Source organism: Paenarthrobacter sp. DKR-5, from assembly GCF_018531425.1.
Lineage (GTDB): Bacteria > Actinomycetota > Actinomycetes > Actinomycetales > Micrococcaceae > DKR-5.
Window position 1 is genome coordinate 57672 of sequence record NZ_JAHBOI010000001.1, and the last position, 53927, is coordinate 111598.

The 53927-nt window shown below is 66.8% G+C and carries 68 protein-coding genes (2 of these 68 cut by a window edge); 20 read left to right on the top strand and 48 right to left on the bottom strand.

Annotation, left to right across the window (positions count from 1 at the left end):
- On the top strand, positions 1 to 1117 hold the 3' portion of the coding sequence (locus KIH31_RS00255) for a class I SAM-dependent methyltransferase (RefSeq protein ID WP_214425073.1). It extends 104 nt beyond the left edge of the window; 1117 of the gene's 1221 nt are visible here — the last part of the coding sequence; its start codon lies off the left edge, out of view; the stop codon is at positions 1115 to 1117.
- A gap of 25 nt (positions 1118 to 1142) precedes the next feature.
- On the opposite strand, the gene KIH31_RS00260 is transcribed toward KIH31_RS00255, so the two are convergent.
- The gene (locus KIH31_RS00260; RefSeq protein ID WP_307857483.1) at positions 1143 to 1964 is read right to left on the bottom strand and encodes a shikimate 5-dehydrogenase; all 822 of its coding nucleotides are present in this window, start codon (positions 1962 to 1964) and stop codon (positions 1143 to 1145) included.
- Between the two features lie 122 nt (positions 1965 to 2086).
- Here KIH31_RS00260 and KIH31_RS00265 point away from each other — a divergent pair, with 122 nt between their 5' ends.
- Positions 2087 to 3244, top strand: a complete 1158-nt coding sequence (locus KIH31_RS00265) for a glutamate--cysteine ligase (RefSeq protein WP_214425074.1) — start codon at positions 2087 to 2089, stop codon at positions 3242 to 3244.
- Positions 3245 to 3264: 20 nt separating this feature from the next.
- Here the strand turns inward: KIH31_RS00265 and tsaD are convergent, their stop codons facing one another.
- Genes tsaD through KIH31_RS00295 form a run of 6 tightly spaced genes read right to left on the bottom strand, consistent with a single transcriptional unit; the run spans position 3265 to position 8364 of the window.
- Positions 3265 to 4353, bottom strand: coding sequence for a tRNA (adenosine(37)-N6)-threonylcarbamoyltransferase complex transferase subunit TsaD (tsaD, locus tag KIH31_RS00270; RefSeq protein WP_214425075.1), 1089 nt, complete (start codon positions 4351 to 4353; stop codon positions 3265 to 3267).
- Positions 4350 to 4787, bottom strand: a complete 438-nt coding sequence (gene rimI / locus KIH31_RS00275) for a ribosomal protein S18-alanine N-acetyltransferase (protein WP_214425617.1) — start codon at positions 4785 to 4787, stop codon at positions 4350 to 4352. The genes tsaD and rimI overlap by 4 nt, the downstream gene beginning before the upstream one ends.
- A 17-nt stretch (positions 4788 to 4804) precedes the next feature.
- A complete protein-coding gene (gene tsaB, locus KIH31_RS00280) occupies positions 4805 to 5482 on the bottom strand; it encodes a tRNA (adenosine(37)-N6)-threonylcarbamoyltransferase complex dimerization subunit type 1 TsaB (RefSeq protein WP_214425076.1) in 678 nt (225 codons plus the stop codon).
- Positions 5483 to 5491: 9 nt separating this feature from the next.
- Positions 5492 to 6091: a tRNA (adenosine(37)-N6)-threonylcarbamoyltransferase complex ATPase subunit type 1 TsaE gene (tsaE, locus tag KIH31_RS00285; RefSeq protein WP_214425077.1), complete on the bottom strand. Its 600-nt coding sequence runs from the start codon at positions 6089 to 6091 to the stop codon at positions 5492 to 5494.
- On the bottom strand, positions 6088 to 7254 hold the full coding sequence (gene alr / locus KIH31_RS00290) for an alanine racemase (protein WP_214425078.1): 1167 nt from the start codon (positions 7252 to 7254) through the stop codon (positions 6088 to 6090). The genes tsaE and alr overlap by 4 nt, the downstream gene beginning before the upstream one ends.
- A 9-nt stretch (positions 7255 to 7263) precedes the next feature.
- Positions 7264 to 8364 carry a carbohydrate kinase family protein gene (locus tag KIH31_RS00295; protein WP_214425079.1) on the bottom strand — a complete coding sequence of 367 codons (1101 nt, stop codon included), beginning with the start codon at positions 8362 to 8364 and terminating at the stop codon, positions 7264 to 7266.
- Positions 8365 to 8538: 174 nt separating this feature from the next.
- Here KIH31_RS00295 and mshA point away from each other — a divergent pair, with 174 nt between their 5' ends.
- Both mshA and KIH31_RS00305 read left to right on the top strand, forming a co-directional pair.
- Positions 8539 to 9786, top strand: coding sequence for a D-inositol-3-phosphate glycosyltransferase (gene mshA / locus KIH31_RS00300; RefSeq protein ID WP_214425080.1), 1248 nt, complete (start codon positions 8539 to 8541; stop codon positions 9784 to 9786).
- Positions 9787 to 9823: 37 nt separating this feature from the next.
- Positions 9824 to 10588, top strand: a complete 765-nt coding sequence (locus KIH31_RS00305; RefSeq protein WP_307857484.1) for a phosphatase — start codon at positions 9824 to 9826, stop codon at positions 10586 to 10588.
- Between the two features lie 114 nt (positions 10589 to 10702).
- On the opposite strand, the gene KIH31_RS00310 is transcribed toward KIH31_RS00305, so the two are convergent.
- The 5 genes from KIH31_RS00310 to glmS all read right to left on the bottom strand — a co-directional run bounded on the left by KIH31_RS00310 (position 10703) and on the right by glmS (position 16813).
- Entirely contained in the window at positions 10703 to 11788 is a 1086-nt protein-coding gene (locus tag KIH31_RS00310) for an inositol-3-phosphate synthase (protein ID WP_214425082.1), read from the bottom strand.
- A 105-nt stretch (positions 11789 to 11893) separates the two neighbouring features.
- Positions 11894 to 12940, bottom strand: a complete 1047-nt coding sequence (mgrA, locus tag KIH31_RS00315; RefSeq protein ID WP_214425083.1) for an L-glyceraldehyde 3-phosphate reductase — start codon at positions 12938 to 12940, stop codon at positions 11894 to 11896.
- The gene (locus KIH31_RS00320) at positions 12930 to 14546 is read right to left on the bottom strand and encodes an NAD(P)H-hydrate dehydratase (protein ID WP_214425084.1); all 1617 of its coding nucleotides are present in this window, start codon (positions 14544 to 14546) and stop codon (positions 12930 to 12932) included. The genes mgrA and KIH31_RS00320 overlap by 11 nt, the downstream gene beginning before the upstream one ends.
- A 6-nt stretch (positions 14547 to 14552) precedes the next feature.
- Positions 14553 to 14918 carry a holo-ACP synthase gene (locus tag KIH31_RS00325; RefSeq protein WP_214425085.1) on the bottom strand — a complete coding sequence of 122 codons (366 nt, stop codon included), beginning with the start codon at positions 14916 to 14918 and terminating at the stop codon, positions 14553 to 14555.
- A gap of 11 nt (positions 14919 to 14929) precedes the next feature.
- On the bottom strand, positions 14930 to 16813 hold the full coding sequence (gene glmS, locus KIH31_RS00330) for a glutamine--fructose-6-phosphate transaminase (isomerizing) (RefSeq protein WP_214425086.1): 1884 nt from the start codon (positions 16811 to 16813) through the stop codon (positions 14930 to 14932).
- Positions 16814 to 16886: 73 nt separating this feature from the next.
- On the opposite strand from glmS, the gene coaA reads away from it, so the two are divergent.
- The 3 genes from coaA (at position 16887) to mscL (ending at position 19206) form a co-directional block, all read left to right on the top strand.
- Entirely contained in the window at positions 16887 to 17852 is a 966-nt protein-coding gene (gene coaA / locus KIH31_RS00335; RefSeq protein WP_307857485.1) for a type I pantothenate kinase, read from the top strand.
- Between the two features lie 29 nt (positions 17853 to 17881).
- Positions 17882 to 18754, top strand: a complete 873-nt coding sequence (locus KIH31_RS00340) for a M15 family metallopeptidase (protein ID WP_307857486.1) — start codon at positions 17882 to 17884, stop codon at positions 18752 to 18754.
- 68 nt (positions 18755 to 18822) lie between these two features.
- Positions 18823 to 19206, top strand: coding sequence for a large conductance mechanosensitive channel protein MscL (mscL, locus tag KIH31_RS00345; RefSeq protein ID WP_214425088.1), 384 nt, complete (start codon positions 18823 to 18825; stop codon positions 19204 to 19206).
- Positions 19207 to 19233: 27 nt separating this feature from the next.
- Here mscL and glmM read toward each other — a convergent pair whose 3' ends face one another.
- From glmM to rplM, 3 genes are all read right to left on the bottom strand, one after another.
- Complete coding sequence (gene glmM, locus KIH31_RS00350) at positions 19234 to 20580, bottom strand: phosphoglucosamine mutase (protein WP_214425089.1); 1347 nt, start codon at positions 20578 to 20580, stop codon at positions 19234 to 19236.
- Between the two features lie 218 nt (positions 20581 to 20798).
- Positions 20799 to 21305 (bottom strand): 30S ribosomal protein S9, encoded by a 507-nt coding sequence (gene rpsI / locus KIH31_RS00355; RefSeq protein ID WP_214425090.1) that lies wholly within the window; start codon positions 21303 to 21305, stop codon positions 20799 to 20801.
- A gap of 37 nt (positions 21306 to 21342) precedes the next feature.
- Complete coding sequence (gene rplM, locus KIH31_RS00360; RefSeq protein ID WP_214425091.1) at positions 21343 to 21786, bottom strand: 50S ribosomal protein L13; 444 nt, start codon at positions 21784 to 21786, stop codon at positions 21343 to 21345.
- 317 nt (positions 21787 to 22103) lie between these two features.
- On the opposite strand from rplM, the gene KIH31_RS18260 reads away from it, so the two are divergent.
- The 10 genes from KIH31_RS18260 (at position 22104) to KIH31_RS00410 (ending at position 31587) form a co-directional block, all read left to right on the top strand.
- Complete coding sequence (locus KIH31_RS18260; RefSeq protein WP_214425092.1) at positions 22104 to 22751, top strand: A24 family peptidase; 648 nt, start codon at positions 22104 to 22106, stop codon at positions 22749 to 22751.
- Between the two features lie 290 nt (positions 22752 to 23041).
- The gene (locus tag KIH31_RS00370; RefSeq protein WP_214425093.1) at positions 23042 to 23239 is read left to right on the top strand and encodes a Flp family type IVb pilin; all 198 of its coding nucleotides are present in this window, start codon (positions 23042 to 23044) and stop codon (positions 23237 to 23239) included.
- Between the two features lie 110 nt (positions 23240 to 23349).
- Positions 23350 to 23724: a TadE/TadG family type IV pilus assembly protein gene (locus KIH31_RS00375; protein WP_214425094.1), complete on the top strand. Its 375-nt coding sequence runs from the start codon at positions 23350 to 23352 to the stop codon at positions 23722 to 23724.
- Positions 23712 to 24704 carry a pilus assembly protein TadG-related protein gene (locus KIH31_RS00380; RefSeq protein ID WP_214425095.1) on the top strand — a complete coding sequence of 331 codons (993 nt, stop codon included), beginning with the start codon at positions 23712 to 23714 and terminating at the stop codon, positions 24702 to 24704. The genes KIH31_RS00375 and KIH31_RS00380 overlap by 13 nt, the downstream gene beginning before the upstream one ends.
- A gap of 66 nt (positions 24705 to 24770) precedes the next feature.
- Positions 24771 to 25520 carry a Flp pilus assembly protein CpaB gene (locus tag KIH31_RS00385; protein WP_214425096.1) on the top strand — a complete coding sequence of 250 codons (750 nt, stop codon included), beginning with the start codon at positions 24771 to 24773 and terminating at the stop codon, positions 25518 to 25520.
- The gene (locus tag KIH31_RS00390; RefSeq protein WP_214425097.1) at positions 25517 to 26725 is read left to right on the top strand and encodes an AAA family ATPase; all 1209 of its coding nucleotides are present in this window, start codon (positions 25517 to 25519) and stop codon (positions 26723 to 26725) included. Before KIH31_RS00385 ends, KIH31_RS00390 begins: the two co-directional genes overlap by 4 nt.
- Entirely contained in the window at positions 26722 to 28128 is a 1407-nt protein-coding gene (locus KIH31_RS00395; protein WP_214425098.1) for a CpaF family protein, read from the top strand. Before KIH31_RS00390 ends, KIH31_RS00395 begins: the two co-directional genes overlap by 4 nt.
- Positions 28125 to 29072 carry a type II secretion system F family protein gene (locus KIH31_RS00400; protein WP_214425099.1) on the top strand — a complete coding sequence of 316 codons (948 nt, stop codon included), beginning with the start codon at positions 28125 to 28127 and terminating at the stop codon, positions 29070 to 29072. Before KIH31_RS00395 ends, KIH31_RS00400 begins: the two co-directional genes overlap by 4 nt.
- Before the next feature lie 10 nt (positions 29073 to 29082).
- Entirely contained in the window at positions 29083 to 29958 is an 876-nt protein-coding gene (locus tag KIH31_RS00405; RefSeq protein ID WP_214425100.1) for a type II secretion system F family protein, read from the top strand.
- A 165-nt stretch (positions 29959 to 30123) separates the two neighbouring features.
- Entirely contained in the window at positions 30124 to 31587 is a 1464-nt protein-coding gene (locus tag KIH31_RS00410) for an MFS transporter (protein ID WP_250545325.1), read from the top strand.
- 102 nt (positions 31588 to 31689) lie between these two features.
- Here KIH31_RS00410 and KIH31_RS00415 read toward each other — a convergent pair whose 3' ends face one another.
- The 8 genes from KIH31_RS00415 to KIH31_RS00450 all read right to left on the bottom strand — a co-directional run bounded on the left by KIH31_RS00415 (position 31690) and on the right by KIH31_RS00450 (position 36948).
- Positions 31690 to 32580 (bottom strand): tRNA pseudouridine(38-40) synthase TruA, encoded by an 891-nt coding sequence (locus KIH31_RS00415; protein ID WP_214425101.1) that lies wholly within the window; start codon positions 32578 to 32580, stop codon positions 31690 to 31692.
- A 22-nt stretch (positions 32581 to 32602) separates the two neighbouring features.
- Positions 32603 to 33172 carry a 50S ribosomal protein L17 gene (gene rplQ / locus KIH31_RS00420; RefSeq protein WP_214425102.1) on the bottom strand — a complete coding sequence of 190 codons (570 nt, stop codon included), beginning with the start codon at positions 33170 to 33172 and terminating at the stop codon, positions 32603 to 32605.
- A gap of 63 nt (positions 33173 to 33235) precedes the next feature.
- Complete coding sequence (locus KIH31_RS00425; RefSeq protein WP_214425103.1) at positions 33236 to 34246, bottom strand: DNA-directed RNA polymerase subunit alpha; 1011 nt, start codon at positions 34244 to 34246, stop codon at positions 33236 to 33238.
- A gap of 134 nt (positions 34247 to 34380) precedes the next feature.
- The gene (rpsK, locus tag KIH31_RS00430) at positions 34381 to 34782 is read right to left on the bottom strand and encodes a 30S ribosomal protein S11 (RefSeq protein WP_214425104.1); all 402 of its coding nucleotides are present in this window, start codon (positions 34780 to 34782) and stop codon (positions 34381 to 34383) included.
- 40 nt (positions 34783 to 34822) lie between these two features.
- Positions 34823 to 35200 carry a 30S ribosomal protein S13 gene (gene rpsM, locus KIH31_RS00435; RefSeq protein WP_214425105.1) on the bottom strand — a complete coding sequence of 126 codons (378 nt, stop codon included), beginning with the start codon at positions 35198 to 35200 and terminating at the stop codon, positions 34823 to 34825.
- Between the two features lie 157 nt (positions 35201 to 35357).
- Positions 35358 to 35471, bottom strand: a complete 114-nt coding sequence (gene rpmJ / locus KIH31_RS00440; protein ID WP_011775570.1) for a 50S ribosomal protein L36 — start codon at positions 35469 to 35471, stop codon at positions 35358 to 35360.
- 86 nt (positions 35472 to 35557) lie between these two features.
- Positions 35558 to 35779, bottom strand: a complete 222-nt coding sequence (infA, locus tag KIH31_RS00445) for a translation initiation factor IF-1 (protein WP_011775571.1) — start codon at positions 35777 to 35779, stop codon at positions 35558 to 35560.
- A gap of 218 nt (positions 35780 to 35997) precedes the next feature.
- On the bottom strand, positions 35998 to 36948 hold the full coding sequence (locus tag KIH31_RS00450; protein ID WP_214425106.1) for a P1 family peptidase: 951 nt from the start codon (positions 36946 to 36948) through the stop codon (positions 35998 to 36000).
- A gap of 218 nt (positions 36949 to 37166) precedes the next feature.
- On the opposite strand from KIH31_RS00450, the gene KIH31_RS00455 reads away from it, so the two are divergent.
- Genes KIH31_RS00455 through KIH31_RS00465 form a run of 3 tightly spaced genes read left to right on the top strand, consistent with a single transcriptional unit; the run spans position 37167 to position 40432 of the window.
- Positions 37167 to 38117, top strand: coding sequence for a carbohydrate ABC transporter permease (locus KIH31_RS00455; RefSeq protein WP_214425107.1), 951 nt, complete (start codon positions 37167 to 37169; stop codon positions 38115 to 38117).
- A complete protein-coding gene (locus tag KIH31_RS00460) occupies positions 38114 to 39025 on the top strand; it encodes a carbohydrate ABC transporter permease (protein ID WP_214425108.1) in 912 nt (303 codons plus the stop codon). The genes KIH31_RS00455 and KIH31_RS00460 overlap by 4 nt, the downstream gene beginning before the upstream one ends.
- A 51-nt stretch (positions 39026 to 39076) precedes the next feature.
- Complete coding sequence (locus tag KIH31_RS00465; RefSeq protein ID WP_214425109.1) at positions 39077 to 40432, top strand: ABC transporter substrate-binding protein; 1356 nt, start codon at positions 39077 to 39079, stop codon at positions 40430 to 40432.
- A 99-nt stretch (positions 40433 to 40531) separates the two neighbouring features.
- Here KIH31_RS00465 and map read toward each other — a convergent pair whose 3' ends face one another.
- The 25 genes from map to tuf all read right to left on the bottom strand — a co-directional run.
- A complete protein-coding gene (gene map, locus KIH31_RS00470) occupies positions 40532 to 41359 on the bottom strand; it encodes a type I methionyl aminopeptidase (RefSeq protein WP_214425110.1) in 828 nt (275 codons plus the stop codon).
- Between the two features lie 72 nt (positions 41360 to 41431).
- Positions 41432 to 42010 (bottom strand): adenylate kinase, encoded by a 579-nt coding sequence (locus tag KIH31_RS00475; RefSeq protein WP_214425620.1) that lies wholly within the window; start codon positions 42008 to 42010, stop codon positions 41432 to 41434.
- A 5-nt stretch (positions 42011 to 42015) separates the two neighbouring features.
- The gene (gene secY, locus KIH31_RS00480) at positions 42016 to 43329 is read right to left on the bottom strand and encodes a preprotein translocase subunit SecY (RefSeq protein WP_214425111.1); all 1314 of its coding nucleotides are present in this window, start codon (positions 43327 to 43329) and stop codon (positions 42016 to 42018) included.
- A 202-nt stretch (positions 43330 to 43531) separates the two neighbouring features.
- Positions 43532 to 44014 (bottom strand): 50S ribosomal protein L15, encoded by a 483-nt coding sequence (rplO, locus tag KIH31_RS00485; RefSeq protein ID WP_214425112.1) that lies wholly within the window; start codon positions 44012 to 44014, stop codon positions 43532 to 43534.
- On the bottom strand, positions 44014 to 44226 hold the full coding sequence (gene rpmD, locus KIH31_RS00490) for a 50S ribosomal protein L30 (protein WP_214425113.1): 213 nt from the start codon (positions 44224 to 44226) through the stop codon (positions 44014 to 44016). The genes rplO and rpmD overlap by 1 nt, the downstream gene beginning before the upstream one ends.
- Entirely contained in the window at positions 44226 to 44903 is a 678-nt protein-coding gene (gene rpsE, locus KIH31_RS00495) for a 30S ribosomal protein S5 (RefSeq protein ID WP_214425114.1), read from the bottom strand. The genes rpmD and rpsE overlap by 1 nt, the downstream gene beginning before the upstream one ends.
- A gap of 29 nt (positions 44904 to 44932) precedes the next feature.
- Positions 44933 to 45304 carry a 50S ribosomal protein L18 gene (gene rplR, locus KIH31_RS00500; protein WP_214425115.1) on the bottom strand — a complete coding sequence of 124 codons (372 nt, stop codon included), beginning with the start codon at positions 45302 to 45304 and terminating at the stop codon, positions 44933 to 44935.
- A gap of 2 nt (positions 45305 to 45306) precedes the next feature.
- Positions 45307 to 45843: a 50S ribosomal protein L6 gene (gene rplF, locus KIH31_RS00505; RefSeq protein WP_214425116.1), complete on the bottom strand. Its 537-nt coding sequence runs from the start codon at positions 45841 to 45843 to the stop codon at positions 45307 to 45309.
- Between the two features lie 17 nt (positions 45844 to 45860).
- Positions 45861 to 46259 carry a 30S ribosomal protein S8 gene (gene rpsH / locus KIH31_RS00510; protein WP_214425117.1) on the bottom strand — a complete coding sequence of 133 codons (399 nt, stop codon included), beginning with the start codon at positions 46257 to 46259 and terminating at the stop codon, positions 45861 to 45863.
- Positions 46260 to 46322: 63 nt separating this feature from the next.
- A complete protein-coding gene (rplE, locus tag KIH31_RS00515; RefSeq protein ID WP_214425118.1) occupies positions 46323 to 46901 on the bottom strand; it encodes a 50S ribosomal protein L5 in 579 nt (192 codons plus the stop codon).
- Entirely contained in the window at positions 46901 to 47266 is a 366-nt protein-coding gene (rplX, locus tag KIH31_RS00520) for a 50S ribosomal protein L24 (RefSeq protein ID WP_214425119.1), read from the bottom strand. Before rplX ends, rplE begins: the two co-directional genes overlap by 1 nt.
- Positions 47267 to 47268: 2 nt before the next feature.
- Positions 47269 to 47637 (bottom strand): 50S ribosomal protein L14, encoded by a 369-nt coding sequence (gene rplN / locus KIH31_RS00525; RefSeq protein ID WP_214425120.1) that lies wholly within the window; start codon positions 47635 to 47637, stop codon positions 47269 to 47271.
- Positions 47638 to 47811: 174 nt separating this feature from the next.
- Positions 47812 to 48114, bottom strand: a complete 303-nt coding sequence (rpsQ, locus tag KIH31_RS00530) for a 30S ribosomal protein S17 (RefSeq protein WP_307857487.1) — start codon at positions 48112 to 48114, stop codon at positions 47812 to 47814.
- On the bottom strand, positions 48111 to 48482 hold the full coding sequence (gene rpmC / locus KIH31_RS00535; RefSeq protein ID WP_214425121.1) for a 50S ribosomal protein L29: 372 nt from the start codon (positions 48480 to 48482) through the stop codon (positions 48111 to 48113). The genes rpsQ and rpmC overlap by 4 nt, the downstream gene beginning before the upstream one ends.
- 2 nt (positions 48483 to 48484) lie before the next feature.
- Positions 48485 to 48901, bottom strand: coding sequence for a 50S ribosomal protein L16 (gene rplP, locus KIH31_RS00540; RefSeq protein ID WP_214425122.1), 417 nt, complete (start codon positions 48899 to 48901; stop codon positions 48485 to 48487).
- Positions 48902 to 49717 (bottom strand): 30S ribosomal protein S3, encoded by an 816-nt coding sequence (rpsC, locus tag KIH31_RS00545; protein ID WP_214425123.1) that lies wholly within the window; start codon positions 49715 to 49717, stop codon positions 48902 to 48904.
- Entirely contained in the window at positions 49718 to 50083 is a 366-nt protein-coding gene (gene rplV / locus KIH31_RS00550) for a 50S ribosomal protein L22 (protein WP_214425124.1), read from the bottom strand.
- A gap of 38 nt (positions 50084 to 50121) precedes the next feature.
- Positions 50122 to 50403 carry a 30S ribosomal protein S19 gene (gene rpsS / locus KIH31_RS00555; RefSeq protein ID WP_214425125.1) on the bottom strand — a complete coding sequence of 94 codons (282 nt, stop codon included), beginning with the start codon at positions 50401 to 50403 and terminating at the stop codon, positions 50122 to 50124.
- 12 nt (positions 50404 to 50415) lie between these two features.
- Positions 50416 to 51255, bottom strand: coding sequence for a 50S ribosomal protein L2 (rplB, locus tag KIH31_RS00560; protein ID WP_214425126.1), 840 nt, complete (start codon positions 51253 to 51255; stop codon positions 50416 to 50418).
- Between the two features lie 31 nt (positions 51256 to 51286).
- The gene (rplW, locus tag KIH31_RS00565; RefSeq protein ID WP_214425127.1) at positions 51287 to 51592 is read right to left on the bottom strand and encodes a 50S ribosomal protein L23; all 306 of its coding nucleotides are present in this window, start codon (positions 51590 to 51592) and stop codon (positions 51287 to 51289) included.
- A complete protein-coding gene (gene rplD, locus KIH31_RS00570) occupies positions 51589 to 52206 on the bottom strand; it encodes a 50S ribosomal protein L4 (protein WP_214425128.1) in 618 nt (205 codons plus the stop codon). The genes rplW and rplD overlap by 4 nt, the downstream gene beginning before the upstream one ends.
- Before the next feature lie 4 nt (positions 52207 to 52210).
- Positions 52211 to 52861, bottom strand: coding sequence for a 50S ribosomal protein L3 (gene rplC, locus KIH31_RS00575; RefSeq protein ID WP_214425129.1), 651 nt, complete (start codon positions 52859 to 52861; stop codon positions 52211 to 52213).
- A 19-nt stretch (positions 52862 to 52880) separates the two neighbouring features.
- Positions 52881 to 53189 (bottom strand): 30S ribosomal protein S10, encoded by a 309-nt coding sequence (rpsJ, locus tag KIH31_RS00580; protein WP_003803825.1) that lies wholly within the window; start codon positions 53187 to 53189, stop codon positions 52881 to 52883.
- Between the two features lie 406 nt (positions 53190 to 53595).
- Positions 53596 to 53724, bottom strand: a complete 129-nt coding sequence (locus KIH31_RS18265) for a hypothetical protein (protein ID WP_284675916.1) — start codon at positions 53722 to 53724, stop codon at positions 53596 to 53598.
- Between the two features lie 132 nt (positions 53725 to 53856).
- Positions 53857 to 53927: the 3' end of an elongation factor Tu gene (gene tuf / locus KIH31_RS00585; protein ID WP_214425130.1), read on the bottom strand. It continues 1120 nt past the right edge of the window; 71 of the gene's 1191 nt are visible here — the last part of the coding sequence; its start codon lies beyond the right edge, outside the window — the gene reads right to left on this strand; it ends in the stop codon at positions 53857 to 53859.

Genomic DNA, 53927 nt, shown 5'->3' on the forward strand with positions numbered 1-53927 from the left:
CAATTCCGAGCTGCGCAAGCGCGGGCACTCCCCCGAAGTCGTCTCGGCGGTCCTCACCCAGTCCCGGCTGCGCACCAGGGCGGAAGCGAAGTTCGGCGAGTTCGCCCGGCAGCTGCTCTTCACCCAGGCGGGCCTCGAACAGGCCACCCGGCTCAACGTCGCGGCCCACCACGCGAACCGCTTCGCCGCCGCGGGAGTGAAGCATGTGGCGGACCTGGGCTGCGGGATCGGGGCGGACGCCATCGCGCTGGCCATCCTGGACCTGCAGGTGACCGCCGTCGAGCAGGATGAAACCACTGCCGCGGTGGCCACCATGAATCTGATGCCGTTCCCGAACGCGACCGTGGTGCACGCCGACGCGACCGAGGTGGACCTCTCCGGCGTCGACGGCGTCTGGCTGGATCCGGCCCGCCGGAACACCACCACCTCGGGCACGCAGCGGATCTGGGACCCGGAAGCGTTCTCGCCCCCGCTCTCCTTCGTCGAACAGCTCGCGGACACCGGCATGCCCGTCGGGGTGAAGCTCGGCCCAGGGCTGCCGCACGAGTCCGTTCCTGCCGGCTGCGAGGTCCAGTGGGTGTCGGTCGACGGGGATGTGGTCGAAGCGGCCCTGTGGTTCAACGCGCTCGCCCGGCCCGCCGTCCGCCGGTCCGCCCTGGTGATCGGGCCCAAGGGCGCCGCCGAACTGACCAGCGCCGCCGGCTTTGACGCGGTGGGGCAGGACGTGGAGACCGGGCCGGCCGAGGGCTATCTATACGAGCCCGACGGCGCGGTGATCCGGGCCGGTCTCGTGGCCGACGTCGCACACCAGCTGGGCGGGCACCTGCTGGACCCGCACATCGCCTACATCTGCGCCCCCGAGCTGCACGAGACGCCGTTCGCGAAGGCCTACAAGATCCTCGAGGTGCACCCCTACAACGTCAAGCGGCTCAAGGCCTGGGTGCGCTCGAACAGGATCGGCACCCTCGAAATCAAGAAGCGCGGCACCGCGGTCACCCCCGAAGAGCTTCGGCGGCAGCTGCTGACCGGTTCTGGCAAGGGCCCCAACCAGGCCACCCTGGTCCTGACCCGGATCGGGGAGGAGAGGGTGGCGCTGGTGGTCAAGCCCCTGCGCTGACGGCCCGCGCCGGACCCGGGAGCGCTCAGGCAGCCTGGCGGGAGAACTCCCCGGCCGCCTTGACCTGCTCCGGGCTGGGGCGGATGCCGGTGTAGAGCACGAACTGCTCCTCGGCCTGGATCGCGATCACCTCGGCGCCGGTGATCACGGATTTGCCCTCCGCCCGGGCGGCCTGGATCAGCGGCGTCTCCGAGGGCATGGCGACGACGTCGAACACCACCTCCGCGGCCTGCACGGCCGGGCGCGGGAAGGACAGCTCGTGCTGCTGGTCCCCGCCGGCCATGCCGATCGGGGTCACATTGATGATCAGCTCGGCGGTGGAGTCCCCCACCTCGTCCTGCCAGCGGAAGCCGTACTGCTCGGCGAGCTTGCGGCCGGTCTGCTCGTTCCGGGCCACCACCGTGACGTCCTTGAAGCCGCCGTCGCGCAGCGCAGCCACCACCGCCTTGGCCATCCCGCCGCTGCCGCGCACCAGGACGTTGAACGACGTCGGTACCTCGTGGTCCCGCAGCAGCCGGGCGATCGCCAGGTAGTCGGTGTTGTAGGCGGTCAGGACGCCGTCGTCGTTGACGATGGTGTTGACCGAGTCGATTGCCTTCGCGGACGGGTCCATCGCGTCAACGAGCGGGATGACGGCTTCCTTGAACGGCATCGAGATGGCGCAGCCGCGGATGCCCAGGGCGCGCACTCCTCCGATGGCCGCGGGCAGGTCGGTGGTGGTGAACGCCTTGTAGATGTAGTTCAGGCCGAGCTGGTCGTAGAGGTAGTTGTGGAAGCGCGTCCCGATGTTGCTCGGCCGGGCGGCGAGCGAGATGCACAGGGTCATGTCTTTGTTCAGAATGGGCACGCTCCCAGTATCCCCGATCCGCCGCGCGGCCGGCAGAGTCCCCTGACCTAGAATGGGGGCAACGCCCCAACGGTGACCACGCCGACTATTGAAGGCCCGTCCGCAGCCCGTCAGGAGCCCGCATGAAGATCGATTTCGCCTCATCCCCGCAGTCCACCCTGGGCGTCGAGTGGGAACTGGCGCTGGTCGATGCCCGCAGCGGCGAGCTGGTTCCGCTGGCGGACAAGGTCCTGGCCGCGTTGAAGGCGACCCATCCGGAGCTGCAGGCGGATGAGGACCACCCGCATGTGAAGCAGGAATTGCTGCTGAACACGATCGAGCTCGTCACCGGCGTCTGCAGGACGGTGGAAGAAGCCAAGCAGGACCTGTCCCGCACCCTGGACACCGTCCGCGACGTGACCGACCTGATGGACGTCGAGCTGCTCTGCGCCGGCACGCACCCTTTCAGCCAGTCCCGCCTCCAGCCGGTGACGGACAAGGAACGCTACGCCAAGCTGATTGACCGCACCCAGTGGTGGGGGCGGCAGATGGTGATCTACGGCGTGCACGTGCATGTCGGGCTCAACCATGTGGGCAAGGCGATGCCTGTCCTGGACGGGCTGGTGAACTACTTTCCGCACTTCCAGGCGCTCTCGGCGTCGAGCCCGTTCTGGAACGGCGAAGACACCGGTTACGCTTCCCAGCGCGCCCTGATGTTCCAGCAGCTGCCGACGGCGGGCCTGCCCTTCCAGTTCCCGGACTGGTCCGGCTTCGAGGGCTACGTGGACGACATGTTCAAGACCGGAGTGATCGATTCGATCAGCGAGATCCGCTGGGACGTGCGGCCGGTGCCGCTGCTGGGCACCATCGAGATGCGGATCTGCGACGGGCTCTCCACGCTCGAGGAAGTCGGCGCCGTCGCCGCCCTCACCCAGTGCCTGGTAACGGATTTCTCGGACACCCTCGACGACGGCGGCAGCATCCCCACCATGCCGCCGTGGCATGTGCAGGAGAACAAGTGGCGGGCCGCCCGGTACGGACTGGACGCCATCGTGATCCTCGACGCCGCGGGCAGGGAGGAACTTGTCACCGACAACATCCTGGAGCTGCTCAACAAGCTGGAGCCGGTCGCCAAGCGTCTGGGCTGCCCGGATGAGCTGGCCGACGTCGAGAAGATCATCCGCCGCGGCGCGGGCTACCAGCGCCAGCGGGCGGTAGCGGACGCCAACGAGGGCAGCCTGCACGCAGTGGTGGCCAGCCTGGTGGACGAACTGCGCCACGGCCCGGCCGCCCGGGTGTAGCTCCGGCCTCCGGGGCGTAGTTACAGGCTGACGCTCGTCACCGGCTGCGAGGTATCCGGCGCGAAACCGAGCCCCGCGGGCCGGCCTCCGGCCATCACCACCTGCGCGGCCAGCGCGGCAACCATCGCGCCGTTGTCCGTGCACAGCGACGGTTTGGGCACGATCAGCTCGATGCCGGCCGCGGCCGTGCGTTCCGCGGCGAGCGCGCGCAGCCGCGAGTTCGCCGCGACCCCGCCGCCGAGCAGCAGGCTGGTGATCCCGTGTTCGCGGCAGGCGAGCACGGCCTTCGCGGTGATCACGTCCACCACTGCCTCCTGGAAGGACGCCGCTACGTCCGCCACCGGCACCGCTTCCCCCCGCGCCTCGTACTGCTCGACGCAGCGGGCGACGGCGGTCTTCAGGCCCGAGAAGGAGAAGTCGAAACGGTGCGGGCCCGGCTGCTCGGGGGTGCCCATGTACTTGGGCTGCGTGAGCCCGCGCGGGAACCTGATGGCCTTCGGGTCCCCTTCCGCGGCGAGCCGGTCGATGGCGGGTCCGCCGGGATAGCTCAGGCCGAGAATGCGCGCGACCTTGTCGTAGGCCTCCCCCGCGGCGTCGTCGATGGTCGCTCCGAGCAGCTCGACGTCGTCGGTGATGTGCTTGACGCGCAGGATTTCGGTGTGGCCGCCGGAGACCAGCAGCGCCCCGAGGTTCTCCGGCAGGTCCCGTCCGTCGAGCGGGCCGCCGTCGAGCAGGCCGACGCCGACGTGCGCGACGAGGTGGTTGATCGCGTAGAGGGGCTTGCCGGTGGCGACGGCGAGCGCCTTCGCAGCGCACACCCCGACCATCAGCGCCCCGGCGAGCCCCGGTCCGCTGGTCACCGCGATCGCGTCGAGGTCCTCGAGACTGACGCCGGCCTCGTCCAGGGCCCGGCGCAGTGCGGGGACAACGGCGTCCAGGTGTGCCCGGGAGGCGATCTCCGGGATCACGCCGCCGAAGCGTACGTGCTCCTCCATGGACGAGGAGACGGTGTTCGTGAGCAGCTCGGTTCCCCGGACGATGCCCACTCCGGTTTCGTCGCAGGAGGATTCAATGCCCAGCACCAGCGGGGCGGCGGACGGCAGGTTCATCGGTGGTCTTTCGAAAGGTCGAGGTTCATGATCAGGGCGTCGGCCCCGTCGCGGTAGTAGCGCGGCCGGATGTGGATCTGCTCGAAACCGAACCGGCGGTACAGCGCCTGCGCCCGCGGGTTGTCCGCACGGACTTCGAGCATCACGTCCCCGGCCCGGCGGCTGCGTGCCTCGGTGATCAGCGCGGTGAGCAGCTGCGTGCCGATCCCCTGCCCCTCGCGCTCGGGCACGACGGCGATGGTCTGCACGTCCGCTATCGGCTCGACATACATCAGCCCGGCGTACCCGACGATGCGCCCGGCATCCTCCGCCACCAGGTAGTACCGCGTGTCGGCCTGGGCCAGTTCCTCGAGGAACATGTGCAGGGGCCACGCGTCGACTGGGAACAGTGACTCTTCGAGCCGGTGCACCTCGGGCACATCGGTGAGCAGCATGCGCCGCAGCACCGCCGTCACAGGGCGCGCTTCCGGGGTCCTGGCACCTGCGCGTCGGACTCGCGCAGGTACAGCGGGGAGCTGTCCGCGAGCCTGCCGCCTCCGCGGAGCACGGCGGCGGCGGAGAGCCCGAGGGAGGCCGCCGTGGGCTGGGTCCGGGCAAAGGCCTCGGGGACGCTGCTGCCCTGCGCCTCCAGCTGCTGCGCGTACAGGCCGGCACCGGCGCCGTGGACGGGCAGGGCCGGAAGTTCGGACGGCGCCGTGACGTGCGGGCCGGACTGCCGGGTGCCGTCGGCCGCGTACTGCGCCCAATAGAGCTCCTTGCGCCGCGCATCCGTGGCAACGACGAAGTCGGATACCGCGGCGCCGGCGGCAACCACGTCCCAGGCGACCGCGTCCAGGCTCATCACCCCTGCCAGCGGTTTGTCCCAGGCGAAGGCCAGCGTGCGGGCGGTGGCGATGCCGGACCGCAGCCCGGTGAAGGGACCCGGGCCGACGCCGGTGAGCACCAGGCCGAGCCGGGCACCGGGGACGCCGGCGTCGTCGAGCATGCGGCGGATGCCGGGGGCGAGCACCTCGGCGTGGCTGCGTGTGTCCTCGGTGGCGAAGGTCGCCAGGACCTCGGCGGCGTCGTCGCCGGCGGAGAGCAACGCGGCGCTGGCGATGGCGGAGGTGTCAATGGTCAGGATCAGCACTGTTCAAGCCTATTGCAGGTCCAGCCGGCCCTCGCGGGCGGCCCAGCGGGGTCCGAAGGCGCGCAGCCGGATGACCCGGCGGTCCTCCACCTCGTCGTCGAACTCATCGTCGAAGTCCGGGCCCGGGCCGGCGCCAGCGGGCCCGGCTGTGGTGGAGCCGGCGCCGGCCGAGCGGGCGCCGCCCGCGGCCTCGTCGGCGCCGGTGGCCCGCACCAGTTCGACCTCGAGGCGGCTGTCGGAGAGGTGCTCCACCCGTCCGGCGCCCCATTCGACGACTGTCACGGACGTGTCCATCGTGTTTTCCAGGTCGACGTCGTCGATTTCGGCGGCCGAACCGAGCCGGTAGGCGTCCACATGCACCAGGTCCGGGCCGTCCCCGAGGTTCGGGTGGATGCGCACCAGCACGAACGTGGGCGAAATGATGCCGGGGCGGACGCCCATGCCGGCCCCGAGGCCCTGGGTGAACGTGGTCTTGCCGGCGCCGAGCTCGCCGGTGAGGACCAGCAGGTCACCGGCCCGCAGCTGCCGGCCGAGCCGTTCCGCGAGGGCCTGCGTGGCGGCGGTGTCGGCGGTCTCGAACTCGCATTCCCACGCGGGTCCGGCGCTCATGCCCTGGCCCCGGCCGAGTCCGTGTAGACGCGCGTCACGCGGGGACTGATCCGCGTGACGATCTCGTAGTTGATGGTCCCGGCCGCGGCGGCCCATTCGTCCACGGACGGCTCGCCGTCGTCGCCGGGGCCGAAGAGCACCGCTTCCGTGCCGGGGGCCAGGCCGTCGTCGCCGTCGGCCGGTCCGAGGTCGACGACCATCTGGTCCATCGCGATCCTTCCGACCACCGGGTAGGTGGTGCCGCTGATCCGGACGGGTCCACCGGTGGCGATGCGCGGGATGCCGTCGGCGTAGCCCAGCGGGACCAGACCCAGCCTGGTGGGGCGCGAGGTGCGGTAATGCAGACCGTAGGAGACCCCCTGGTCCGCCGGGACCTGCTTGCAGTTGGCGAGTACGGTGCGCAGGGTCATCGCCGGCCGCAGTCCGAGCTCGGCGGGAGTCTGGTCCGGGAAAGGCGAGAGGCCGTAGATGCCCAGGCCCGCCCGGACCAGGTCGAAGTGCGCATCCGGCCTCGCCAGGATGGCCGGAGTGTTGGCCATGTGCCGGACTTCGAGGTCGATCCCTGCGTCCTCAGCCACGGCGACGGCGGTGCGGAACCGCTCCAGCTGCAGGTCGGTTTCCGGCCGGTGCGGCTCGTCCGCGACGGCCAGGTGCGAGAACACTCCGACGACGCGGAGCAGACCCTGGTCCTGCAGCTCGACGGCCTCGCCGACAAACCTGTCCCACTCGGCCTCGGTGCTGCCGTTGCGGCCAAGCCCGGTGTCAATCTTCAGGTGCACCCGGGCCGGGCGCTCCTGGGCGCGGGCGGCTGCGGCCAGCGGCTCCAGCTCCCAGCCGGAGATGCCGACGTCGATCCCGCCGGCGACGGCTGCCTCGAAGTCGCTCCCGGGGGTGTGCAGCCAAGCCAGCAGCGGCGCCTCGATGCCTGCTGCGCGCAGAGCCACCGCCTCGGAAATGTGCGCCACGCCCACCCACGATGCCCCCGCCTCCAGGGCCGCCCTGGCAACCGGAACCGCGCCGTGTCCGTACGCGTCCGCCTTCACGACGGCCATCACCTTCGCGGGGTACGCGACGCGGGCCAGTTGCCGGACATTCAAGCGCACCGCCTCAAGATCGACGACGGCCTGGCGTTCGGCGGCAACGGTAACAGCGGGGGAATTCACCCCTCCAGTTTAGGCGTCCGACTGGTTGGCGATCGTCGCGGCGGCGCGCCGGGCCGCTGCCGGGGGCACATCGGAGACGATCTCTTCGAGGAACGCGTACCGCCGCAGCCACTGCTTGCGCAGGCCGCTGCGGGAGCTGGAGACCCGGTGCCACCAGTCGGCGATGTCGCCCCAGCCCGGCGCAGCGAGGGAGCCGCCGACCTGCTGGACCGAGAGCGAGGCGCACAGGTTGGCGAAGCTCAGCCTGTCGGCCAGCTTCCAGCCCGCCAGGCAGCCGACGATGAAGGCCGCGCCGAAGCAGTCACCCGCTCCGGTGGGATCGTAGGCGTTCACCGGCAGCGCGGGCACCCACTCCTCCTCGCCGCTCACCGAATCCACCGCGAGCGCGCCGTGCGCCCCGGCGGTCACCACGGCCACCGGCACCTTCTCCGCCAGCACGTAGAGGGCGGCCCACGGGTCGGTGGTCCGGGTGTAGGCCATGGCCTCGACGGCGTTGGGCATGAAGCAATGGAAATGCTCGAGGCCGTCCAGCACGGTCGGCGACCATTCCCCCGTCGGGTCCCAGCCGACGTCGCCGAACAGCTTGGTGCCGTTGCTGCGCGCCGTCTGCGCCCACGGTTCGAGCTCGGGCCCGACCGACACGATGGCGGCACGGGCGTGCGGGGGCACGCCGATCAGCTCCGAGGCGCTCAGCGGGGAGGGGTGCCCGTGGGTGACCATCGACCGGTCCTTCTGCACGGACAGCGACACTGTCACCGGGGAGTGCCATCCCTCGCACCGGCGTGAGAGCGAAAGGTCCACGTTTTCCTGGTCCTGGAGGATCTTCCAGTTGTAGTCCCCGTACCCGTCGTCGCCGAACACCGCGGCGAGCGAGGTGTGCAGTCCCAGCCTGCTGGCGGCTATCGCCTGGTTGGCGACGCCGCCGGGGCAGGACCCCATGCCCTCGGACCACACTTCGGTGCCGGGGCTCGGCAGCTCCTCCAGACCGGTGAAGATGATGTCCAGGAACACCGAGCCGGACAGCAGCAGGTCCGGCGCCGTGCCCGGATTGCCGCCGCGCAGCGAAGCGAGGGGGTCGAAACGGCCCGCAGAACCCTGCTTTTCGCCCATACAGGCAGGATACAACCAGGGCGCTCCTCCGGTCTGCGGTGCCTCCCCTGCGGCGCATCCGCTGCCGAGCGGCCAGTCGTGGCGACCTGGAGCCCGCGCAGGCCGCCGCAGCTGGCCGTTCGGCCGGCGGGGAGCACGCCGGGTGCACGCACGGATGGCGGGTAGTGTTTTGCTGTGCACCAGATACGACGCGTGGCGATGCTCTCGCTGCATACCTCGCCCCTGGAACAGCCGGGTGCGGGGGACGCCGGCGGCATGAACGTGTACATCCGCTCGCTCGCCGCGGCCCTGGCGGACGACTCGATCGCCGTGGACATCTTCACCCGCAGCACCTCCGCCGATCAGCCGGCCGCACAGCCGCTGGCGCCCGGCGTCGTCGTCCACAACATTCCCGGCGGGAAGCCCGGGCGGCTGGCCAAGGAGCAGCTGCCGGCGCTGCTGCCGGAATTCGTGCACGGGATCGACGAGGTGACCCGCGCGGCCGGTATCCACCCGGACGTGATCCACTCGCACTACTGGGTCTCAGGACTGGCCGGCATCGAGCTGTCCCGGCTGTGGGAGGTGCCTCTGGTGCACACCATGCACACGATGGCCAAGGTCAAGAACCTGCACCTGCATTCGGGCGAAACCGCCGAGCCGGCCAACCGGGTGGACGGCGAGCGCCGGATCGCCGACGCCGCCACCCGCCTGGTGGCGAACACCCTCACCGAGGCCGAGGAACTGCGCTCCCATTACGACGCCGCGCCGGCGCGCATCGACGTCGTCCCGCCCGGGGTGGACCTGAAGACCTTCAAACCCGCGTTCCGGACCCTTTCCCGCGCGGCCACCGGGATCGCACCCACGGAGTTTCACATCCTGTTCGTCGGGCGCATCCAGCGGCTGAAGGGCCCGCAGGTGCTGATCGACGCCGTCGCGGAGCTGCGCCGGCGTCGGCCTGAGCTGCCGCTGCGGGTCAGCATCATCGGTGCCGGCAGCGGCACCCGCACACTGGACCTGGCCGGCATGGTGCAGAGCCACGGTCTCAGTGACGTGGTGCACCTGCACCCGCCGGTGGGCGCCGAACAGCTCGCGCACTGGTACCGCTCCGCGGATGTGGTGGCCATGCCCTCCTACAGCGAGTCCTTCGGACTGGTGGCCCTTGAGGCCCAGGCCTGCGGGACGCCCGTGGTGGCCACCAGGGTCGGAGGACTGACCAACGCGGTGAGCGATGGCCGGACCGGCCTGCTGGTCCCCGGGCACCGGGCAGCTGCGTGGGCCGATGCGCTCGAGGCGCTGTACGACGACGAGCGGACCCGCGACGACATGGGCCGGGCGGCGTCGATCCATGCCCAGGCATTCGGCTGGCAGCGAACCGCCGCGCGCACGGTGTCCAGTTACCAGCGGGCGGTGGAGACCTACAGCCCGGCGACGACGCCCCGGTAGCGGCAGCGTCCGGTGTGCGCTCGGTAGACTGGAAGCCGTGCACGCTACAGAACTCGCCGAATACCTCGACCGGGTCCGGATCACCGGCCAGGTCGCCACGACCCGCGAAAACAACCTTGCGAACTTCCAAGGGTTCGTCGAAGGCAATGAGCACCTGCACTTCGGGGTGCGCTGGACGCGGGACTGGACCTTCGAAGAGGTTGCGGACCTGATGCACCGCAGGGCCGGCACGAGCCCGGACCTGGACCACCGCACCGGACAGGACACCATCGACTCCGGCCTCGCCGTGGCCGCACTGGAGCGTTACGCGGTTCGGCTGGGCAAGGCGGCGCGGGACCGGCAGCGCGTGCTGTTCGCCACCGGCCATCCGGGCGGCCTCTTCCCCGTGTACGCGCGGCTGGCCGCGGCCCTGCGGGAGGCCGGCGCCGACGTGCTCGCCCTGCGGGAAGGCAACCGGTTCCTCGCCGGGGACATCCGGCAGATCAGCGACGTGCTGATGTGGCACCAGCACGGAAACCTCATGCACACCCACTTCGCCGAGCCGATGCGGGTTTCGCTTGCCCATCTGGGCGACGAGGGCCACGACGCACCGGACCTGGTGGTCGCCGACCACGGCTGGGCCGGGTTCGCAGCGAGCGAGGGGATCGACACGATCGGGATCGCGGACTGCAACGACCCCGGGTTGTTCGTTTCCGAGGAACAAGGCCAACTCCAGGTGGCGGTTCCGCTGGACGACAACGTCACGCCCGGGCTGTACGCCCCGATGGTCGACTTCATCCTCGACCGCGCCGGGCTCCAGTAGGTTCTCCGCAGACAGCGCGAGCGGCCAGTCGTGGCGGGCTTCCTGGTCGGGAGCCCGCCGCAACTGGCCGCTCGGCGCAGCGCTGGTCGGGGCAGTACTGGTCCTGCGGTGCGTTTAGCGCTCGACCTCGCCGCGGATGAACTTCTCCACGAGCTCACGCGCGGTGTCGTCGTCGTGCTGCTCCGGCGGCGACTTCATGAAGTAGCTCGACGCCGAGAGGATCGGGCCGCCGATGCCGCGGTCCAGGGCGATCTTCGCGGCTCGGACCGCGTCGATGATGACCCCGGCGGAATTGGGTGAGTCCCATACCTCCAGCTTGTACTCCAGCGACACCGGGGCGTCTCCGAAGTTCCGGCCCTCCAGGCGCACGAACGCCCATTTGCGGTCGTCGAGCCATTCGACGTAGTCGCTGGGGCCGATGTGCACATCGCGGGCCTCCAGCTCCGCCTCGACGTTGGAGGTGACCGCCTGGGTCTTAGAGATCTTCTTCGACTCGAGCCGCTCGCGTTCAAGCATGTTCTTGAAGTCCATGTTGCCGCCGACGTTGAGCTGGTAGGTGCGGTCCAGCACCACACCGCGGTCCTCGAACAGCTTCGCCATCACCCGGTGCGTGATGGTCGCACCGATCTGGCTCTTGATGTCGTCGCCCACGATCGGGATGCCCGCGGCGGTGAACTTGTCCGCCCATTCCTTGGTGCCGGCAATGAAGACCGGCAGCGCGTTGACGAACGCGGCGCCGGCGTCGATCGCGGCCTGGGCGTAGAACTTCGCGGCGTCCTCGGAGCCGACCGGCAGGTAGCAGACGACGACGTCGACCTTGGCCGCCTTGAGCGTCTCCACGACGTCGACCGGTTCCTCGGGCGACTCCTCAATGGTCAGCCGGTAGTACTTGCCGAGGCCGTCCAGGGTCGGCCCGCGCAGCACCGGAACATCCTTGCGCGGGACGTCGGCGATCTTGATGGTGTTGTTTTCGCTGGCGCCGATCGCGTCGGCGAGGTCCAGGCCCACCTTCTTGGTGTCGACGTCGAACGCCGCCACAAACTCGACGTCACCGACGTGGTAGTCGCCGAACTGGACGTGCATCAGACCCGGAACGGTGGAAGCAGGGTCGGCATTGCGGTAGTACTCCACGCCTTGGACGAGGGATGCGGCGCAGTTGCCGACCCCGACGATGGCGACGCGGATGGGATGAGAAGACACAGCACTCCTTTGGGTTGGTTGACTGGTACAAGACAGCGGGGCCCCGGTTCATTCCGGGACCCCGCTTTATGACGTCGTCAGGCTTCCGCCGTCCGGCAGCCGCCGTCAGGCTTCGAGGGCCTTGGCCCACAGGTTGATGTCGGACTCGACCGCGAATTCGTCGATCCGGTGCAGCTCCTCCTGGCTGAACTCCAGGTTGTTCACCGCCGCCAACGTGTCTTCGAGCTGGCGGACGCTGGAAGCTCCGACGAGCGCGGAGGTCACTCCCCCGCCGGTGCCCTGCGGGCGCAGGATCCAGGCGATGGCCATCTGCGCCAGCGACTGGCCGCGGGACCGGGCGATCTCGTTCAGCCCGCGGATGCGGCGCAGGTTCTCGTCGGAGAGCTGCGCGGTGTCCAGCGACTTGCCTGCCGCGGCGCGGGAATCCTCCGGCACGCCGTTGAGGTAGCGGTCCGTCAGCAGGCCCTGCGCCAGCGGGGAGAACGCGACGCAGCCCGCTCCGACCTGCTCGAGCGCCTGGTACAGGTTCGGGTCCCCGTTCTCGGTCCAGCGGTTCAGCATCGAGTAGGAGGGCTGGTGGATCAGCAGCGGGGTGCCGAGGTCCTGCAGGATCCGGGCCGCTTCGATGGTCTTCTCCGGCGAGTACGACGAGATGCCGGCATAGAGCGCACGGCCGGAGCGGACTGCGGTGTCCAGCGCGCCCATGGTCTCCTCCAGCGAGGTGTCCGGGTCCGGCCGGTGGCTGTAGAAGATGTCCACGTAGTCCAGGCCCATCCGCTCCAGCGACTGGTCCAGGCTGGCGAGCAGGTACTTGCGCGAGCCGAAGTTGCCGTAGGGTCCGGGCCACATGTCGTAGCCGGCCTTGGAGGAGATGACGAGCTCGTCCCGGTACGGCTTGAAATCGTCCTTAAAGTGGCGCCCGAAGTTGGTTTCGGCGCTGCCGTAGGGCGGTCCGTAGTTGTTGGCGAGGTCGAAGTGCGTCACACCGAGGTCGAAGGCGCGGCGCAGGATCGCCCGCTGGGTCTCGAAGGGCTTGTCGTCGCCGAAGTTGTGCCACAGCCCGAGCGAGACGGCGGGCAGGTGCAGGCCGCTGCGGCCCACTCGGCGGTACGGCATGGAGTCATAGCGGTTTTCCGCGGCTTCATAGGTCATGGAACCCATCATGCCACCGGCGGCGCGGCGGCCGGCCGGCCAAACTGGCCCTGTGCGGACCACCCGAAGTTTGCGGAACCGATGGCCCGCAGCGGCTTAGCGCCGGGTCCAGGCTTTCCCGCACCGCGCGCAGGTGGTCCGGCAGTTCACCGGCGTGCAGCGGCGCCCCAGCCAGGGCAGCGGCGCGCCCGTGGATCGAGGCGGCCATGGCGGCGATCGCGGCCCACTTGTCCTCCATCGCGATCCCAAGCCGTTCGAACACGGCATCCGGCGCGGGGTGTGCCACCAGGGCGCCCAGGATGCCGGCCAGCGTGTCGCCGCTGCCAGCCGTCGCCAGCCAGGGGGTACCTTCCGCCTGGCTGAAGGTGGTGCCCGACGGCGCGGCCACGATCGTCGTCGCGCCCTTGAGCAGCACCGTGGCCGAGCAGGCGGCAGCAGCCCGGCGCGCGAACTCCAGCGGCTCGGCCTCGACCTCCTCACGCGAGGTTTCATCGCCGCGGTTGGTCAGGAAGACGGCGAGCTCGCCGGCGTGCGGCGTCAGGACCACGTGCGGGGCCACCCGGTCCGGCACGGCCTCCAACGCCCCGGCGTCGAGGACGGCGGGCAGCCCGCTGGCCAGGACATCCCGGGCACGCCGCAGCTGGTCGCGGTCCGCCGTCGCCCCGGGGCCGGCCAGCCACGCTTGGACCCGGGTGTCAGCAACTTCGCCCTCGCTGCACACCGCCTCCGGCGTGCGCAGGTTGATCAGCCGCGCGACCTCGCGCGGGCCCAGGTAGCGCACCATCCCGGCGCCGGCAGCCACCGCGGCTGCCGTGCACAGCAGCGCGGCCCCCGGGTATTGGGCGGACCCGGCCACCACGCCGAGGACGCCGCGTGAGTACTTGTGGTCCGCGGCCCCGGGCGAGGGCCACAGTGCGGCGAGGTCACTGCCCTCGAGCCGGCGCAGGTCCGGTGCCGGCAGGGAGTCCTCGATACCGATGGGCACCACTTCCACCGAGCCGGCAGCGCGGGCACCCGCACCGGCCAGCAGCCCGGACTTGGCGGCGCTGAAGGTCACCGTGACGTCCGCGTGCAGGACCGGCCCGTCGACTCTGCCCGTGGAGGCGTCCAGGCCGCTCGGCAGGTCGCAGGCCACCAGCAGGTTTGTCCCTGCAGCAGAGAGTCCGCGGGCAAAGTCGGCGGCCAGTCCGCGCAGTCCGCCCTTCGCGCCGGTGCCGAGGATGCCGTCCACCACGAGGTCCGCCGACGACGCCGCGCCCACCAGCTGCGCGGCGGAGGCCTCCGTGAGCGGCACCAGGCGGCCACCGGCCCGGCGCAGCGCCGCTGCCCCTGGCTCATGGTGCCGGTCCGCCGTGCACACGGCGGTAACAGCGGCCCCGCGGCCGGCGAGCACCGCCCCGGCGAAGAGGGCGTCCCCGCCGTTGTTCCCGGCGCCGACCAGCAGGACCACCCTGGAACCGTAGACGCGGCCGCGCTCCCCCAGCAGCCGCGCACACGCCGTCGCGAGCCCGTGGGCCGCGCGTTGCATCAGTTCATCGCCGCGGCCGGCGGCCAGGAACGGCGACTCGGTGTCGCGGATCCGGGCACCGGTGTAGGCGCGGATCATGGCGGGTCAGTGCCCGCCGTCGCGGCCCTCGGCGACAACCATCGCCGTGGCGACGTCGCCGTCGTGGCTGAGCGAGAGGTGCCAGCGCCGCACGCCCTTCGCGCGAGCTGCGTCGGCCACGGTCCCGGTCACCTCGATGCGCGGGACCCCGTGGTCATCGACGCCGATCCAGCAGTCCTGCCAGTTCATCCCGGCCGGAGCGCCGAGGGCCTTGGCCACCGCCTCCTTCGCCGCGAACCGGGCCGCGAGGGAGCGCAGGTTCAGCTCCTGCTCGGCGGGCACGAACAGGCGCGTGAGCAGGCCGGGGGTGCGGTCCAGCTGGCGGCCGAACCGCGGCACGTCGACGACGTCGACACCGATTCCGACGATCATGGCGCGGGCGGCTACTCGACCGTGACGGACTTGGCCAGGTTGCGCGGCTGGTCCACGTCGTAGCCCTTGGAGCTCGCGAGCTCGCAGGCGAACAGCTGCAGCGGCACGGTGGTCAGCAGCGGGGCCAGCAGGGTGGGCGTCTGCGGCACGTAGATGACGTGGTTTGCGTAGTCCTTGACCGCCTCGTCGCCTTCCTCGGCGATCACAATGGTGACAGCGCCGCGGGCCCGGATCTCCTGGATGTTGGAGACGACCTTGGAGTGCAGCGAATCGCGGCCGCGCGGGGACGGCACCACCACGAAGACCGGCTGGCCCTCCTCGATCAGGGCGATCGGGCCGTGCTTGAGCTCGCCGGCGGCGAAGCCCTCGGCGTGGATGTAGGCCAGTTCCTTTAGCTTCAGGGCGCCCTCCAGGGCGACAGGGAAGCCGACATGGCGGCCCAGGAACAGCACGGACTTGGCGTCCACGAAGTCGCGGGCCAGCTTCTTGACCTCGTCCGCGCGGTCCAGGATCTGCTGAATCTTGTCCGGGATGCGTCCGAGGTCCTCGAGGACGTCGGCCACCTCGTCCCGGTACTTGTTGCCGCGCAGCTGGGCCAGATACAGACCGAGCAGGTACGCCGCGGTGATCTGGGCGAGGAACGCCTTGGTGGAGGCGACGGCGATCTCCGGACCGGCGTGGGTGTACAGCACGGCGTCGGACTCGCGCGGAATGGTGGAGCCGTTCGTGTTGCAGATGGCCAGCACCTTCGCGCCCTGTTCGCGGGCGTAGCGGACGGCCATCAGGGTGTCCATCGTCTCGCCGGACTGCGAGATGGCAATCACGAGGGTCTTCTCGTCCACGATCGGGTCGCGGTAGCGGAACTCGTGCGCCAGCTCGACCTCGGTGGGGACCCGGCACCAGTGCTCAATCGCATAGCGGGCCACCTGTCCGGCGTACGCCGCGGTGCCGCAGGCGATGACGATGATCTTGTCCACGGACCGCAGCACGGACTCGTCGATGCGCAGTTCGTCAAGCATGAGGTTGCCGTCGGTGTCCGTGCGGCCCAGCAGGGTCTCACGCACGGCGCGGGGCTGCTCGTTGATTTCCTTCTCCATGAAGGACGGGTAGCCGTCCTTCTTGGCCGCGGTCGCGTCCCAGTCCACCTTGTATTCGTGGCCCTGGGCAGGGGCGCCGAAGAAGTCGGTGATCTCCACGGAGTCAGGCGTGATCGTGACGATCTGGTCCTGGCCGAGTTCCACCGCGCGGCGGGTGTAGTCGATGAAGCCGGACACGTCCGAACCGAGGAAGTTCTCGCCCTCGCCCAGGCCCACCACGAGCGGTGAGTTGCGGCGGGCGGCGACGACGACGTCGGGCTGGTCCGCGTGGATCGCCAGCAGGGTGAAAGCACCCTCAAGCCGCTGGCAGGCCAGCTGCATGGCCTCGGAGAGGTTGCGCACCTGGTTGCGGTAGATGTCGCCCAGCAGGACAGCGGCCACTTCGGTGTCCGTCTCGGACTTGAACTGGTAGCCCTTCCCCAGCAGTTCGGCCTTCAGCGGCGCAAAGTTCTCGATGATGCCGTTGTGGATGACGGCGAGCTTGCCGTCATCGGCGAGGTGCGGGTGGGCGTTCCCGTCGGTCGGGCCGCCGTGGGTTGCCCAGCGGGTATGGCCGATGCCAACCACCGCCGGCTGCAGCGGGTCCGCCTCGAGCTCGGCCAACAGGTTGGTCAGCTTTCCCGACTTCTTGCGGGATTCCACGTGGCCATCGCTGATGACGGCAACACCTGCGGAGTCGTAGCCCCGGTATTCGAGTCGGCGAAGGCCTTCAATGACGACATCCAGCGCTCCGTGCTGGTGGTCTGACGCAGCGTCCCCGGCCTTGGTCCGGCCAACATATCCAACGATTCCACACATGCCATCCAGCGTACCGTGTGTTGCCGGGGGCACTGCATTTCCCCGATACGTGCGTAGTTGGCAGAATCGGGGGGTGAGCGTGCTACGCAATGAGGCCAACGGCGAAGGGGTTTCCCCGTTCGTCGAGCTGGACCGGCAGACCTGGTCCCGACTGTCCGCGGAAATTGAGCAACCCCTCAACGAGGAAGACATCCTCCGGCTGAGGGGCCTTGGTGACCCCCTGGACATGAAGGAGGTCCGCGAGGTCTACCTGCCGTTGTCGCGCCTGCTGGGCCTCTACGTGGCCGCGGCGGGCCAGCTGCACGCCGCCACCACCACCTTCCTCGGCGAGCAGACCCAGCGAACCCCGTTCGTCATCGGTGTCGCCGGCTCGGTCGCGGTGGGCAAGTCGACCATTTCGCGCGTGCTCCGCGAGATGCTGCGGCGCTGGCCGGACATGCCGAATGTGCAGTTAATCACCACGGACGGCTTCCTGTACCCCAACGCCGAGCTGGAGCGGCGCGGGCTGATGCACCGCAAGGGGTTTCCGGAATCGTACGACCGGCGGCGGCTGCTGCGCTTTGTGAGCGAGGTCAAGAGCGGCGTGGAAGAGGTGCGTGCACCGTGGTACTCCCACCTGACCTACGACATCGTCCCCGGCAGGGAGGTCGTCGTGCACCGCCCGGACGTGCTCATCGTCGAGGGCCTGAACGTGCTGGCACCGGCGCGCACCCGCCAGGACGGAAGGGCCGGCCTGGCGCTGAGCGACTTCTTCGATTTCTCGATCTACGTCGATGCCAAGACCTCCTACATTGAGCAGTGGTACATCGAGCGGTTCCAGTCCCTGCGCTACGGTGCGTTCCGGGACCCGGAATCCTACTTCCACCGGTATGCCGCACTCTCGGACGGCGAGGCCGTGGAGACCGCGAGGGACATTTGGAAGCGCATCAACGAGCCGAACCTGGTGCACAACGTGCTCCCGACGCGCGGCCGCGCCCAGCTGGTGCTGACCAAGGACGCCGACCACTCCATCCGGCGCATGCTGCTGCGCAAGGTTTGAGCCGGGAGTTTCCGTAGGGAGGGGAAGCTGTGGACGACCTGTCTCTGCCTGGCCGGCGGCAGTTCGGCAGGCTTGCGGCCGCCGCGGCCGCCCTGGCGGGCCTTGGAGCCTGCTCCCCGTCGCCGCAGGCTTCGCCGCCAGCTTCCGCGTCGTCTTCCGGGTCGCCGGCTTCCGCGTCACCGGCTGCCCCGTCGCCGTCGCCCTCCACCAGCGCCACCTCCGCGACGGCGACGGCAGCTCCATCGGCGACGGCCTCGGGCACGCTCGCCCCGGCAGTGGACTCACCCGCCCGGCAGCTCAAACGCCAGTTCCCGCTGACCGACCCGTCCAGCCCCTGGGTCCTCGTCAACAAGCACCACCGGCTCTCTCCCGTCACCTACCAGCCGTCCGACCTGATGGTGCCGGCGCTGGCCGGCGCCACCGCTGACACGCTGCTGCGAAAGGTGACTGCTGCCGCCGCAGCATCGATGTTTGCCGACGCCGCGCGCGCCGGGGTTGCCATGACCCTGCTCAGCGGCTTCCGGTCCTACGCCACCCAGGCTTCCACCTACAACAGCTGGCTGCGCATCCACGGCAGCGTCGCCGGCGCCGACACGGCCTCCGCCCGGCCGGGCTTCTCGGAACACCAGACGGGCCTGGCGCTGGACATCGGCGACGGCGGCGCCTGCGAGCTGCAGCCCTGCTTCGCCGCCTCCCCCGCGGCCGTGTGGGCAGCGGCCAACGGCCATCGGTACGGATTCATCGTCCGCTACCTGCTCGGCCATGACCGGATCACCGGCTATTACGCGGAGTCCTGGCACCTGCGCTACGTCGGTTCCGAGCTCGCCACGGACATGGTGCACCGGCGGATCCCGACGCTTGAGGAGTACTTCGGCCTGCCACCGGCGCCCAGCTACCTCTGACAGCACGCTCCCCCGCCGCCCCTGGCTGGTTCACCGGGCAGTCACCAAGCTGCGATACGTTGTTACGCATGCTTAGTGGATTCAAGAAGTTCATCATCAAGGGCAACGTGCTGGACCTCGCCGTCGCCGTGATCATGGGCGCGGCATTCAGCGCCGTCGTCGACGCGCTCGTCAAGAGCGTGCTCATGCCCTTCATTTCGCTCATCATCGGCCAGCCCAACTTCGACCAGTTCCTCGTGTTCGGTCCGGTCAAACTGGGCGTGCTGCTGACAGCGGTGGTGAACTTCCTGCTGGTCGCGGCGGCCGTCTATTTCGCAGTGGTCATGCCGATGAACATCTTCATCGCGCGGCGCAACAGGAAGCTCGACATCGGCCCGAAGGAAGAAGCGGCGGACCCGCAGGTGGTCCTGCTCACCGAAATCCGCGACGCTCTGCGCCAGCGCGTCGAGTAGGTCAGGACAGGTGAAGCCAGCCGCTGCTTAGAGCGCCAGCCGGCTTTCCACCACTCCCGCGAGCTCTTTGGCAATGCGCTCGGCCGTGCCCATGTCCCCGGCTTCAACCATGACGCGGACCAACGGTTCGGTGCCGGACGGGCGCAGCAGCACGCGGCCGCTCTCCCCGAGTTCCTGTTCCGCGCGGGCGACGGCGGCGCGGAGTTCCTCATCGGAGCCCGCGCGCTGCTTGTCGACGCCTTTGACGTTGATCATCAGCTGCGGCAACTTCGTCATCTGCGCTGCCAGCTCCGCGAGGGGCTTGCCCGTGCGGGCCACTTGGGCCGCCAGCTGCAGTCCGGTCAGCAGGCCGTCCCCGGTGGTCGCGTAGTCGGAGAAGATCACGTGGCCGGACTGCTCTCCGCCGAGCGAGTAGCCGCCCTCCACCATCTTCTCGAGCACGTAGCGGTCCCCCACAGCGGTCTCGAGGATGTCGATCCCGGAATCGCGCAGGGCGAGCTTCAAGCCGAGGTTGCTCATCACCGTCGCCACCAGCACGTTGTCCTTGAGGCGGCCGTCGCCCTTGAGCGCCAGCGCCAGGATCGCCATGATCTGGTCGCCGTCAACCTCTTCGCCGGCGTGGTCCACTGCCAGGCAGCGGTCAGCGTCGCCGTCGTGCGCGATGCCGAAGTGGGCGCCGCTCTCGATGACGGCCTGCTTCAGCTTGTCCAGGTGGGTCGAGCCGACTCCGTCGTTGATGTTGTAGCCGTCCGGGTCCGCGCCAATCACGACGACGTCGGCGCCGGCCAGGCTGAACGCCTGCGGCGAGCAGCCGCTCGCAGCGCCGTGCGCGCAGTCGAGCACGATCTTCAGGCCCTCCAGCCGGTGCGGGAGGCTGGAGACGAGGTGCAGGATGTAGCGGTCCTCGGCGTCCGCGAAGCGCTGGATACGGCCCACGCCGGCACCCGTGGGGCGCTCGGGTTCGCGCTCGAGCTGCGCCTGGATGGCGTCCTCGACCTCGTCGGGCAGCTTGCGGCCGCCGCGGGCGAAGAACTTGATGCCGTTGTCCGGAGCCGGGTTGTGCGACGCCGAGATCATCACGCCGAAATCGGCGTCGAGGTCCGCGATCAGGTACGCGAGGGCCGGCGTCGGCAGCACGCCCGCGTCGAAAACGTCCACGCCGGAACTGGCCAGGCCTGCCTCCACGGCAGCGCTGAGGAACTCGCCGCTGGCACGGGGGTCACGGGCGACGACAGCTTTGGGCCTGCCCTCGGTCTCCACCTTCTCGTGTCCGAGGACAACAGCGGCGGCTTGGGACAGCTTCAATGCCAACTCAGCGGTGAGCAGCTCGTTCGCCAGCCCGCGCACTCCGTCGGTTCCAAATAATCTAGACATCCCCACCATCATACGGGGGCGCGGCGGAGCGGAGATCAGTAGTGGCATCCCTTGCCGCACCGCGACTTTGCACATAATGCCGCCTCCGGGGCGTTCAGGGGGTCATCATCTGCACAGTCGGGGGACGCTGACGGGCGGCGACAAACAGGCTTAAACGGACGAAGGTCCGCCCGGAATCCGGACGGACCTTCGCTGCAGCCCCTTGCGGGCAAGCGGGTTTAGCGCTTGGAGTACTGCGGAGCCTTGCGGGCCTTCTTGAGACCAGCCTTCTTGCGTTCCTTGATGCGTGCATCGCGGGACAGGAAGCCAGCCTTCTTCAGGGTCGGGCGGTTGTTCTCGGCGTCGATCTCGTTCAGCGAACGAGCGATGCCCAGACGCAGCGCACCGGCCTGACCGGACGGCCCGCCACCCGAGATACGGGCGATGACGTCGTAGGCACCTTCGAGGTCAAGAACCCGGAACGGTTCGTTGACTTCCTGCTGGTGCAGCTTGTTCGGGAAGTAGTTCGCCAGCTCGCGGCCGTTGATGGTCCACTTGCCGGTGCCGGGAACCAGGCGCACGCGGGCGATGGCTTCCTTGCGGCGGCCGACGGCAGCACCCGGGACGGTCAGCGCCGGGCGCTCCTTCTTCGGGGCGGCCTCGGCGGCCGGGGCGCTTTCCGAGGTGTAGCTGGTGAGGACTTCCTCGCCCTCGGCGACGTTCAGCTCTTCAGTGTTCTGAGCCACGATTCTCCTTGAATAAAAAGTTGGTTGGTGGCCAGGACTACTGGGCGACCTGGGTGATTTCGAACGTCTTCGGCTGCTGGGCAGCGTGCGGGTGCTCCGCGCCGCGGTAGACCTTCAGCTTGGTCAGCTGCTGGGCAGCCAGGGAGTTCTTCGGCAGCATGCCCTTGATGGCCTTCTCAACTGCGCGCACCGGGTTCTTCTCCAGGAGCTCTGCGTAGTTGACGGAGGTCAGGCCGCCCGGGTAACCCGAGTGGCGGTAGGCACGCTTCTGCTCGAGCTTGGCACCCGTCAGGGCAACCTTCTCGGCGTTGATGATGATGACGAAGTCACCAGTGTCGATATGCGATGCAAAGGTCGGCTTGTGCTTTCCGCGCAGCAGTGTTGCGGTCTGGCTGGCAAGACGGCCTAGGACAACGTCGGTGGCGTCAATGACGTGCCACTGGCGGTTGATGTCGCCGGGCTTCGGGGTGTACGTACGCACGGTTTTTGCCTTCGTTTCGTGTTCTGGGCGGCGGAGTTTGGGGCTCCGCCCGTTATCTATGCGCTACCGGAACAGAGGTGAGGACTCTATACAACCAGTCATCCCATAGTCTCGACTGCGCCTGCTGAATCATGGTTCTGCAACTGAACCTTCAAGCGGGCACGCGGTATCAAGAAAGGACACGCACAACGACTATCTAGAGTAGCGTGATCGCGCCGCCGGGGTCAAAATGGCGGGCCGCGCAGATTGCGACACACCTGAAGGCTAGCAGGGGCGGGAGCGCCCCCGGCGGACGCGGGAGACCATAGGGTGCAAGCGTGGAACCTTTTGGCTTGGCCGTCACATGCGTCGTCGCCGCTGTTGCCGCCCTGGCCGCCGCCCTGTCGGCCGAAGTCCTGGTGCCGCGGTACGCGCCTGCTGTGCCGTACGCGGCCGGCCGGGCTCTGCAGTGGACGACGGCGGCTGCCGCAGCCGTGCTCGCCGCCCTCCTCGCCCTCCGGACGGGCCCGACTCCGGCCCTCGCCGCTTACGTGGTCCTCGCCACCGGCACGGCCGTGCTGTCCAGGATCGACCTGCACAGCAAATTGCTGCCGAACCGAATTTCCGGTTTTGTTTTCATCGCAGGCTTAGTACTTTTCAGTTTCGCAGCAATTCTGCGCGGGGAACTTAGCAATTTGATCCGCGCTTTAGCCGGCGCTTCCCTGCTCTTGATTCTTTATGTAATCCTGAGGCTGATTTCCCCGCGCAGTATCGGCATGGGCGACGTCAAACTCGCTCCGACGGTGGGTTTGTACTCAGGGTACTTGGGCTGGAACGCCCTCGGCCTCGCCGTCCTGCTTGGCTTCCTCGCCGGCGGCGCCGTCTCCCTGGCCCTCGTTCTGGCTGGAAAGGCGGGACGCAAGGCCAAAGTGCCCTTCGGGCCGTCGATGCTCGCCGGCACGGTGCTTGCCATTCTGCTCGGCTAGACCCTACTCAACACGGACTTGTTGAGTGCGGGCCTCCACCCTGTGCACCAAGTACATAAACGAAGCGGGCAAGTAGTTCCTGCGTCCAAGTGAGTACACCTGCCCCAGAAACCCACGTATGTGATTTGGGGCTGCAAGCGCAAAGTAGCGTACTGCTACGCATTGTTTGGCGGGAACGAAAACCGATAAACCTTTCCCATCGGAATTCCGTCAGCTGGGGACGAAATTTCTCACCGGGGTGATTCCGATGCACTTGTCAACGGATCCACCTTCACGAAAGAAGAAATCAAATGTCTCGTTTCCTGGTCTCCTTCCAGTCCTTCCTGAACCGCTTCAACCGCGACGAAGAGGGCGCCACCGCCACCGAGTACAGCTTGCTCGTCGCGCTGATCGCCCTGGGCATTGTCGTTGGCGTCACCGCATTCGGAGGCGCCCTGAACGGCTTCTTCAGCAACCTCGGCACCGCCGTGACCAACGGCTTCAAATAAGCCGTTGACCTCCTTGGGGGCGGCCGGCCTTACGGCCGCCCCCGCAATGTCAGGTTCCAGCCTCTTCGGCTTCTGGTCTTAGCACCTATCTGGTCTCTCGGGGGGACTCAATGAAACACAGAAAGTCCGAGCGGGGTGCCGCCGCCGTCGAGTTCGCGCTCGTCGTCCCCGTGCTCCTCCTGCTTCTCGTGGGCATCATCGAATTTGCCCATGTCTTCAACACCCAGATCAGCCTCACCCAGGCCGCCCGGGAAGCGGCGCGCACCATGGCCGTCGAGAATGATCAGGGAGCAGCCACTCTGGCTGCTGTCAAAGGATCCCCTGGTCTCTCGCCGGCGATCGGCAGCGTGAGCTTCAGCTCGCCGGCTTGTGCGGCTGGTTCCGAGATGACTGCCACCATCACCTACACCATGCCGACTCTAACCGGCTTGTTCGGTTCGTCCATGAATCTGACCGGGGTGGGGGCGATGAGATGCGGCGGCTAATCGCTCGGTTCCGGACACTGTCTCGGCGCGACGAGCGCGGCGCCGTCGCCATCACGGCAGCCCTCGTGATGGTCTCGCTGCTTGGCTGCGGCGCCATCGCCGTTGACGTCGGCGCGATCTACGCAGCCCGGGCGCAGGTGCAGAACGGGGCGGACGCCGCGGCTCTAGCCGTCGCCCAGGACTGCGCCAAGAACGGAACCGGCGCCTGCTCCGCAAATGCCACCTCCACGGCACAAACCTATGCAAACGGCAACGCCAACACCGGAATCACGCAGGTCGCCCCGCCGACATTCCCGACGGCTAACACGGTGCAGACATCCGTACAAGCCGCGGACGCCGGTGGCACCGGCGTCGGGCTCTTCTTTGCAAAGATTTTCGGCATCGACCGCATTGGTGTTCCTGCGACTGCTACGGCCACCTGGGGCGGCCCGAGCTCGGGACCCACAGCCTTCCCCCTCGTCTTTGAGGCCTGCGCCTTCAACCTCGACGGCTCACCCCAGGTCCTCGACATCCACACCGGCGGCTGCGACAACCACAACCCTTCCGGCCAGAACGCACCCGGCCAGTTTGGCTGGCTAGACCAGACCTCAGGCACTTGCTCAAGTGATGTGACGGTTGGAAGTACCACCAGCGGAAACACTGGTGTCGCCTTCCCCGGCACCGGCAACTGCGATGCCGTCCTTGCGACCTGGAAGACGGAGATCCTCGCCGGGCAGCCTGCCATCGCCATACTGCCGATCTACAGCAACTACACCGGGTCCGGCACCAACGCCACGTACACCATCAGCAGCTTCGTCGCTTTCCGCGTCCTCGGCTGGAGCTTCTCCGGCGGCCGCAATTTCCACAACACCGGCACCCCGAGTTGCACCGGGAGCTGCAACGGCATCATCGGCCAGTTCGTCCACTACGTCACGCTCGACCCGGATTACACCCCCGGAGGCCCCAACAACGGCGCCAACGTCGCCTACCTCGTCAAGTAGCCCCTCTCGGGCACCCCGGTTCAGAACCCGGTCTCGCAAGTTCCGTCTCACAAAGGAGTACCCGCAATGAAAACCCGACTGCTGGGGGGCATAGCCGCCGTCGTGCTGGCCGTGATAGGAGCCACCCTCCTCGTCATCTACGTCCAGGGAGCCGACCGCCGCGCCCAGGCAGGGCTGGATCCGGTCAACATCCTCGTTGTCGACAAGGCTGTCCCGGCCGGCACCCGCGCCGAGGACCTCGTCGCCTCCGTTTCAAGCAAGCTGGTGCCGGCAACCGCGGTCTCAGCCGAATCGGTCAAGGACCTGGCCGGCTTTTCGGGCCGCGTCACCAGCGTGGACCTCGTTCCCGGCGAACAGCTCGTCAAGGACCGCCTGGTAAGCCCCGCGTCCCTGACCACCCCGGGCAAGGTCCCTGTGCCGGCAGGCCTTGAGGAAGTCTCCATCTCGCTGCCGCTCGACCGCGTGGTCGGAGGCGACCTCGCCGCCGGTGACACTGTCGGCGTTTTCGTCTCCCTTGACAAGGGCGCCATCGACGCAGCCAAGGACGAGCCGACCACCAAGCTGCTGTTCCACAGGGTCCTGGTGACCGGAATCCAAAAGCCTGGTTCGACGGACTCCAGTGGCAAGAGTGCGATGGGCGGAGCAGGATCTTCAGGCTCCAACGGGAGCGTGATCGTCACCCTCGCCCGCAGCGATGCGGACGCCTCGCGCATCGTTTTCGGTGCCACCTTCGGCACCATCTATCTCTCCAAGGAATCCAAGGACTCCAAGCAGAGCGATCCCGGCATCATCCGCAAGAACAGGATCTACCAATGAGCCGCTTCATCCTGATCACGTCGACGGCAGTCTTCGAACACCGGTTGCGCACCGTCATTTCCGAAAAGATGGGCGGGACGCTCGACGTCCTTCCGGTCGAACTGGTTGCCCACGGCGCCGCCGGCATCCTGAACCATCTCACCGCCGAACTGCCCGAAGTGGTCCTGCTCGGCCCCGGTGTTGCCACCGACGACGCCGTCAACCTCGCCAGCGCCTTCGAGCTGCAGTACCCGGGTACCAGCCTGGTCCTCGTGGCTGAGAGCGACGTCGACGTCGCTCTCAAAGCAATGCGCGCCGGCATCCGCGAGCTCGTGAGCCCTGAGGCTGACGCCAAGGCAATTCACGAGGTGCTTCTTCGGGCGTGCGAGGCCGCGGCCGTGCGCCGCAGCACCCTCAGCTCAGCCGCTGCCGCGGCGTCCGCGCCGTCACACCGGGGCCGCGTCGTGGCTGTGTCGTCGCCCAAGGGCGGCGTGGGCAAGACAACGGTCGCCACCAACCTGGCCGTAGGGCTGGCCCAGTACGCACCCGGCGGAGTGGTGGTGGTGGACCTGGACGTCCAGTTCGGGGACGTGGCCACCGCGCTGCTGCTCGAGCCACAACACACCCTGACGGACGCGGTGCAAGCCTCGGCCGCCAGCAACTCGATGGTGCTGAAGACCTACCTGACGGTCCACCCGGCGGGCATCTACGCTCTCTGCGCGCCGTCGAACCCGGCGGACGCGGACCACATCACGGGCGAACAGGTCGGCCGCGTCATCGAACAGCTCGCCGCCGAGTTCGCCTACGTGGTCATCGACACCGCGCCCGGAATCAACGAGCATCTGCTCGGTGTGCTCGAAGCCGCAAGCGACGTTGTCTGGGTCTGCGGAATGGACATCCCCAGCGTGCGGGGCCTGCGCTCCGAACTCGCGTTGCTGGATGAAGCGGGCCTGCTGCCGCCCAGCCGCCACGTGGTGCTCAACTTCGTCGACCGCCGCAGCGGGCTGACGGTCCAGGACGTCGAGGCCAGCGCAGGGGTACCCGTCGACGTGAGCATTCCGCGCTCGCGGGTGGTCCCGTACTCCACTAACAAGGGAGTGCCCCTGCTGCAGGACAAGGCCCGCGACGGCGCCTTGAAATCTCTGAAGAAACTCGTGGAGCGCTTCGACCCCGCCTGGGCGGACAAACCACGCAAGCAGGTCCACCGAAGGGCGGTGCTGTCATGAACATCTCGGAAAGGCTGGAGGCCATGCGCGGGGGCACCCCGGCGGGGCTGCAAGCCGCTGCTCCGCCCTCTCCTGCAGCTCCGTTGACGGCCCCGAGCGAGCTGCAGCCGGGCTTCGACGCCTTGGCGCCGCTGAAGGCACGGGCCGGCAGCATGCTGTTCGAACGGATGGGAGCCCGCCTCAACGACCCGAACCTCAGCGAGGAGGAGCTGAAGCAGGCCGCCCGCGAAGAACTCAGCCGCATCGTCGACGCCGAACAGGTTCCGCTGTCGGGGGCCGAACGGCAGCGCCTGATCACGGAGATCGGCGACGAGGTCCTGGGCCTCGGGCCGCTGCAGCGGATGCTGGACGACCCGACCGTCACCGAGATCATGGTGAACGGACACGACCAGGTTTTCATCGAGCGGAACGGCCGGCTCACCGGCAGCGGAGCGGTGTTTGCCTCCGAGGAGGACCTGCGCCGCGTTATTGACCGGATCGTCTCGAAGGTGGGCCGGCGCATTGACGAATCCTCACCCCTGGTGGACGCCCGTCTCGCGGACGGATCCCGGGTCAACGCCATCATCCCTCCTCTGGCGGTCGATGGTTCCTCGCTGACGATCCGCAAGTTCTCCAAAGTACCCCTCACGGTCCATGACCTGATTGCCAACCAGAGCATTTCCCCGCAAATGGCGGAACTGCTCCACGCCTGCGTGCTCGCCCGCATGAACATCATCGTCAGCGGCGGCACCGGCACCGGCAAGACGACCATGCTGAACGTCCTCTCCGCGTTCGTGCCGGAGGAGGAACGGATCGTCACCATCGAGGACGCGGTGGAACTGCAGCTTCAGCAGGCCCATGTGGTGCGTCTGGAGAGCAGGCCCGCCAATATCGAGGGCAAGGGCAGCATCACCATCCGCGACCTGGTCCGCAACTCCTTGCGCATGCGCCCGGACCGCATCATCGTCGGTGAGGTCCGCGGAGGCGAGAGTCTGGACATGCTGCAGGCCATGAACACCGGCCACGACGGCTCCATCTCCACGGTGCACGCCAACTCGCCGCGGGACACCATCTCCCGGCTGGAGACACTGGTGCTGATGGCCGGCATGGACCTGCCGCTCCGCGCGGTGCGCGAACAGGTGGCCTCCGCGATCGACCTCATCGTGCAGATCTCCCGGCTGCGGGACGGCACACGCCGCGTCACCCATGTCACCGAAGTGCAGGGCATGGAGGGCGACGTCGTCACGCTCCAGGACGTCTTCACCTTCGATTACAGCGCTGGAATCGATGCCACCGGCCGGTTCCTCGGCCACGCACGGCCGACAGGGGTGCGCCCGCGCTTCATGGACCGCTTCGCGGATGCGGGCATCACCGTGTCGCCGGGTGTCTTCGGTGCGATGGCCGGGACGGGGGCACAGCGATGAACGACTCGCCGCTGTTCCTCCTCGGGGGCATCCTGCTCGCTCTAGGGGCAGCCTTCTGCCTGCTCTGGTTCGTCATCGCTCCGGGCGGCCGCGCCATTCCGCTCTCCCGCCGCCAGTTCGGCGCAGCCGCAAGGGATAGTGCCCTCACCCGGTTGACCAACTCCTCCGTCGGCGCGGTGGACACCGTTCTGAACAACTCGCGTTGGGCACCGGTCAAGGATGCCACGCTTGAGCTCGCCGGTTTGAAGATGCGCCGGGCGGACTTTGTGCTCGTTGTCGCGGTGCTCGCGGGCGCAACGGGCGCCGCAGGTTGGGCGTTCACAGGTCTCCTGGCCGGGGCACTCTTCACCGTTGCAGTGGTTGCCGGCTCGTACGCGTACTTGCGGATTCGGACAGCCAAGCGTGAACAGCGCTTCGAAGAGCAGCTCCCCGACACCCTGCAGATGCTGTCCGGCAATGTGAAGGCCGGTCACAGCATCCTGCGCTCGGTCGACAGCGTGGCCCAGGAAACGGACGAACCGACGTCGGCAGAATTCGCCCGCGTGGTGAACGAGACACGGCTCGGGCGCGACCTGAGTGACGCACTCGCCACCACGGCGCGCCGGATGCACAGTGAAGACTGCCAATGGATAGCCGAAGCGATCAGCATCCACCGGGAGGTGGGCGGCAACCTGGGCGAGGTGCTGGACCAGGTCGGCGAGACCATCCGCGAACGCGCCCAGATCAAACGCCAGGTCCGCTCCCTCAGCGCCGAAGGACGCATGTCCGGCTGGGTCCTGACGTCGCTGCCGGTCGTGATGTTCGTGCTGCTGAACCTCGTCAACCCTGGTTATGCGGGCATCCTGACCCACAGCATCATCGGCATTCTCCTGCTGGTGGTTGGTGCAACCCTGCTCATTATCGGGATATTGCTCGTCCGCAAAGTCGTGAAGATCAAGTTCTAAGGAGAACGCCATGATGATTGTTTGGCTGGCGGCTCTCGCCGTCACTGCACCTTTAGGGTTCATTGCCTGGTCGACGGTCGCCGTCGACCGGCGCGGAGCCGCTGCGGTAAAGCGCAACTTGGCCACCGGCACCCTCTCTCCAGCGGCAGCCGCCGGTCCCCGCCGGAACCTGTGGGCCATGGCCGGGCGGCTGGCTCCCAAGAGCTACGCGGCCAAGCTGGACCGCCTCCTCGCGGCGGCCGGCCGTCCGCGCTCGATGCCGCTTGAGCGGCTGATCGGGCTCAAGACCCTGTGCGGGGTCGGCGGCGTCGCGTTTGCCTTCCTTCACCTCTTCACCGCAACCTATCCGGCGCGGTTCCTCGTCGCTCTGGCGGTCACGGTTCTCGCCTACTTCGTTCCCGATCTGCTGGTGCGCAACACGGGCCAGAAGCGCCAGCAGAAGATCATGGACGCTCTCCCTGACACCCTGGACCAGCTGCTGATTTCGGTGGAAGCCGGGCTCGGCTTCGAAGGCGCCGTCTCGCGCGTCGCCTCCAAGGGCGGCGGGCCGCTGAATGACGAATTGATGCGCACACTGCAGGAACTGCAGATGGGCCGGCCCCGTCAGGAGGCCTACCTGGACCTCGCCACACGGAACACGGTGCCGGAGCTGCGCAGCTTCATCCGGGCCGTGGTCCAGGCGGACGTGTACGGCATCGCGATTGCCAACGTGCTCCGCGTGCAGGCGAAGGAGATGCGGCTCAAGCGCAGGCAGCGCGCGGAGGAGAAAGCCATGAAAATCCCGGTGAAGATCCTCTTCCCGCTCATGTTCTTCATCCTGCCGGTGCTCTTCATCATCGTTCTTGGCCCGGCAGTCATGGGCATCATCAACACCTTCAGCCGGTAGGTACCGCACGCGCGGTCCGGGGAAGGACTACAAGACCGTCCGGGGTCTGCCGCTGTGAGACGGGGCAGGCCCCGGACTCTTTTGTGCCAACGCTCTGAGGACAAAACTTCCTCATTTGGGAAATAGGAAGCATACTGATGACCTACGCTCATTGAGGAGAGGGTCATGACAGCAGCGCAAAGTGAACGCAGCGACACCATCGAGACCAACATTTCCGGCCGGATGGACCGGCTGCCCTGGTCACGATGGCATTGGATGATCGTGATCGGGCTTGGAACAGTCTGGATCCTGGATGGCCTTGAGGTCACCATCGTGGGCGCGATCGGCGACCGTCTCACGCAGCCCGACGGCGGCCTCGGGCTGAGCGCGGCGGACATCGGCCTCGCTGCTGCCATCTATGTGGCGGGCGCGTGCTTCGGGGCCCTCCTTTTCGGCCACCTGACGGACCGGTTCGGACGCAAGAAACTGTTCCTGCTGACCCTCGGCCTGTACCTGGCGGCCACGGTGGCGACTGCCTTCTCACTGAACCCGGTGTGGTTCTTCGTGTGCCGGTTCTTCACCGGTGCCGGCATCGGCGGCGAGTATGCCGCTATCAACTCCGCCATTGACGAGCTCATCCCCGCCGCGCGGCGCGGCGTCGTCGACCTCGCCATCAACGGCTCCTACTGGCTGGGAACGGCCTTCGGTGCATCGCTCTCCGTCGTCCTGCTCAATCCGGCCTTCTTTGCCCCCGGCCTCGGCTGGCGGCTGGCCTTCGGCTTGGGGGCTGTGCTGGGCCTGCTGATCCTGCTGGTGCGACGCAATGTGCCCGAGTCGCCGCGTTGGATGTTCATTCACGGCCGGGACATGGAAGCCGATGCGCTCGTGCGCAGCATCGAGGACGACGTCGAGGAGTCCACCGGTGAGAAGCTGCGGCCTGTGCACGAGACCTTGAAGGTCCGCCAGCGCAAGTCCATTGGCTTCGGCACCATCATCAAGACCGCCTTCACCCGCTACCCCAAGCGTGTAGCCCTCGGGCTGTCGCTGTTCGTTGGCCAGGCGTTCCTCTACAACGCGGTCTTCTTCACCTACGCCCTTGTGCTGACCAAGCTCCTCCACGTTCCGGGGGACGTGGCGCCGTGGTCCCTGGTTCCGATCGCCGTCGGCAATTTCCTTGGCCCGCTCATCCTCGGTCGGTTCTTCGACAGCATCGGCCGCCGGACGATGATCTCAGCGACGTACATCATTTCCGGTGTCCTGCTGGCGGGCACGGCGTTCCTCTTCTCCTCGGGCGCGTTGGACGGCTTCTGGCTGACGGCGTGCTGGCTGGTGGTCTTCTTCTTCGCCTCAGCCGGCGCCAGCTCCGCCTACCTCACGGTCAGTGAGATCTTCCCCATGGAGACCCGTGCGATGGCGATCGCGTTCTTCTACGCGGTCGGCACCGGAATCGGCGGCATCATCGGCCCGATCCTCTTCGGCAAATTCGTGGAGCAGGGCATCCAGTCCGTCGCGATGGGGTACATCATCGGCGCGGTCCTCATGGTCGGTGCGGGCATCGTGGAGATCATCCTCGGCGTGGAAGCCGCCGGCAAGTCACTTGAAGACGTGGCTGCTCCGATCACTGCGCAGACCGAGCAGGCCACAGCCTAGATCCCGGCCCGGCACCAGCGGCCTCCCGAACCGACAGGTTCCGGGGGCCGCTGTCGCGTTGCGCCGAGTGGCGCGCCCCGGGTGGGGAGCTCCGGTAGAGCCTTACCCCTCGCGCCTGGCCCTGGTGAGATCGGCCCGCAGCGCCACCGCGTCGTCGTCCGGGTAGCAGACTTCTTCGAGCACCAGCGGGTGCGGCGGCGCCAGCAGGGACCGGGAGTCCTTCGCCCGGGCGAGCATTCTTTGGTACAGCCAGGCCGGCTCGCGCTCTCCCGAGCCGACCTGGAGGGCGGACCCGATAAGGGCGCGCACCATGTTGTGGCAGAAGGCGTCGGCCTGGACCAGCGCGCGCAGCACGCCGTCGTCGGCGCGTTCGAACTCGAACCGCTGCAGTTCCCGGATGGTCGTGGACCCCTCGCGCGGCTTGCAGAAGGACAGGAAGTCATTCATTCCCAGCAGCAGCACTGCGGCCTCGTTGAGCAAGCCGATGTCCTGGCGCTGCCGGTGCCAGAGCGTGAAGTGGCGTGTGACAGGATCCCACCGGGCAGGACTATCGGCAATCCGGTAGGAGTACCGCCGCCAGAGGGCCGAAAAACGGGCGTCGAAGCCGGGAGGCGCCGGCACGGCCGCGTGCGGTTCGATGGCCCCGGTCAAGTCCCCCAGCACCCGGCTCAGGGTCCCGCGCAGCCGGCGCAGGAAGGCAGTCGACGGGTCGACGGCGCGTCCGCGGTCCATGGAGCCCCACTCCCCGGGGGCCACATCGAAATGGACCACTTGCCCCCGCGCGTGCACCCCGGCGTCGGTCCGGCCCGCTACCACCACGCGAACAGGCCGGCGCAGCAGCATCGCCAGCGCTTCCTCCAGACAGCCCTGCACCGTGCGGCGCCCGGGCTGGACGGCCCAGCCGCTGAAGGGAGCACCGTCGTAGGAGAGATCCATCCGGATACGAAGAAACCCGTTGTCCCCGGCGGGGACAACGGGTTTCTCTGAATCCATACGAGAATTCTAGGCGAAAAGACTACTTCTTCTCGTCAGCGACTTCCTCGGCCGGAGCCTCGTCGGCGGCAGCCTCGTCAGCAGCAGGAGCCTCTTCCTCGGCGGAAGCCTCTTCAGCGGCCGGGGCGGTCTCCTCGACGGGAGCCTCCTCGGCGGCGGGAGCAGCCTCTTCCTTCGGAGCAGCCGCGGCGGTCGCCGTGGTGGCTTCCTTCACGACGGCCTGCTTGGCGGAAACCGGCTCAAGAACAAGCTCGATGACAGCCATCGGAGCGTTGTCGCCCTTGCGGGGACCGATCTTGGTGATGCGGGTGTAGCCACCGTTGCGGTTCTCCACTGCCGAAGCAATGTCGGTGAACAGCTCGTGGACGATGCCCTTGTTGCTGATCAGCGCGAGAACGCGGCGACGCGAGGCCAGGTCTCCGCGCTTGGCGAAGGTGATCAGGCGCTCGGCGTAGGGACGCAGGCGCTTGGCCTTGGTCTCGGTGGTGGTGATGCGCTTGTGCTCGAACAGGGCAGACGCCAGGTTCGCGAGCATCAGACGCTCGTGAGCCGGGCCGCCTCCGAGGCGCGGACCCTTGGTGGGGGTAGGCATAGTGATTTTCTCCTCAAGTGAACTTCCGGGCGCTCACCAGCGCCCTGAAGGAAAGCGAACTGGTTAGAGCTCGTCGTCGCTGAAAGCGGCGTCGTCCTCTTCGATGGCGGCGGCACGGGCAGCCAGGTCAAAGCCGGGAGGGGAATCCTTCAGCGACAGACCCAGTTCAACCAGCTTGGCCTTGACCTCGTCGATGGACTTCGCACCGAAGTTGCGGATGTCCATCAGGTCAGCCTCGGAGCGGGCCACGAGTTCACCCACGGTGTGGATACCCTCACGCTTGAGGCAGTTGTAGGAACGAACCGTCAGGTCCAGGTCCTCGATCGGCAGCGCCATGTCGGCAGCCAGGGCTGCGTCCGTCGGCGACGGGCCGATCTCGATGCCCTCGGCAGCGGTGTTCAGCTCGCGGGCGAGGCCGAACAGCTCCACCAGGGTGGTGCCGGCGGAGGCGACGGCATCGCGCGGGGCGATGGACTCCTTGGTCTCCACGTCCACGACCAGGCGGTCGAAGTCGGTGCGCTGCTCGACACGGGTCGCTTCCACGCGGAAGGTCACCTTGAGCACCGGCGAGTAGATCGAGTCGACCGGGATGCGGCCGATCTCGGAGTCGCCGGACTTGTTCTGCGCAGCAGAGACGTAACCGCGGCCGCGCTCGATGGTCAGCTCGAGTTCGAACTTGCCCTTCGAGTTCAGGGTCGCGATGTGCAGGTCCGGGTTGTGGAATTCCACGCCCGCCGGCGGAGCGATGTCCGCAGCGGTGACGACGCCGGGACCCTGCTTGCGCAGGTAGGCGACAACCGGCTCGTCGTGCTCGGAGGAAACAGCCAGGTTCTTGATGTTCAGGATGATCTCGGTGACATCCTCCTTCACACCCGGAACCGTGGTGAATTCGTGCAGCACACCATCGATCCGGATGCTGGTGACAGCGGCTCCGGGGATCGAGGAGAGGAGGGTGCGGCGAAGGGAGTTGCCGAGGGTGTAGCCGAAGCCGGGCTCCAGCGGTTCGATGACGAACCGTGAGCGGTTATCGGCGACGACCTCTTCGGACAGAGTGGGGCGCTGTGCAATAAGCACTTAGGTTTCCTTTCAGCGAGCGTCCGCTATATGACGCAACACAGGGGGTGGAAAGTCTTCGGTCCAAACGGGCTGATGGCCGGAGCCGCCGGCGTCGGATCTCCGACGCCGGCTTCTCCGGCCGGCAACACGAATCAGACGCGGCGGCGCTTCGGGGGGCGGCAGCCGTTGTGAGCGCTGGGGGTCACGTCCTGGATGGACCCGACCTCAAGGCCGGTGGCCTGCAGCGAACGGATGGCCGTCTCGCGTCCCGATCCCGGACCCTTCACGAAAACGTCGACCTTGCGGACGCCGTGCTCCTGGGCACGCTTGGCAGCAGCCTCGGCGGCCATCTGCGCGGCGAACGGGGTGGACTTGCGCGAGCCCTTGAAGCCAACCTCGCCGGCCGAAGCCCACGAGATCACAGCACCGGTCGGGTCCGTGATGGACACGATGGTGTTGTTGAAGGTGCTCTTGATGTGCGCCTGTCCAACCGCGATATTCTTCTTATCCTTGCGACGCGGCTTGCGCACCGCTCCACGAGTCTTGGGGGGCATTACTTCTCCTACGAAAGTTTCGGGTAGCTACCAGCCGCTATTAGCGGCCGGCCTTCTTCTTGCCGGCAACGGTGCGCTTCGGACCCTTGCGGGTGCGGGCGTTGGTCTTCGTGCGCTGTCCGCGCACGGGCAGGCCGCGGCGGTGGCGCAGGCCTTCGTAGCTTCCGATTTCCACCTTGCGGCGGATGTCGGCGGCCACCTCGCGGCGAAGGTCACCCTCTACCTTGTAGTTGCCCTCGATGTAGTCACGCAGCTGGACCAGATCAGCGTCGGTCAGGTCCTTGACGCGAACGTCAGGGCTGATGCCGGTGGCGGCCAGGGTTTCGTGTGCACGGGTCTTGCCCACGCCGTAAATGTATGTAAGCGCTACTTCCAACCGCTTTTCGCGGGGAATGTCTACGCCAGCGAGACGAGCCATAGTGGCGGTACTCCTTGGATAAACCGGAGGTCGTAGGCAGTACACCCTCGATGTGAGGCCCCGGCCTCCGACCGGGGGTACGCGGTGGGAATTCCACCGCTTGTGCTGCCTTTATGTAACTTGCGTGGGTGCAGTGCCAGCGATTCCCTGGAGGGAATCAGCCCTGGCGCTGCTTGTGGCGCGGGTTCTCGCAGATCACCATGACCCGCCCGTTACGGCGGATCACCTTGCACTTGTCGCAGATCTGCTTGACGCTCGGCTTGACCTTCATGGCGTTCCTTTGCGTGTTTTGCAGGTGGTCACCGGACAACGGCCGCGCACCACCCAGGGCAGGGCGGCGCCGGCTGACGTCGGCGTTTACTTGTAGCGGTAGACGATACGACCCCGGGTGAGGTCGTAAGGGCTCAGCTCCACCACCACACGGTCCTCGGGGAGGATCCTGATGTAGTGCTGGCGCATCTTTCCTGAGATGTGAGCAAGGACGACGTGCTTGTTGGTGAGCTCAACACGAAACATCGCGTTGGGCAGCGCCTCAGTCACAACGCCCTCGATCTCAATGACCCCGTCTTTCTTGGCCATATCCTCCGCTAACTTTGGTTGCCGATGCCTGGAGCGCCGTTTCGGCGGTCCTCACAACGGACGTTTGTTGGTGGTACGTTTGCCTCACGAATCCCGGGGAGCCCGGTAAATGGGCAGGGGAACGCAGACAACCAACAAACAACTCTACGCCATCGGCTGCGCAAAGTTAAATCAGGCTGTACCCTGTCCCCTCGGTCCGCCGCCGCCCCGTCATCCGCTCAAACCCGGGGATAGGCGGGCCACTCCCCCGCCGTCGTCCGCACCGTTTCGGCCCCGGCCACACCATCAAGGATGGCGCGCCGAAGCGCCTCGGCCGCGGCCGCCTGCAGCTCGATGACTGCCGTCAGGGCCTCCTGCCCCTCGCCTGAGATCGGGACCTCGCGGGTACTCAGGGCGAAAACCGTGTCCCCGTCAGCGAGAGTGTGCACAGGGCTGAGCGCCCGGGCCATCCCGGCGTGCCCGGCGGTCGCCAGCCGTTTGCACTGCGCCACGTCCAGCACCGCGTTCGTCACGAGGACGGCGATGGTGGTGTTGGCTCCGGCGGGTGAAGCAGCACCGGGGACCGGGAGCACCGTTTGTTCCGGCCCTGCCCAGAGGACGCCGGCCGCGTTGACCACCGCAACGGCCCCCACGACGATGCCGGCGTTGGCGCCGCCCAACCGCACCGCCGCGTTGCCCAGGCCGCCCTTGAACGATCCGCGGCCGATTGCCGCTCCGGTGCCCGCGCCCACGTTGCCGCGCAGGGCCGGGCCGTCGTTCGCCGCCGCTGCCGCGGCGTACCCCAGGTCAGGGTCTGGCCGCGCACCGAAGTCCCCGCCGCGGCCGAGGTCGAAAATCGCGGCGGCCGGCACGATGGGCACCACGCCGCCTGGCACTTCGAAGCCGCGGCCGTGTTCCTCGCACCAGCGCTGCACGCCGGAGGCCGCGGCCAGACCATAGGCGCTGCCGCCCGTCAGCACCACGGCATCCACCGTGGGCACCAGCGTGGTCGGATCCAGCGCATCCGTCTCGTGAGTGCCGGGCCCGCCCCCGCGGACGTCGACCGAACCGTAAGTGCCGCGCGGCGGGACGACGACTGTCACCCCGGAAAGCCACCCCTGGCCCCGGCGCTGGCTGTGGCCGACCCGGACTCCCGGCACGTCGGCCACGGAGGAAACGTCAGATTCCATGAGCTCATTCTCGCCTCTCGGCGCGCATTATTGACGGCCCCCGGGAAATGAACACAAAATGAACCACCGGAGAACAGTTAGTCACTGCCGGTGGAATAGATAGGAAAAGAAGCCAATTCATCTCCGACGGCGTGGTGAAGTGGAAGGGATCCACCCGCGCCTGACACATCCCGGTTGGCCACTGTCAGCTGCGCCCTTCTATACCTAAGGTTGTCCGTATGAGCCGGCTCAGAACCCAGGAGCCCCCAACTGCCCCCGCATCGGGCGGCGCCACCGTTCGCAGAAAATATTTCACCGGCCGAACCCGCCGTGATTTCTTCGTCTTTCTCGCTTTTGCCCTTCCGAACCTGATTCTCATCGGGGCCTTCACGTACCGGCCGTTGTTCAGCAACATTTACTACTCGACGCTGAACTGGACGCTGGGCTCACCGAGCGCCACCGTCGTGGGGTTCGGGAACTACATCACGTTCTTCACCTCGCCCGACGCGGCGGCAGTTCTGGGCACCACGGCCATCTTCACCGCGGTGACGGTCGGCGGTTCGATGATCCTCGGCCTGCTGGTGTCGCTGGCCCTGAACCTGAAGATCCGGGGCACCACGTTCGCCCGCTCCGCGGTCTTTGCCCCGTTCGTCCTTTCCGGCGTCGGAGTCGGCCTGGTCTGGCTCTTCATCTTCGACCCGGTCTACGGCGTGCTCGCCTGGGTCCTGCGCGGGCTGGGCCAGACCAGCCCGCAGTGGATCAACGATCCGCAGCTGGCCCTGGCCATGGTCATCATCGTGTACGTCTGGAAGAACCTCGGCTACTGCGCCGTCGTCTATCTCGCCGGGCTGCAGTCCCTGCCGAACGACGTCATGGAAGCCGCCCAGCTCGACGGCGCCGGCAGCTTCCGCCGGTTCGTCAGCATCTCGGTGCCGCTGCTCTCGCCCACCACGTTCTTCCTGCTGATCACTTCGCTGCTCAGCTCCCTGCAGGCCTTCGACCTGATCCGCGTCATGACTCCGCTGGGCAATGGCACCAGCACGCTGATCTTCGAGGCGTACAAGCAGGCTTTCGGCGCCTACAACCGCGCTGGCTACTCTGCGACCATCTCAGTGATCCTCTTTGTGATCCTGCTGGCCATGACGGGTTTCCAGCTGCGCTTCGTGGAGAAGAAGGTGCATTACGCATGAGCACCGCCACCCGACCTCAGACCCAGCCGTCGTCCGGCTCCACGGGTGAGTTCGTTCCCCGTGACCGCCCGCTCTCCTGGGCCAACATCGCCAAGACCATCGCCGGTGGCTACGTACCGCTCATCATTGCCACGCTGGTGGTGTTCCTCCCGCTGCTGTGGATGGTTCTCTCCTCGTTCAAGGCGCCGGGCGAAATCATCACCACGGACCTGAAGGTCCTGCCGCAGGGGCTGAACTTCGGCAACTATGCGGAGGCGATGACCACCGTGCCGTTCGCCAAGTTCTTCCTCAACAGCGTGATCGTGACAACGATCGGCTCCGTCGTGAAGGTGACGCTGGCCATCGCCACCGCCTACGCGCTCGTGTTTGTCCGCTTCCCGTTCAAGCGGGTCATCTTCGTGCTGATCCTCGTCGCGCTCATGGTTCCGCCGCAGGTGTCCATCCTGCCCAACTACATCCTGGTCGCCGGCCTCGGCGGGCAGAACACCTACTGGGGCATCATCCTGCCCGGGCTGGGCACCGCCTTCGGCACCTTCCTGCTGCGCCAGCACTTCATGACCCTGCCGGCCTCGATCCTCGAGGCTGCGGAGATTGACGGGGCGGGCCACTGGCGCCGCCTTTGGCGGATCGTGGTTCCCATCTCGATGCCCAGCATCGCCACCGTCGCACTGGTGACCATCGTCAGCGAGTGGAACGACTACATCTGGCCGCTGATCATCGTGGACAAGCCCGACATGATGACCCTCCCGGTAGGCCTGACCCTGCTGCAGAACTCCGAGAGCGGCTCCTCGGGCTGGGGCATCATGATGGCCGGGGCCGTGCTCGTCGTCGTTCCCGTGCTGATCATCTTTGCCGCGCTCCAGCGCTACATCGTGGCCGGCCTCACCCAAGGCTCGGTGACGGGTTAACCCAGCCCGCCGCCGCACTGCACCATCGAACACCCAAGAAAGGCAACACCAATGTCGGGATTCCCGAAGCTACCGCTTGATCGACGTTCGTTCCTGTCCCTCGCCGCGCTGGGCGCCGGCGCCGCCACCCTCGCCGCCTGCGGTGGGCCCTCCACCACTTCCGGCGGGCCCACCGCCCAGGCGGACATCGACTTCTCGGGCGTCAAGCCGGCCAGCCAGATCACCTTCTGGTCCAACCACCCTGGCAAGTCGGAGGACGCCGAAAAGGCGATCATCGAGAAGTTCCACGCGTCGCAGAGCGACATCAAGGTCAACCTTGTGACCGCCGGGGCCAACTACGAGGAAGTCGCGCAGAAGTTCCAGACCGCGCAGCAGGGCGGCGAGCTGCCCAACATCGTGATCTTCTCCGATGTCTGGTGGTTCCGCTACTTCCTCAATGGCTCGATCATCCCGCTGGACAGCCTGCTCAAGCAGCTCGACTTCAAGATCTCGGACTACCGCAAGCAGCTGCTGGGCGACTACCAGTACGGCGGCAAGCAGTGGGCCGTCCCCTACGCCCGCTCCACCCCGCTCTTTTACTACAACAAGGACCACTTCAAGGCGGCCGGCCTGCCGGACCGCGCGCCGAAGACCTGGCAGGAGTTCGCCGAGTGGGCGCCGAAGATCAAGGCGGCGAACCCCGGCATCCAGAACGTCTACCAGCACCCGGCCCTGGCCGACTACGCCGGCTGGACCCTGCAGAACCAGCTGTGGGGCGAGGGCGCCGCCTGGAGCGACAAGTTCACCATCACCGCGGACGCGGACAAGACCGTCAAGGCCATGCAGATGGTCCAGGACACCGTGTACAAGGACAAGTGGGCCGGCGTCTCCTCCAAGGATGCGTCCGCAGACCTCTCCGCCGGCGCCGTGTCCGCCACGATGAGCTCGACCGGCTCGCTGGTTGGCGTGCTCAAGGCTGCCAAGTTCAACGTCGGCGTAGGCTTCCTGCCCGGCGGCTCCGTCAACACCACGAACGTCTGCCCGACCGGCGGCGCGGGCCTGGGGATCCCGAAGAACAACACGAAGGAGCAGCAGCTTGCTGCGGCCACCTTCCTGAAGTTCCTCACCTCCCCCGAGAACACCGCGGCGTTCTCCGCGGCCACCGGGTACATGCCGGTCCGCGAATCGGCCGACATGAGCGCGGTGCTCGCGAAGCACCCGCAGATCAAGACGGCGATCGACCAGCTCTCCGTCACCCGCCAGCAGGACTACGCCCGTGTCTTCCTGCCCGGCGCCGACCAGGAGATGGCCAAAGCTGCAGGCAAGATCCTCACCCAGCAGGGCGACGTGAAGTCCGCGCTGGACGAGCTGCAGAAGACCCTCCAGGGCATCTACGACAACGATGTGAAGCCGCACCTGAGCGCCTGACGCGCCCAGGCCTGAAATGACGCAGGCCTGAAAACGAGGGAGGCTCCCCGCAGCAACTGCTGCGGGGAGCCTCCCTCGTTTAATGCCGGGTGCGCTCGCTCAGGCCGGCGGGACGGGAACGACCCCGAGCGGGGCAAGCTTCGCAGCACCGCCGTCCACGGCCGTCAGGACCCAGATGCCACCGCGGTGCACGGCGACTGAGTGCTCCCAGTGCGCCGCACGGGCCCCGTCGCTGGTGACGACCGTCCAGCCGTCGTCGAGCACACGGGTCTGCAGCGAGCCGCGCACCAGCATCGGTTCGATGGCCAGCGCCATCCCCGGTTTGACCTTCGGACCCCGGTGCCGGGACCGGTAGTTGAGCACGTCGGGCGCCATGTGCATGCTGGTGCCGATGCCGTGCCCCACGTAGTCCTCCAGGATGCCCAGCTTCTCCCCCACGGCAGCTGTGACGTAGTCGTCGATCGCGTCGCCGACGTTGCCCACGTACTTGGCCGTGGCCAGTGCGGCGATCCCGTGCCACATCGCTGCCTCTGTGACGTCGGAGAGCTCCTGGTCCGCCGGGTCCCCGTCACCGATGATCACGGTCCGGGCGGAATCGCCGTGCCAGCCCTGCACCACCGCGCCGCCGTCAATGGACACCACGTCCCCGTCGCGCAGCACGTAGCCGCCGGGGATGCCGTGCACCACCTGCTCGTTCACGGAGGTGCAGATCGTGGCGGGGTAGCCTTCATAGCCGAGGAAGTTGGAGGCGGCCCCGGCCTCCCTGATCACCGCTGCCGCGGCGGCGTCCAGGTCCGCCGTCGTCGCCCCGGCTACCGCGGCTGCCACGGCGGCGTCCAGCGCCCGGCTGGTCACCACCCCGGCCTCCTGCATCAGCTTCAGCTGCGCCGGTGTCTTGTACTCAATGCTGTCGCGGCCCAAAACCACTCCTCTTCCTGCAGTGAAGGCCGAAGGCCCCCGCGCCAGCAGCGCAGGGGCCTTCCGTCGTTGTCGTACGCGCTACTGCGCGGCTTCGGCCGTAGCCGACTCGATCGCTGCCATCACACGGTCGGTGACCTCGTCGATGGCGCCGATGCCGTCCACCTTGGCGAGGATGCCGTGCTCGGCATACTTCGTCACCACGGCTTCGGTCTGCTGGTGGTACAGGTCCAGCCGGTGGCGGATGACGGTTTCGTTGTCATCGCTGCGCCCGGTCTCCTTCGCCCGGCCGAGCAGCCGCTTGACGAGCTCCTCGTCATCGGCGGTCAGCTGCAGCACCACGTCCAGCCGCTGGTCGTTCGAGGCGAGGATGTCGTCGAGCTCGGTCACCTGCGCCGTCGTCCGGGGGTAGCCGTCGAGCAGGAACCCGTCCTTGACGTCGTCCTGGCCCAGGCGGTCGCGGACCATTTTGTTCGTGACGCTGTCCGGGACGAAGTCCCCGTTGTCCATGTACTTCTTTGCTTCGACGCCCAGCTCGGTCATGTCCCGGACGTTCTGCCGGAAGATGTCGCCGGTCGAAATGGCGACGACGCCGAGCCGCTCGGAGATCCGTTCCGCCTGGGTGCCTTTACCCGAACCGGGAGGACCAATAATCAGCATTCTCGTCATCGCAATAACCCTTCGTAGTGACGTTGTTGAAGCTGCGCATCAATCTGCTTGACGGTCTCCAGGCCGACGCCGACCATGATCAGCAGCGACGTGCCGCCGAACGGGAACTGCTGGTTGGCGTTGATCAGGACAAGGGCCACCAACGGAATCAGGGCTACGAACCCCAGGTAGATGGCGCCCGGCAGGGTGATGCGGGAGAGGACGTACTGGAGGTAGTCCGCCGTCGGCCGTCCGGCACGGATGCCGGGGATGAAGCCGCCGTACTTTTTCATGTTGTCCGAGACTTCTTCGGGGTTGAACGTGATGGCCACGTAGAAGTAGGTGAAGAAGACGATCAGCAGGAAGTAGATGATCATGTAGATCGGGTGGTCGCCGCGGGTCAGGTTGGTGGTGATCCAGTTGACCCAGTCCGGGGCGGGCGATCCGTCATGCGGGGTGTTGAACTGCGCGATCAGGGACGGCAGGTACAGCATCGAGGAGGCGAAGATGACGGGCACGACGCCGGCCATGTTCACCTTGATCGGGATGTACGTGCTGGTGCCCCCGACCGTGCGGCGGCCGATCATGCGCTTGGCGTACTGCACCGGCACCCGGCGCTGGGACTGCTCGACGAACACGACCAGGCCCATCACGACGAGCCCGATGACCAGGACGGTGAAGAAGGTGCCCGGGCCCTTGGTGGTCCAGATCTGCCCAAGCGAGGTCGGGAAGCCGGCCGCGATCGAGGTGAAGATCAGGATGGACATACCGTTGCCGACGCCCTTTTCCGTGACCAGCTCGCCCATCCACATGATCAGGCCGGTTCCGGCCGTCAGCGTGATCACGATCAGGATGGTCGTGATGATGGAGTCGCTCGGGATGATCGGTGCCGGGCACTGCGTGCCGAGCAGCTGTCCGGAGCGGGCCAGCGACACCAGCGTCGTGGCGTTGAGCAGGCCGAGTGCGATCGTCAGGTACCGCGTGTACTGCGTCAGCTTGGACTGGCCTGACTGGCCCTCGTCGTAAAGCTGCTGGAAGCGGGGAATGACCACGCGCAGCAGCTGCACGATGATGCTGGCGGTGATGTAGGGCATGATGCCCAGGGCGAAGACGGACACCTGCAGCAGCGCGCCGCCGCTGAACAGGTTGATCAGCTGGTAGACACCCTGGTTGGTGCTGCCGGCCTGCAAACATTGCTGCACGTTCTGGTAGCTCACGCCCGGCGAGGGGATGAACGCACCCAAGCGGAAGATCGCGATGATGCCCAGCGTGAACAACAACTTGCGTCGCAGATCGGGCGTACGAAGGGCCCGGCCGAATGCGCTAAGCAAGCGTCCTCCTGAGGTCTTAGGAAAGTGGGGATTGCGGGAGCCGTCGGTGACCCGCAAACAGTGGTCCGACTACTGAGTCTACCGGGTGCCCGGGCTGCCGGGAGAATCCGGCGGCCGGCCGGTTACGACAAAGACTCCCGGTGGGTGGAACTTCAGTCCCACCCACCGGGAGTCCAGTCAGCTAAAGCGCGCCGGAGCGTGCTTAGAGTGCCGTGGTGCTTCCACCCGCGGCCGCGATCTTCTCGGCGGCGCTAGCGGAGAACGCATTCGCTGTGACGTCCACCTTGACGGTGATGTCGCCGGTGCCCAGCACCTTCACGGGCTGGTTCTTGCGAACCGCACCCTTCTCGACCAGGTTCTCCACGGTCACCGTGCCACCCTCGGGGAACAGCTCGGAGAGCTTGTCGAGGTTGACGACCTGGAATTCCACGCGGAACGGGTTCTTGAACCCGCGCAGCTTCGGCAGGCGCATGTGCAGCGGCAGCTGGCCGCCGGCAAAGCCAGCCTTCACCTGGTAGCGGGCCTTCGTACCCTTGGTACCGCGACCGGCGGTCTTACCCTTGGAGCCTTCACCGCGGCCCACACGGGTCTTCGCGGTCTTGGCGCCGGCGGCGGGACGCAGGTGGTGGACCTTGAGCGCGTGCTCCTTGGCTTCCGCCTGAGCAGCGGTTTCCTTCTCTGCCATTACTTCGCCTCCTCAACCTTCACGAGGTGCGGAACCGTGTTGATCATTCCAACGGTCACTTCGTCGGCGGTACGGACCACGGAGTGGCCGATGCGCTTCAGACCGAGTGAGCGAAGGGTGTCGCGCTGGTTCTGCTTGCCGCCAATGACGGACTTGATCTGAGTGATTTCCAACTTTGCGTCGGATGCAACGAGGTTCTTCGGGGTTGCCATTACGCACCTGCCTTCTGCTGAAGAGAACGGAGCAGTGCCGGCGGAACAACCTCGTCCATCGGCAGCCCGCGGCGGGCGGCGACAGCAGCAGGCTCTTCGAGCTTGCGCAGCGCCTCCACCGTGGCGTGCACGATGTTGATCGCGTTGGAGGAGCCGAGGGACTTGGACAGGACGTCGTGGACGCCTGCGCACTCGAGCACGGCACGCACCGGACCACCGGCGATAACACCGGTACCCGGGGACGCCGGACGCAGCAGCACTACGCCCGCAGCGGCCTCGCCCTGCACGGTGTGCGGGACGGTGCCCTGGACGCGGGGAACGCGGAAGAAGGACTTCTTCGCTTCCTCGACGCCCTTGGCGATGGCCGCGGGAACTTCCTTGGCCTTGCCGTAGCCGACGCCCACCAGGCCGTTGCCGTCACCGACGACAACCAGCGCGGTGAAGCTGAAGCGACGGCCGCCCTTGACGACCTTCGCCACACGGTTGATGGCTACAACGCGCTCGACGTACTGGTTCTTCTCTGCGTCGCGGGCGCTGTCGCGGCCACCACGGCCGCCGCGCTCGCCACGGCCACCACGGTCGCCACGCTCGCCACGGCGTCCGCCGCGGCGGTCGTCCGTGCTCGTAGCGGCGGACTCGGGGGCCTCAGTTGCTTCAGCAGCTACAGCTTCAGTCACCTGATTTTCCTTTTCATTGTTGACAGCGGTCACAGTGCCAGCCCACCTTCGCGTGCGCCGTCGGCGACGGCGGCGATCCGGCCGTGGTACTTGTTGCCGCCGCGGTCGAAGACCACAGCTTCGATTCCGGCCTTCTTGGCACGCTCGGCCACGAGCTCGCCGACGCGCTTGGCCTTGGCGGTCTTGTCGCCGTCGAACGCGCGCAGGTCGGCTTCCAGCGTGGAAGCGGACGCCACGGTGATGCCCTGGCTGTCATCGACGACCTGCACGAAGACGTGGCGGGCCGAACGGTTCACGACCAGGCGCGGACGAACCGCGCTGCCCGTAATGCGCTTGCGAACGCGCAGGTGACGCCGGCCGCGGGAGGCCTGCTTGCTCTTACCTTTTACTCCAAGAGCCATGATTACTTACCAGCCTTTCCGACCTTGCGGCGGATAACTTCGCCAGCGTAGCGAATGCCCTTGCCCTTGTACGGGTCGGGCTTGCGCAGCTTGCGGATGTTGGCAGCGACCTCGCCGACCTGCTGCTTGTCGATACCGGAGACGGAGAGCCTGGTGGGGCCCTCGACGGTCAGGGTGATGCCTTCCGGAGCCTTGACGGCGACCGGGTGGCTGTAGCCCAGAGCGAACTCCAGGTCAGAACCCTTGGCCTGGACACGGTAACCGGTGCCCACAATCTCGAGCTTCTTCTCGTAGCCGTCGGTGACGCCCACGATCATGTTCGAGATCAGGGTGCGGGTCAGGCCGTGCAGCGAACGCGACTCGCGCTCGTCGTTCGGCCGGGTCACCGTCAGCGTGTTCTCCTCGAGGGCGACCTCGATCGGGTTGGCGACGGTGTGGCTGAGTTCACCCTTGGTGCCCTTGACCGAGACAACGTTGCCGTTGACCTTGACCTCGACGCCGGCGGGAACGGTGATGGGGAGACGTCCAATACGTGACATTGTTCTCTTCCTTCCCGTTACCAGACGTAGGCGAGGACTTCCCCACCCACGCCCTTCTTCGACGCCTGGCGGTCCGTGAGCAGACCGGAGGAGGTGGACAGGATGGCGATGCCCAGGCCGCCCAGCACGTGCGGGAGGTTGGTGGACTTCGCGTAAACGCGCAGACCGGGCTTGGAGATGCGGCGAACACCGGCGATGGAACGCTCGCGGTTCGGACCGAACTTCAACTCGATGGTCAGCTTCTTGCCGACCTCGGCATCCTCGACCTTCCAGGAGGCAATGTAGCCTTCGGCCTTCAGGATGTCGGCAACGTGTGCCTTGAGCTTGCTGTAAGGCATAGTCACGGAATCGTGGTATGCCGAGTTTGCATTGCGCAGACGCGTGAGCATGTCTGCGACAGGATCTGTCATAGTCATTTGGGCTCTAGCCCTTCCTCGTAACGGTTTCCAGCTGTGAAGCTGGACCTGCAACGTAGTTGATTAGTCTTCGGTCTTGAACGGGAAACCAAGCGCCTTGAGCAGCGCGCGGCCTTCGTCATCGGTCTTGGCGGTGGTCACGACGGTGATGTCCATGCCGCGCACGCGGTCAATGGAGTCCTGGTCGATCTCGTGGAACATCACTTGTTCGGTCAGACCGAAGGTGTAGTTGCCGTTGCCATCAAACTGCTTGCCGTTGAGCCCGCGGAAGTCACGGATACGCGGCAGGGCCAGCGACACCAGACGGTCCACGAATTCCCACATGCGGTCCCCGCGAAGCGTAGCGTGCGCGCCGATCGGCATGCCTTCGCGCAGCTTGAACTGGGCGATGGACTTGCGGGCCTTGGTCACCTGCGGCTTCTGGCCCGTGATGAGGGTCAGGTCGCGCACGGCACCGTCGATGAGCTTCGAGTCCTTGGCGGCGTCACCGACACCCATGTTCACGACAACCTTCACCAGGCGCGGAACCTGGTTGACGTTCTCGTAGTTGAACTCGTCCTGCAGCGACTTCTTGATGGTCTCCTGGTACTTCGTCTTCAGACGGGGAAGTACCTTGGCCGGGGTTTCGAGCGTCTCGGTCATTAGATGTCCTTCCCGGAGCTCTTGGCCACGCGGACACGCACGGTGCGCTGGCGGCCGTCGCGCTCAACGGTCTCGGTGCGGAAACCGACACGCGTCGGCTTCTTGGTCGACGGGTCAACGACGGCCACGTTGGAAATGTGGATCGGGGCCTCTACGGTCTCGATGCCGCCGGTCTTGGTCCCGCGCTGGGACTGTCCGACCTTGGTGTGCTTGGTGACGCGGTTGATGCCCTCGACGAGCACGCGGTTGGTCTCCGGGAACACGCGAAGAACCTTGCCCTGCTTGCCGCGGTCGCCGCCGCGGTCCTGCTTGGCGCCAGTGATGACCTGGACGAGGTCACCCTTCTTGATCTTGAACTTCGCCATGGTTACAGCACCTCCGGAGCCAGCGAGATGATCTTCATGAACCGCTTGTCGCGCAGCTCGCGGCCAACCGGGCCGAAGATGCGGGTACCGCGGGGGTCGCCGTCGTTCTTGAGAATCACTGCGGCGTTCTCGTCGAACTTGATGTAGGAACCGTCGGCGCGACGGCGCTCCTTCTTGGTGCGGACGACAACCGCCTTGACGACGTCGCCCTTCTTGACGTTGCCGCCCGGGATTGCATCCTTGACGGTGGCAACGATGACGTCGCCGATGCCTGCGTAGCGACGGCCGGAACCACCGAGAACGCGGATGGTGAGGATTTCCTTCGCACCCGTGTTGTCGGCGACCTTCAGTCGCGACTCCTGCTGAATCACTTATTACTCCTGTCGTCGCGCCGGTTCTCACACTCGTGAGCCTTGCGGAACGGATATTGTCTCTTGGCTCGCCTGGAACGCCAGGGCGATCCTAATCCCGGGACCCTCACTGAGGGCCCACGCGCCTCCGTCGCGCACCGCAAGAAACGGCACGCGACGGGAGCGTGTTTGGAATTACTTGGCCTTCTCGAGGATCTCCACGATCCGCCACCGCTTGGTGGCGGAGAGCGGACGAGTCTCGCTGATCAGAACCAGGTCACCGATGCCGGCGCTGTTCTGCTCGTCGTGGGCCTTGACTTTCGAAGTCCGACGGATAACTTTACCGTACAAAGCGTGCTTTACGCGATCTTCCACCTGTACGACGACGGTCTTGTCCATCTTGTCCGAGACCACGTACCCGCGGCGGGTCTTGCGGTAGGCACGCGCGGTGCCCTTTGTCTCGCTCACAGCTGCTTCTTCCTTCTGCTGCTCGGTCACTTGGCATCCTCCTCGGAAACCTCAGCGGCCTCCACAGCCTCAGCCTCGGCGGCCGGCTTTGCGGCCTTCTTGGCTGCAGGCTTCTTGGCGGCGGTCTTCTTCTCCGCCTTCTTTTCTTCCTTGGCTTCCACCACGGGGGCGGCTACGACGGAACGAATGCCCAGCTCACGCTCGCGAAGCACGGTGTAGATGCGGGCGATATCCCGCTTCACCGCGCGCAGGCGGCCGTGGTTCTCCAGCTGTCCGGTAGCGGACTGGAAACGGAGGTTGAACAGCTCCTCCTTGGACTTGCGCAGTTCCTCAACGAGACGCTCGTTGTCGAAACCGTCAAGCTGCGCGGGGGCCAGATCCTTGGATCCAACTGCCATTTCTATTCACCACCTTCGCGACGCACAATGCGTGCCTTCAACGGGAGCTTGTGGATTGCCAGGCGCAGGGCCTCACGAGCTACTTCATCACTGACACCGGAGAGTTCGAACAGAACCCGGCCCGGCTTGACGTTGGCGACCCACCACTCGGGCGAACCCTTACCGGAACCCATGCGGGTTTCGGCCGGCTTCTTCGTCAACGGACGGTCCGGGTAAATGTTGATCCAGACCTTGCCGCCACGCTTGATGTGGCGGGTCATGGCGATACGGGCCGATTCGATCTGACGGTTGGTCACGTAGGCCGGGGTAAGGGCCTGGATACCGTACTCGCCGAAGGTAACCCTGGTGCCGCCGGTGGCAGCGCCGGAACGACCCGGGTGGTGCTGCTTACGGAACTTGACTCGACGTGGGATAAGCATTTAAGCCTGTCCTCCTTCTGCAGTCTCAGCGCCAGCTGCTACTGCCTCGGCCGGAGCCTCGGCTGCAGGAGCCTCAGCGCGGTCGTTGCGACGACGACGGTCGCCGGAAGGACGTCCGCCCGGGCGCTCGCCGCGGCCGCGGGACGGAGCTGCAGCCTGCTGCGCAGCCAGTTCCTTGGCGGTGACGTCACCCTTGTAGATCCAGACCTTCACGCCGATGCGGCCGAAGGTGGTCTTGGCTTCGTAGAAGCCGTAGTCGATGTTCGCGCGCAGGGTGTGCAGGGGCACACGGCCTTCGCGATAGAACTCCGAGCGGCTCATTTCGGCGCCGCCCAGACGGCCCGAGCAAGCAACACGGATGCCCTGGGCACCGGCGCGCTGCGCGGACTGCATGGCCTTCTTCATCGCGCGGCGGAACGCCACGCGGGAAGTCAGCTGCTCGGCGATGCCCTGGGCAACGAGCTGGGCTTCGATCTCGGGGTTCTTGACCTCGAGGATGTTCAGCTGAACCTGCTTGCCGGTGAGCTTCTCCAGCTCGCCGCGGATGCGGTCGGCTTCGGCGCCGCGGCGGCCGATGACGATGCCCGGGCGTGCCGTGTGGATGTCCACGCGGACACGGTCACGGGTGCGCTCGATCTCGACCTTGGCGATGCCGGCGCGCTCCATGCCCGTGGACATGAGCTGGCGGATCTTGACGTCCTCGCGGACGAAGTCCTTGTAGCGCTGGCCGGCCTTGTTGCTGTCGGCAAACCAGTGCGAGACGTGGTCCGTGGTGATGCCGAGTCGGAACCCGTGCGGGTTTACTTTCTGACCCACTTAGCGGCCCTCCTCTTTCTCGGGGGTGGCAACGACAACGGTGATGTGGCTCGTCCGCTTCTTGATGCGGTAAGCGCGGCCCTGGGCACGCGGCTGGAACCGCTTCATGGTCGGGCCTTCATCAACAAACGCTTCGCTGATGTAGAGGTCGCTCTCGTCGAATCCGACGCCGTCACGGTCCGCGAGGACCCGGGCGTTGGCAACGGCGGACTGAACAACCTTGAATACCGGCTCCGAAGCTGCCTGCTCGGCAAACTTCAGAATCGCCAGTGCCTCATTCGCCTGCTTGCCACGAACAAGGTTGACGACGCGCCGGGCCTTCATAGGCGTTACGCGGATGTGCCGCGCAATGGCCTTGGCTTCCATTGCTTTCCTTCTCTCGTCTGTTCCGAAGAGCCAAACGCCTAGCGGCGCTTGCCCTTCTTGTCGTCCTTAACATGGCCGCGGAAAGTCCGCGTGGGGGCGAATTCGCCGAGCTTGTGCCCGACCATCGACTCGGTCACAAACACGGGGATGTGCTTGCGTCCGTCGTGCACGGCGATCGTGTGCCCGAGCATGTCGGGGATGATCATCGACCGGCGGGACCACGTCTTGATGACGTTCTTGGTGCCCTTTTCGTTTTCGTTGGCGACCTTCACAAAGAGGTGCTGGTCAACGAAGGGACCCTTCTTCAGGCTGCGTGGCATGTCTCCAGGCTCCTATCGCTTGTTCTTGCCAGTACGACGGCGACGCACAATAAGCTTGTCGCTCTCTTTGTTCGGGCGGCGGGTGCGGCCCTCGGGCTTGCCGTTCGGGTTGACCGGGTGGCGTCCACCGGAGGTCTTACCTTCACCACCACCGTGGGGGTGGTCGACAGGGTTCATGGCCACACCACGCACGGTCGGGCGGACGCCCTTCCAGCGCAGACGGCCGGCCTTGCCCCAGTTGATGTTCGACTGCTCGGCGTTGCCGACCTCGCCGACCGTGGCGCGGCAGCGCACGTCGACGTTGCGGATTTCACCGGAGGGCAGACGCAGCTGGGCGAAGCGGCCTTCCTTGGCGACGAGCTGAACCGAAGCACCGGCGGAGCGGGCCATCTTGGCACCGCCGCCCGGACGCAGCTCCACGGCGTGGATAACGGTACCCACCGGGATGTTGCGCAGCGGGAGGTTGTTGCCAGGCTTGATGTCGGCGCCGGCTCCGGCCTCGACGAAGTCGCCCTGCTTCAGCTTGTTCGGCGCGATGATGTAGCGCTTGGTGCCATCAACGTAGTGCAGCAGCGCAATGCGTGCGGTGCGGTTCGGATCGTACTCGATCTCGGCAACGCGGGCGTCAACGCCGTCCTTGTCGTGGCGACGGAAGTCGATCAGACGGTACTGGCGCTTGTGTCCGCCACCCTTGTGACGGGTGGTGATCTTACCGGTGTTGTTGCGGCCGCCCTTCTTGGGCAGCGGGCGCACCAACGACTTTTCCGGCGTCGACCGCGTGATTTCTGCGAAGTCGGCTACGCTCGAGCCGCGGCGGCCCGGCGTAGTCGGCTTGTATTTACGGATTCCCATAACTCATTTCCTCGTTAAAGTGGTCTCCGCCCTAGCTGAGCGGACCGCCGAAGATGTCGATAGTGCCTTCCTTCAGGGTGACAATCGCGCGCTTGGTGTCCTTGCGCTGCCCCCATCCGAACTTGGTCCGCTTGCGCTTACCGGCACGGTTGATGGTGTTGATCGAGTCGACCTTGACGGAGAAAATCTTCTCCACGGCCAGCTTGATCTCGGTCTTGTTCGAGCGGGTGTCCACCAGGAAGGTGTACTTGCCCTCGTCGATCAGGCCGTAGCTCTTCTCCGAAACGACGGGTGCAAGCACGACGTCGCGCGGATCCTTAGCGGTGGTCGCGCTCACTTGGCGTCCTCCTTGGCAGTGTTCTTAGCTGCGATGAATGCCTCGTAAGCGGCCTGGGTGAAGATAACGTCATCGGAGACCAGCACGTCGTACGTGTTGAGCTGGTCCGCGTAGATCACGTGGACTTCGGCGAGGTTGCGGACGGACAGCGCGGCGACGTCGTTCGCGCGGTCGATGACCACGAGGACGTTCTTGCGCTCGGTGACCGAACGCAGCGCGTTGCGTGCTTCCTTGGTGGACGGCGCGGAGCCGGCAACCAGGGCGTCGAGGACGTGGATACGGCCGTTGCGTGCCCGGTCCGAGAGGGCGCCGCGGAGAGCAGCAGCCTTCATCTTCTTGGGGGTGCGCTGGCTGTAGTCGCGAGGCGTCGGGCCGTGCACGATGCCACCGCCGGTCATGTGCGGGGCGCGGATCGAACCCTGGCGGGCGCGGCCGGTGCCCTTCTGCTTGAACGGCTTGCGGCCGGCACCGGAAACCTCGGCGCGGGTCTTGGTCTTGTGCGTTCCCTGGCGGGCAGCAGCGAGCTGGGCGACGACGACCTGGTGCAGCAGCGGCACGTTGGTCTGGACGTCGAAGATCTCTGCAGGCAGGTCAACATTCACAGTGTTTGCCATTGGACTAGGCTCCCTTCACGGCGGAACGGACGAGAACGACCGAGCCGCGGGCGCCGGGGACGGCACCCTTGATCAGAAGCAGCGACTTCTCGGCATCCACGCCGTGAACGGTGAGGTTCAGGGTGGTGTGACGGACGGCGCCCATGCGGCCGGCCATGCGAACGCCCTTGAAGACGCGGCTCGGGGTGGATGCGCCACCGATGGAACCGGGCTTGCGGTGGTTCTTGTGGGCACCGTGGGAGGCGCCGACACCGGAGAAGCCGTGACGCTTCATAACACCGGCGAAGCCCTTACCCTTGGAGGTGCCGACGACGTCGACCTTCTGGCCGGCTTCGAAGAGCTCAACGGAGAGCTCCTGGCCCAGCGAGTAGCTGTCGGTGTCTGCAGTGCGCAGCTCGACAACGTGGCGGCGCGGGGTCACGCCGGCCTTCTCGAAGTGGCCGGCCAGCGGCTTGGTCACCTTGCGCGGGTCGATCTGGCCGTAGCCGATCTGAACGGCGGTGTAGCCGTCAACGGCTGCGTCGCGCAGCTGGGTGACGACGTTGGAGTCAGCCTGGACGACGGTTACCGGCACAAGGCGGTTGTTCTCGTCCCAGACCTGGGTCATGCCGAGCTTCGTGCCCAGGATTCCCTTTACATTGCGGATCGCGGTCATAGTTTTCTCAGCACCTCCCTTAGAGCTTGATTTCGATGTTCACGTCGGCAGGCAGGTCGAGACGCATCAGCGAGTCAACGGCCTTCGGCGTGGGGTCGATAATGTCGATCAGACGCTTGTGCGTGCGCATTTCGAAGTGCTCGCGGCTGTCCTTGTACTTGTGGGGCGAACGGATAACGCAGTACACGTTCTTTTCCGTCGGAAGCGGCACGGGGCCGACTACCGTTGCGCCTGCGCGCGTGACCGTCTCAACGATCTTCCGTGCTGAAACATCAATGACCTCGTGGTCATATGACTTCAGCCGGATGCGGATTTTTTGTCCCGCCATGGCGTCGTGACTCTCTTTCCTGACATGCTGCTCTGTTTGGTTACAGTGTTCCGTTGTGCTTCCTGGCACATCTTCCAACAGACTGAATCCGGCAAATCCGGGTTCCTCAATCTGTCGAAGCTCCGACCCCCGAACTCGGGCGTGTCGCGCACGTTACACACACGACATCCCTCAACACTCTCCGGGGATGGGTCATATTTGGGCTTCAGCTTGGACCCTGACGCCAGGCATTATCCTGGCCGGGACACGAAGAAGCGCTTGAACAACTTGTCTAGTCTGCCAGATCGGCTGTGATAAAGCGAATCGGCCCCGCTCCCCCGGCCGAACGGCCACCAACGGCGGGTTGACGGGCGCGGAGGCCGCCACAACTGGCCGCTCGCGGGAGGGAACCGAAGGTCCGGAGCTGTCAGCGGCCGTTGCGGTTGGCGCGGCGGATCTTCTTCGCACGGTCGATTTCGTGCCGGAACGTGCGCCGGCCCCAGACGACGCCGGCCGCCGCGACCGCGACGATTCCGAGGAACACCAGTACTTCCATCAGGCACCCTTTCGTCCCGCCGGTGACGCCGCCCGAAGCAGCGCCTGCATCCGCAAATGCAGAAGGACCCCGCTGCCGGAGCAACGGGGTCCTTCCAAACTAACCCATCAGGTCAGCTGCGAAAACCGATCACTACTTGATGATCTTGGTAACGCGGCCGGATCCAACGGTGCGGCCACCCTCACGGATAGCGAAGCCGAGGC

Bases quoted from the DNA above. Each gene is read 5' to 3' on its own strand.
- KIH31_RS00265 (WP_214425074.1), top strand. From the start codon at position 2,087: ATGAAGATCGATTTCGCCTCATCCCCGCAGTCCACCCTGGGCGTCGAG.
- tsaD (WP_214425075.1), bottom strand. From the start codon at position 4,353: ATGAACCTGCCGTCCGCCGCCCCGCTGGTGCTGGGCATTGAATCCTCC.
- rimI (WP_214425617.1), bottom strand. From the start codon at position 4,787: ATGCTGCTCACCGATGTGCCCGAGGTGCACCGGCTCGAAGAGTCACTG.
- tsaE (WP_214425077.1), bottom strand. From the start codon at position 6,091: ATGAGCGCCGGACCCGCGTGGGAATGCGAGTTCGAGACCGCCGACACC.
- KIH31_RS00295 (WP_214425079.1), bottom strand. From the start codon at position 8,364: ATGGGCGAAAAGCAGGGTTCTGCGGGCCGTTTCGACCCCCTCGCTTCG.
- mgrA (WP_214425083.1), bottom strand. From the start codon at position 12,940: ATGACCTATGAAGCCGCGGAAAACCGCTATGACTCCATGCCGTACCGC.
- KIH31_RS00320 (WP_214425084.1), bottom strand. From the start codon at position 14,546: ATGATCCGCGCCTACACCGGTGCCCGGATCCGCGACACCGAGTCGCCG.
- KIH31_RS00325 (WP_214425085.1), bottom strand. From the start codon at position 14,918: ATGATCGTCGGAATCGGTGTCGACGTCGTCGACGTGCCGCGGTTCGGC.
- glmS (WP_214425086.1), bottom strand. From the start codon at position 16,813: ATGTGTGGAATCGTTGGATATGTTGGCCGGACCAAGGCCGGGGACGCT.
- mscL (WP_214425088.1), top strand. From the start codon at position 18,823: ATGCTTAGTGGATTCAAGAAGTTCATCATCAAGGGCAACGTGCTGGAC.
- glmM (WP_214425089.1), bottom strand. From the start codon at position 20,580: ATGTCTAGATTATTTGGAACCGACGGAGTGCGCGGGCTGGCGAACGAG.
- KIH31_RS00370 (WP_214425093.1), top strand. From the start codon at position 23,042: ATGTCTCGTTTCCTGGTCTCCTTCCAGTCCTTCCTGAACCGCTTCAAC.
- KIH31_RS00375 (WP_214425094.1), top strand. From the start codon at position 23,350: ATGAAACACAGAAAGTCCGAGCGGGGTGCCGCCGCCGTCGAGTTCGCG.
- KIH31_RS00380 (WP_214425095.1), top strand. From the start codon at position 23,712: ATGCGGCGGCTAATCGCTCGGTTCCGGACACTGTCTCGGCGCGACGAG.
- KIH31_RS00385 (WP_214425096.1), top strand. From the start codon at position 24,771: ATGAAAACCCGACTGCTGGGGGGCATAGCCGCCGTCGTGCTGGCCGTG.
- KIH31_RS00390 (WP_214425097.1), top strand. From the start codon at position 25,517: ATGAGCCGCTTCATCCTGATCACGTCGACGGCAGTCTTCGAACACCGG.
- KIH31_RS00395 (WP_214425098.1), top strand. From the start codon at position 26,722: ATGAACATCTCGGAAAGGCTGGAGGCCATGCGCGGGGGCACCCCGGCG.
- KIH31_RS00400 (WP_214425099.1), top strand. From the start codon at position 28,125: ATGAACGACTCGCCGCTGTTCCTCCTCGGGGGCATCCTGCTCGCTCTA.
- KIH31_RS00405 (WP_214425100.1), top strand. From the start codon at position 29,083: ATGATGATTGTTTGGCTGGCGGCTCTCGCCGTCACTGCACCTTTAGGG.
- KIH31_RS00410 (WP_250545325.1), top strand. From the start codon at position 30,124: ATGACAGCAGCGCAAAGTGAACGCAGCGACACCATCGAGACCAACATT.
- KIH31_RS00415 (WP_214425101.1), bottom strand. From the start codon at position 32,580: ATGGATTCAGAGAAACCCGTTGTCCCCGCCGGGGACAACGGGTTTCTT.
- rplQ (WP_214425102.1), bottom strand. From the start codon at position 33,172: ATGCCTACCCCCACCAAGGGTCCGCGCCTCGGAGGCGGCCCGGCTCAC.
- rpsK (WP_214425104.1), bottom strand. From the start codon at position 34,782: ATGCCCCCCAAGACTCGTGGAGCGGTGCGCAAGCCGCGTCGCAAGGAT.
- rpsM (WP_214425105.1), bottom strand. From the start codon at position 35,200: ATGGCTCGTCTCGCTGGCGTAGACATTCCCCGCGAAAAGCGGTTGGAA.
- rpmJ (WP_011775570.1), bottom strand. From the start codon at position 35,471: ATGAAGGTCAAGCCGAGCGTCAAGCAGATCTGCGACAAGTGCAAGGTG.
- infA (WP_011775571.1), bottom strand. From the start codon at position 35,779: ATGGCCAAGAAAGACGGGGTCATTGAGATCGAGGGCGTTGTGACTGAG.
- KIH31_RS00450 (WP_214425106.1), bottom strand. From the start codon at position 36,948: ATGGAATCTGACGTTTCCTCCGTGGCCGACGTGCCGGGAGTCCGGGTC.
- KIH31_RS00455 (WP_214425107.1), top strand. From the start codon at position 37,167: ATGAGCCGGCTCAGAACCCAGGAGCCCCCAACTGCCCCCGCATCGGGC.
- KIH31_RS00460 (WP_214425108.1), top strand. From the start codon at position 38,114: ATGAGCACCGCCACCCGACCTCAGACCCAGCCGTCGTCCGGCTCCACG.
- KIH31_RS00465 (WP_214425109.1), top strand. From the start codon at position 39,077: ATGTCGGGATTCCCGAAGCTACCGCTTGATCGACGTTCGTTCCTGTCC.
- KIH31_RS00475 (WP_214425620.1), bottom strand. From the start codon at position 42,010: ATGCTGATTATTGGTCCTCCCGGTTCGGGTAAAGGCACCCAGGCGGAA.
- rplO (WP_214425112.1), bottom strand. From the start codon at position 44,014: ATGGCAGAGAAGGAAACCGCTGCTCAGGCGGAAGCCAAGGAGCACGCG.
- rpmD (WP_214425113.1), bottom strand. From the start codon at position 44,226: ATGGCAACCCCGAAGAACCTCGTTGCATCCGACGCAAAGTTGGAAATC.
- rplR (WP_214425115.1), bottom strand. From the start codon at position 45,304: ATGGCTCTTGGAGTAAAAGGTAAGAGCAAGCAGGCCTCCCGCGGCCGG.
- rplF (WP_214425116.1), bottom strand. From the start codon at position 45,843: ATGTCACGTATTGGACGTCTCCCCATCACCGTTCCCGCCGGCGTCGAG.
- rpsH (WP_214425117.1), bottom strand. From the start codon at position 46,259: ATGACTATGACAGATCCTGTCGCAGACATGCTCACGCGTCTGCGCAAT.
- rplE (WP_214425118.1), bottom strand. From the start codon at position 46,901: ATGACCGAGACGCTCGAAACCCCGGCCAAGGTACTTCCCCGTCTGAAG.
- rplX (WP_214425119.1), bottom strand. From the start codon at position 47,266: ATGGCGAAGTTCAAGATCAAGAAGGGTGACCTCGTCCAGGTCATCACT.
- rpmC (WP_214425121.1), bottom strand. From the start codon at position 48,482: ATGGCAGTTGGATCCAAGGATCTGGCCCCCGCGCAGCTTGACGGTTTC.
- rplP (WP_214425122.1), bottom strand. From the start codon at position 48,901: ATGCTTATCCCACGTCGAGTCAAGTTCCGTAAGCAGCACCACCCGGGT.
- rplV (WP_214425124.1), bottom strand. From the start codon at position 50,083: ATGGAAGCCAAGGCCATTGCGCGGCACATCCGCGTAACGCCTATGAAG.
- rpsS (WP_214425125.1), bottom strand. From the start codon at position 50,403: ATGCCACGCAGCCTGAAGAAGGGTCCCTTCGTTGACCAGCACCTCTTT.
- rplB (WP_214425126.1), bottom strand. From the start codon at position 51,255: ATGGGAATCCGTAAATACAAGCCGACTACGCCGGGCCGCCGCGGCTCG.
- rplD (WP_214425128.1), bottom strand. From the start codon at position 52,206: ATGGCAAACACTGTGAATGTTGACCTGCCTGCAGAGATCTTCGACGTC.
- rplC (WP_214425129.1), bottom strand. From the start codon at position 52,861: ATGACCGCGATCCGCAATGTAAAGGGAATCCTGGGCACGAAGCTCGGC.
- rpsJ (WP_003803825.1), bottom strand. From the start codon at position 53,189: ATGGCGGGACAAAAAATCCGCATCCGGCTGAAGTCATATGACCACGAG.
- KIH31_RS18265 (WP_284675916.1), bottom strand. From the start codon at position 53,724: ATGGAAGTACTGGTGTTCCTCGGAATCGTCGCGGTCGCGGCGGCCGGC.